General features: G+C 66.4%; 51 protein-coding genes and 1 riboswitch (1 of these 52 running past the window's edge). Of the genes, 33 read left to right on the top strand and 18 right to left on the bottom strand.

Annotated elements, in window-relative coordinates; all coding sequences use genetic code 11:
* The 8 genes in view from D620_RS15375 to gspG are tightly spaced (at most 28 nt apart) and all read right to left on the bottom strand, a layout consistent with a single transcriptional unit that may run on beyond the window.
* Window positions 1–209 carry the 5' portion of an SCO family protein gene (locus D620_RS15375; protein ID WP_051020625.1) on the bottom strand. 409 nt of this gene lie to the left of the window's left edge, so only the first 209 of its 618 coding nucleotides appear in the window; its start codon is at window positions 207–209; its stop codon lies off the left edge, out of view.
* A gap of 12 nt (window positions 210–221) precedes the next feature.
* A complete protein-coding gene (locus D620_RS0113265; RefSeq protein ID WP_017666307.1) occupies window positions 222–2,378 on the bottom strand; it encodes a secretin N-terminal domain-containing protein in 2,157 nt (718 codons plus the stop codon).
* Window positions 2,378–3,088, bottom strand: a complete 711-nt coding sequence (locus tag D620_RS16460; protein ID WP_155800171.1) for a hypothetical protein — start codon at window positions 3,086–3,088, stop codon at window positions 2,378–2,380. Before D620_RS16460 ends, D620_RS0113265 begins: the two co-directional genes overlap by 1 nt.
* Complete coding sequence (locus tag D620_RS0113260; protein ID WP_017666306.1) at window positions 3,085–3,675, bottom strand: hypothetical protein; 591 nt, start codon at window positions 3,673–3,675, stop codon at window positions 3,085–3,087. The genes D620_RS16460 and D620_RS0113260 overlap by 4 nt, the downstream gene beginning before the upstream one ends.
* Window positions 3,672–4,730 (bottom strand): hypothetical protein, encoded by a 1,059-nt coding sequence (locus tag D620_RS0113255; protein ID WP_017666305.1) that lies wholly within the window; start codon window positions 4,728–4,730, stop codon window positions 3,672–3,674. The genes D620_RS0113260 and D620_RS0113255 overlap by 4 nt, the downstream gene beginning before the upstream one ends.
* Window positions 4,663–5,625 carry a hypothetical protein gene (locus D620_RS16455; RefSeq protein WP_155800170.1) on the bottom strand — a complete coding sequence of 321 codons (963 nt, stop codon included), beginning with the start codon at window positions 5,623–5,625 and terminating at the stop codon, window positions 4,663–4,665. The genes D620_RS0113255 and D620_RS16455 overlap by 68 nt, the downstream gene beginning before the upstream one ends.
* Window positions 5,622–6,011, bottom strand: a complete 390-nt coding sequence (locus D620_RS0113250) for a hypothetical protein (RefSeq protein WP_155800168.1) — start codon at window positions 6,009–6,011, stop codon at window positions 5,622–5,624. The genes D620_RS16455 and D620_RS0113250 overlap by 4 nt, the downstream gene beginning before the upstream one ends.
* A 28-nt stretch (window positions 6,012–6,039) precedes the next feature.
* Window positions 6,040–6,489: a type II secretion system major pseudopilin GspG gene (gene gspG, locus D620_RS0113245; RefSeq protein WP_026092206.1), complete on the bottom strand. Its 450-nt coding sequence runs from the start codon at window positions 6,487–6,489 to the stop codon at window positions 6,040–6,042.
* Window positions 6,490–6,605: 116 nt separating this feature from the next.
* Here gspG and D620_RS15370 point away from each other — a divergent pair, with 116 nt between their 5' ends.
* From D620_RS15370 to D620_RS0113200, 9 genes are all read left to right on the top strand, one after another.
* Window positions 6,606–8,099: a GspE/PulE family protein gene (locus tag D620_RS15370; protein ID WP_155800166.1), complete on the top strand. Its 1,494-nt coding sequence runs from the start codon at window positions 6,606–6,608 to the stop codon at window positions 8,097–8,099.
* A 1-nt stretch (window position 8,100) separates the two neighbouring features.
* Entirely contained in the window at window positions 8,101–9,315 is a 1,215-nt protein-coding gene (locus D620_RS0113235; protein ID WP_033376891.1) for a type II secretion system F family protein, read from the top strand.
* Between the two features lie 41 nt (window positions 9,316–9,356).
* Window positions 9,357–9,737, top strand: a complete 381-nt coding sequence (locus tag D620_RS0113230) for a hypothetical protein (protein ID WP_155800164.1) — start codon at window positions 9,357–9,359, stop codon at window positions 9,735–9,737.
* Window positions 9,738–10,089: 352 nt separating this feature from the next.
* Complete coding sequence (locus D620_RS0113225) at window positions 10,090–10,761, top strand: hypothetical protein (protein WP_155800162.1); 672 nt, start codon at window positions 10,090–10,092, stop codon at window positions 10,759–10,761.
* Window positions 10,762–11,021: 260 nt separating this feature from the next.
* A complete protein-coding gene (locus D620_RS0113220; protein ID WP_017666298.1) occupies window positions 11,022–12,074 on the top strand; it encodes a glycosyltransferase family 2 protein in 1,053 nt (350 codons plus the stop codon).
* On the top strand, window positions 12,061–12,750 hold the full coding sequence (locus D620_RS0113215) for a class I SAM-dependent methyltransferase (RefSeq protein WP_017666297.1): 690 nt from the start codon (window positions 12,061–12,063) through the stop codon (window positions 12,748–12,750). The genes D620_RS0113220 and D620_RS0113215 overlap by 14 nt, the downstream gene beginning before the upstream one ends.
* 14 nt (window positions 12,751–12,764) lie before the next feature.
* Window positions 12,765–13,148 carry a GtrA family protein gene (locus D620_RS15365; protein ID WP_017666296.1) on the top strand — a complete coding sequence of 128 codons (384 nt, stop codon included), beginning with the start codon at window positions 12,765–12,767 and terminating at the stop codon, window positions 13,146–13,148.
* Window positions 13,145–14,755, top strand: coding sequence for a hypothetical protein (locus tag D620_RS15360; protein ID WP_017666295.1), 1,611 nt, complete (start codon window positions 13,145–13,147; stop codon window positions 14,753–14,755). Before D620_RS15365 ends, D620_RS15360 begins: the two co-directional genes overlap by 4 nt.
* A gap of 78 nt (window positions 14,756–14,833) precedes the next feature.
* On the top strand, window positions 14,834–15,622 hold the full coding sequence (locus D620_RS0113200; RefSeq protein ID WP_017666294.1) for an SDR family oxidoreductase: 789 nt from the start codon (window positions 14,834–14,836) through the stop codon (window positions 15,620–15,622).
* On the opposite strand, the gene D620_RS0113195 is transcribed toward D620_RS0113200, so the two are convergent.
* Together D620_RS0113195 and D620_RS16680 are read right to left on the bottom strand one after the other, a co-directional pair.
* A complete protein-coding gene (locus tag D620_RS0113195) occupies window positions 15,619–17,340 on the bottom strand; it encodes an N-acyl-D-amino-acid deacylase family protein (protein ID WP_017666293.1) in 1,722 nt (573 codons plus the stop codon). The two genes, D620_RS0113200 and D620_RS0113195, sit on opposite strands and share 4 nt — an antisense overlap.
* 3 nt (window positions 17,341–17,343) lie before the next feature.
* Complete coding sequence (locus D620_RS16680) at window positions 17,344–17,751, bottom strand: MAPEG family protein (RefSeq protein ID WP_017666292.1); 408 nt, start codon at window positions 17,749–17,751, stop codon at window positions 17,344–17,346.
* Window positions 17,752–17,857: 106 nt separating this feature from the next.
* Between D620_RS16680 and D620_RS0113185 the strand changes: the two genes are divergently transcribed.
* Window positions 17,858–18,754, top strand: a complete 897-nt coding sequence (locus D620_RS0113185; protein ID WP_017666291.1) for an NAD(P)H-binding protein — start codon at window positions 17,858–17,860, stop codon at window positions 18,752–18,754.
* On the opposite strand, the gene D620_RS0113180 is transcribed toward D620_RS0113185, so the two are convergent.
* Together D620_RS0113180 and D620_RS0113175 are read right to left on the bottom strand one after the other, a co-directional pair.
* Window positions 18,751–20,664: a beta-galactosidase gene (locus D620_RS0113180; RefSeq protein ID WP_017666290.1), complete on the bottom strand. Its 1,914-nt coding sequence runs from the start codon at window positions 20,662–20,664 to the stop codon at window positions 18,751–18,753. The two genes, D620_RS0113185 and D620_RS0113180, sit on opposite strands and share 4 nt — an antisense overlap.
* The gene (locus tag D620_RS0113175; protein WP_017666289.1) at window positions 20,661–22,766 is read right to left on the bottom strand and encodes an alpha-galactosidase; all 2,106 of its coding nucleotides are present in this window, start codon (window positions 22,764–22,766) and stop codon (window positions 20,661–20,663) included. The genes D620_RS0113180 and D620_RS0113175 overlap by 4 nt, the downstream gene beginning before the upstream one ends.
* 110 nt (window positions 22,767–22,876) lie before the next feature.
* Here D620_RS0113175 and D620_RS0113170 point away from each other — a divergent pair, with 110 nt between their 5' ends.
* The 8 genes from D620_RS0113170 to D620_RS0113135 all read left to right on the top strand — a co-directional run bounded on the left by D620_RS0113170 (window position 22,877) and on the right by D620_RS0113135 (window position 33,539).
* Complete coding sequence (locus D620_RS0113170) at window positions 22,877–24,373, top strand: sodium:solute symporter family transporter (RefSeq protein WP_051020621.1); 1,497 nt, start codon at window positions 22,877–22,879, stop codon at window positions 24,371–24,373.
* Window positions 24,370–25,398 (top strand): UDP-glucose--hexose-1-phosphate uridylyltransferase, encoded by a 1,029-nt coding sequence (locus D620_RS0113165; RefSeq protein WP_017666287.1) that lies wholly within the window; start codon window positions 24,370–24,372, stop codon window positions 25,396–25,398. Before D620_RS0113170 ends, D620_RS0113165 begins: the two co-directional genes overlap by 4 nt.
* A gap of 25 nt (window positions 25,399–25,423) precedes the next feature.
* Window positions 25,424–26,608 carry a galactokinase gene (galK, locus tag D620_RS15355; protein ID WP_017666286.1) on the top strand — a complete coding sequence of 395 codons (1,185 nt, stop codon included), beginning with the start codon at window positions 25,424–25,426 and terminating at the stop codon, window positions 26,606–26,608.
* 97 nt (window positions 26,609–26,705) lie between these two features.
* On the top strand, window positions 26,706–27,689 hold the full coding sequence (locus tag D620_RS0113155) for an ArsR/SmtB family transcription factor (protein ID WP_026092204.1): 984 nt from the start codon (window positions 26,706–26,708) through the stop codon (window positions 27,687–27,689).
* Complete coding sequence (gene metF / locus D620_RS0113150) at window positions 27,686–28,615, top strand: methylenetetrahydrofolate reductase [NAD(P)H] (protein WP_017666284.1); 930 nt, start codon at window positions 27,686–27,688, stop codon at window positions 28,613–28,615. The genes D620_RS0113155 and metF overlap by 4 nt, the downstream gene beginning before the upstream one ends.
* Window positions 28,612–29,655, top strand: coding sequence for a homocysteine S-methyltransferase family protein (locus tag D620_RS0113145; protein WP_017666283.1), 1,044 nt, complete (start codon window positions 28,612–28,614; stop codon window positions 29,653–29,655). Before metF ends, D620_RS0113145 begins: the two co-directional genes overlap by 4 nt.
* A gap of 22 nt (window positions 29,656–29,677) precedes the next feature.
* Window positions 29,678–32,293 (top strand): methionine synthase, encoded by a 2,616-nt coding sequence (gene metH / locus D620_RS0113140; protein WP_017666282.1) that lies wholly within the window; start codon window positions 29,678–29,680, stop codon window positions 32,291–32,293.
* A 31-nt stretch (window positions 32,294–32,324) separates the two neighbouring features.
* Window positions 32,325–33,539: a serine hydrolase domain-containing protein gene (locus D620_RS0113135; protein ID WP_081596609.1), complete on the top strand. Its 1,215-nt coding sequence runs from the start codon at window positions 32,325–32,327 to the stop codon at window positions 33,537–33,539.
* Between the two features lie 178 nt (window positions 33,540–33,717).
* On the opposite strand, the gene D620_RS0113130 is transcribed toward D620_RS0113135, so the two are convergent.
* Window positions 33,718–34,920, bottom strand: a complete 1,203-nt coding sequence (locus D620_RS0113130; RefSeq protein ID WP_017666280.1) for a cation:proton antiporter — start codon at window positions 34,918–34,920, stop codon at window positions 33,718–33,720.
* A gap of 141 nt (window positions 34,921–35,061) precedes the next feature.
* Window positions 35,062–35,161: riboswitch (glycine riboswitch) on the top strand.
* A gap of 165 nt (window positions 35,162–35,326) precedes the next feature.
* On the opposite strand from D620_RS0113130, the gene gcvT reads away from it, so the two are divergent.
* The 5 genes from gcvT to gcvPB are packed head-to-tail and all read left to right on the top strand — an operon-like array spanning window position 35,327 to window position 40,606.
* Window positions 35,327–36,466, top strand: coding sequence for a glycine cleavage system aminomethyltransferase GcvT (gene gcvT / locus D620_RS0113125; protein ID WP_017666279.1), 1,140 nt, complete (start codon window positions 35,327–35,329; stop codon window positions 36,464–36,466).
* A gap of 3 nt (window positions 36,467–36,469) precedes the next feature.
* Window positions 36,470–36,841, top strand: coding sequence for a glycine cleavage system protein GcvH (gene gcvH / locus D620_RS0113120; RefSeq protein WP_017666278.1), 372 nt, complete (start codon window positions 36,470–36,472; stop codon window positions 36,839–36,841).
* Window positions 36,838–37,632, top strand: a complete 795-nt coding sequence (locus D620_RS0113115) for a hypothetical protein (protein WP_017666277.1) — start codon at window positions 36,838–36,840, stop codon at window positions 37,630–37,632. Before gcvH ends, D620_RS0113115 begins: the two co-directional genes overlap by 4 nt.
* 38 nt (window positions 37,633–37,670) lie before the next feature.
* Complete coding sequence (gcvPA, locus tag D620_RS0113110) at window positions 37,671–39,047, top strand: aminomethyl-transferring glycine dehydrogenase subunit GcvPA (protein WP_017666276.1); 1,377 nt, start codon at window positions 37,671–37,673, stop codon at window positions 39,045–39,047.
* The gene (gene gcvPB / locus D620_RS0113105; RefSeq protein WP_017666275.1) at window positions 39,044–40,606 is read left to right on the top strand and encodes an aminomethyl-transferring glycine dehydrogenase subunit GcvPB; all 1,563 of its coding nucleotides are present in this window, start codon (window positions 39,044–39,046) and stop codon (window positions 40,604–40,606) included. Before gcvPA ends, gcvPB begins: the two co-directional genes overlap by 4 nt.
* 102 nt (window positions 40,607–40,708) lie before the next feature.
* Here gcvPB and D620_RS0113100 read toward each other — a convergent pair whose 3' ends face one another.
* The 3 genes from D620_RS0113100 to D620_RS0113090 form a co-directional block, all read right to left on the bottom strand.
* Entirely contained in the window at window positions 40,709–42,013 is a 1,305-nt protein-coding gene (locus D620_RS0113100) for a lipopolysaccharide biosynthesis protein (RefSeq protein ID WP_017666274.1), read from the bottom strand.
* A gap of 123 nt (window positions 42,014–42,136) precedes the next feature.
* Entirely contained in the window at window positions 42,137–43,084 is a 948-nt protein-coding gene (locus D620_RS0113095) for a polysaccharide deacetylase family protein (protein ID WP_017666273.1), read from the bottom strand.
* A 6-nt stretch (window positions 43,085–43,090) separates the two neighbouring features.
* Window positions 43,091–44,584 (bottom strand): CoA-acylating methylmalonate-semialdehyde dehydrogenase, encoded by a 1,494-nt coding sequence (locus D620_RS0113090; RefSeq protein WP_017666272.1) that lies wholly within the window; start codon window positions 44,582–44,584, stop codon window positions 43,091–43,093.
* Window positions 44,585–44,724: 140 nt separating this feature from the next.
* Between D620_RS0113090 and D620_RS0113085 the strand changes: the two genes are divergently transcribed.
* Window positions 44,725–45,696 carry an SMP-30/gluconolactonase/LRE family protein gene (locus D620_RS0113085; RefSeq protein WP_026092201.1) on the top strand — a complete coding sequence of 324 codons (972 nt, stop codon included), beginning with the start codon at window positions 44,725–44,727 and terminating at the stop codon, window positions 45,694–45,696.
* On the opposite strand, the gene D620_RS0113080 is transcribed toward D620_RS0113085, so the two are convergent.
* Window positions 45,693–47,045, bottom strand: a complete 1,353-nt coding sequence (locus D620_RS0113080; protein WP_017666270.1) for a M24 family metallopeptidase — start codon at window positions 47,043–47,045, stop codon at window positions 45,693–45,695. The genes D620_RS0113085 and D620_RS0113080 overlap by 4 nt on opposite strands.
* Window positions 47,046–47,094: 49 nt before the next feature.
* Complete coding sequence (locus tag D620_RS0113075; protein ID WP_017666269.1) at window positions 47,095–47,889, bottom strand: citryl-CoA lyase; 795 nt, start codon at window positions 47,887–47,889, stop codon at window positions 47,095–47,097.
* 93 nt (window positions 47,890–47,982) lie between these two features.
* Between D620_RS0113075 and D620_RS0113070 the strand changes: the two genes are divergently transcribed.
* The 9 genes from D620_RS0113070 (at window position 47,983) to D620_RS0113030 (ending at window position 57,567) form a co-directional block, all read left to right on the top strand.
* A complete protein-coding gene (locus D620_RS0113070) occupies window positions 47,983–49,143 on the top strand; it encodes a CaiB/BaiF CoA transferase family protein (protein ID WP_017666268.1) in 1,161 nt (386 codons plus the stop codon).
* Complete coding sequence (locus D620_RS0113065; RefSeq protein WP_017666267.1) at window positions 49,124–49,951, top strand: IclR family transcriptional regulator domain-containing protein; 828 nt, start codon at window positions 49,124–49,126, stop codon at window positions 49,949–49,951. The genes D620_RS0113070 and D620_RS0113065 overlap by 20 nt, the downstream gene beginning before the upstream one ends.
* Window positions 49,952–50,128: 177 nt before the next feature.
* Complete coding sequence (locus tag D620_RS0113060) at window positions 50,129–52,327, top strand: TonB-dependent receptor (protein ID WP_017666266.1); 2,199 nt, start codon at window positions 50,129–50,131, stop codon at window positions 52,325–52,327.
* Between the two features lie 11 nt (window positions 52,328–52,338).
* Window positions 52,339–52,941, top strand: coding sequence for an NAD(P)H:quinone oxidoreductase (gene wrbA / locus D620_RS0113055; protein ID WP_017666265.1), 603 nt, complete (start codon window positions 52,339–52,341; stop codon window positions 52,939–52,941).
* 21 nt (window positions 52,942–52,962) lie between these two features.
* Window positions 52,963–53,508 carry a VOC family protein gene (locus D620_RS0113050; RefSeq protein ID WP_017666264.1) on the top strand — a complete coding sequence of 182 codons (546 nt, stop codon included), beginning with the start codon at window positions 52,963–52,965 and terminating at the stop codon, window positions 53,506–53,508.
* 27 nt (window positions 53,509–53,535) lie between these two features.
* Window positions 53,536–54,375, top strand: a complete 840-nt coding sequence (locus D620_RS0113045; protein ID WP_033376885.1) for an alpha/beta fold hydrolase — start codon at window positions 53,536–53,538, stop codon at window positions 54,373–54,375.
* A 21-nt stretch (window positions 54,376–54,396) separates the two neighbouring features.
* The gene (locus D620_RS0113040; protein ID WP_026092200.1) at window positions 54,397–55,419 is read left to right on the top strand and encodes a 5-methyltetrahydropteroyltriglutamate--homocysteine methyltransferase; all 1,023 of its coding nucleotides are present in this window, start codon (window positions 54,397–54,399) and stop codon (window positions 55,417–55,419) included.
* Window positions 55,416–56,537 carry a cobalamin-independent methionine synthase II family protein gene (locus tag D620_RS0113035; protein ID WP_017666261.1) on the top strand — a complete coding sequence of 374 codons (1,122 nt, stop codon included), beginning with the start codon at window positions 55,416–55,418 and terminating at the stop codon, window positions 56,535–56,537. The genes D620_RS0113040 and D620_RS0113035 overlap by 4 nt, the downstream gene beginning before the upstream one ends.
* A 58-nt stretch (window positions 56,538–56,595) precedes the next feature.
* The gene (locus D620_RS0113030; protein ID WP_017666260.1) at window positions 56,596–57,567 is read left to right on the top strand and encodes a zinc transporter ZntB; all 972 of its coding nucleotides are present in this window, start codon (window positions 56,596–56,598) and stop codon (window positions 57,565–57,567) included.
* Window positions 57,568–57,671: the final 104 nt, after the last annotated feature.

The following is a 57,671-nucleotide window of genomic DNA, read 5'->3' as shown; positions in this document are numbered from 1 at the left end:
CCCTTGAGCGAGGCAAGATCGAACGGCCGGCCGTCCGCATCGGTCAGCTTCAGCTCGACAGGCGACCCCAGCGACGGATCGGCCGCAGGTTCTTCTGTGTTGACCGGATTTCCTTCACCCGCCGCATAGGTGAGATACACGCCTCCAGAAATTGCGGACACGGCCAGGCCGCCAATGATCGCCCGGGTGACAGTGGCATTCAATTTCATGATTCCAGACCTTTAATTGCTGTTCTCGAAGCGTGAGTAGCTGTGCAGGGGCATCGTCTTCCCCGGAACCCAGGGCACCAAGGTGAAGGCCTTCTGGCCGCGGCCATTCATCAGGCCGTTGATTGATCCGCTGAATTCGGACGCCACATTCTGCATCGTCCGGTCTTCGCTGATCACTTTGGGTGTCACGAGGATGAGCAATTCGGTCTTGCGCTTGGTCGCGCTGTCGACGCGGAATGCCCTCCCCAGAAGCGGCAGATCCTTCAACAAGGGCACACCGCGCTGGCCCATGGACGCGCTGTCCTGGATCATCCCGCCAAGCACCGCCGTCATGCCTTCGCGCAACGACAGCCGCGTCGTGACCGACCGATTGCTGATGATCGGACTACCGATGTTAGAGGTGACGTTGGGCTGCTGGCTTGACACTTCCTGGAAGATCTCGATGTCGATCCGGTCGTTGCTCAACACCACAGGGCGGATGTTGAGGATCACGCCCGTCTGGCGATACTGCACCGTCTGAAGGATATCGGTGTCGCCATTTGACTGGATGTCCGCCGCGCGCTGCGAAGTGATGATCGGCACGTCATTACCGATCAGGATCTGCGCCTCGCCGCCCGACCTTGCGAGCAGCCGCGGCGTGGAGATGATATTGAGGTTCTGATTGGTCGCGATCGCATTCAAGGCGGCGGTCACTGAGGTCTGCGCAAAGCCCCTTGCAAACGTGAGGCCCAGTCCGCCGGCCTCCCGCACGAGGCCTCCGGTCGTGGTTGCCTCGACCGACCCGTTCGACATTTGCCGATCGAGGAACCATTCGATCCCGAAACGCGTCTCGTCGGTCAATGCAACCTCGGCGATGGTGATTTCGACGAGGACCTGTTTCGGGGCGACATCCAACTCCTTCAGCAGGCGAAGCAGAGGCGCATATTCACGCCGGGTGCCACGAAACAGGATGCGATTGCCGGGATTATCGACAATGACCTTGCCGCCGCTCCCCTCATTGTCCGAGTTCGGCTGTGGCAGGCCCAACTGCTGCATCCCCGACGCTTGTTTGCCGCTTGCGCTGCGGGGCGCCGGGTCGTCGATCCGGCCCTGCGGCGAGGCAAAAGTGCTCAGGTCACCCTCGCCGTTCGCGCGCCCGACAAGACTGCCCAGTTCAGCGGCCGTGGTGTTACGCACCTGGTAGACAAAGAACCCGGCATGATCCCCGCCGGATCCTTCAAGGGAATCGAGCTGTTCGACCCAGTAGAGGACGCGGTTGAAGAGCCGCGCATCATCCGAAAACAGCAGCAGGCAATCGGGGCGCGACAGGTGCACGAGATTTGTGCCGCCAGAGCCAGCAAATCCGATCGAGAAGCCTTCGCTTGCCAGCACTTCGCGCAGCTTTTCCGCCAGCGCCTCCGAACTCCAGAGCAGCGGGGCGATCCTGGCAACCCGCGCGCCCGCATATTGCGGCTGGTCCATCCCGGCGAGCAGATTGCTGGCGCTCGCCACTTCGGCATCGTCGCCCTGCAACATGACGCCATTGGCATCGGGCAAGGATTGAACTGCAATCCCGCCCTGGTGTTCGACAATATCGGCAAGGATCCCGGCCGCCGGGCCGGCAGCGATTTCGCCGAGCGCGACGATCCGAGTGACGCCGGTCTTCGATTGTCGAGCGCCGGTGCTTGCCAGTGCCTCGCGCACAAGGACTGCACCGCCCAGCTGGACGAGCTCCAGCCCGTATTGATTCAGCGCTTTCTCGGCGAGCCGCAGGAATTGCCGCGATGACATCTCCTGCGGCCCACTCATGCTCACAAGATCGCGTCTCTGCGCAACACCCGAACCCATGATATAGGGCACGCCCAGTATCTGCCCCAGGACGGTTTCGGCAAATTGCCCGAGCGGTTGCGGGGGCAGGCTTGCTGCCACGCTCTTGTCGGGGACCAGAGCCATCAGATCGGCATCGCTCAGGGGCGCAGTTTGGTCCGTTGTCACGGGCGCATCGATCAACACCGTTGTGCGCTGCTCGATCCGTTCGACCGGGCGTGGCGGAGGTGTATCGACAGGCAACGCCAATACCTCATCCGAGAGCATCAGCGGCTCAATGGAAATACGCGGCTGAACGTCGGCGGAGGACGACGCAATGGCAATCGCCACAATCGCGGTGCTGGACATGATCATCTGCATCATTATTTCTGTTCATCAGAGGTGCCAGGACGCGCAATGCGCCGACGCGGCCGGGAGGAAGCCGGGCGGGTGCCAGGATTGGCCGATCGGATGCCGGCGGAACTGACCGTGTTCGCCGCCGGTGCAAGATAGGGCGTAGTTGGCACGGGCCTGCGCAAACCGAATCCCACAGGAACGATTGCTTTTGCGGACTTTCGCCCAAGCGTTATCGACTGCGTATCGATGAGTTCAACGCGCCAGCCGTCTCGATACAGGTCGCCCACCTTCAGCGTCCGTCGAATGCCATTGGCGTTGTCGATCACAATCACGCTGGCAACCCCATCGCTGCGCTTCACCGCCGCTATGGTTCGTGACAGCAGTCCAGCAATCTGATCGGCGCTCAGCGCGGGAGCGATCGTCGGCGGCTTGGGTGCTGCGGCTGAAGCATTTCCGGGCACTGCCGGCATGACCGGCACATCGGTGGTCAGCGCCAGGCCATCGACCCGCGCCGGATCATCAGGCGGTGCCGCAACCCAAAGCGTTTGCGGGAGCTCGGCCAACTGTTCGCGAGCCGCCTTCGCCCTTAGATCAGGATCGTCAAGGCTCGCAGGCTTTGGAGCGAAGGCGTCTTGCAAGACATCTGTTGCACCAGTGGAGTTCCCAAGTATCCGGCCAGCGGCAAATGCGATCCCGGCCAGCACGACACTGCCGGCGATGAGAAGTGCGCGGTTCATGTCTCTGTCGCCTGCTTGTTGTGTAGCGCGCGGAACGTCACGCGCATCCGGCGCTTGTCGGCCTCCTGCCTTACTTCGAACCCGTCGATGAAGTAGCTGCGGCCGTCGTATTCTACCTGTTCAAGCAGGCGCAATAGCCCTGGCCAGTCAAAATCGAACTCAACAGTTGCGGTCAGTACGGTGAAGCCTTGTTTGGCGCTCTTGTCTTCCGCTAGAGAATCAATTGTGTCGTTATCGATGATGACTGGCCCGGCGAGGCCAGCCCTGCTGGCGAGATTCAGGATTTCGCCACGCAGCCTTATCTTGCTGATCGCAGGAGTCGCGTCGATCAGCACGGATTGCGCGAGCAGCTTTTTCTGCGCTGCAATTTCGGCAGGCAACTGATTGTTCGAAAGCAGATCGAGCTGAGAGCGTGCTTCTGCCAATCTTTCCTTTGCAGCTACATCGTACGCTGCGGCATTTTGCCGCGTGTCGGCGGAGATATAGAGCCACGCGGCAAGAAAAGTGCCGAGCAGAAGCTGTAGCAGACGCTTTTCCCGATCATCGGGACGCCAATCCAGAAGTGCGGTGAGGTGGCTGGCGATCATGGCTCTACCTTTGCCGAAAGGATCATTTCGCCAGCGCTTTCACCGTCCTGCGCGGCGACATGAACGAAGCCGGGAAGCGCCTCGATCTGCGTAGCGACAGCGCGTAGCCGTTCAACATCGCCCTGGGTCTGGACGGAAATGCGCAGTTGTTCGCGATCAAGCTGCATCGACGATAGCGACAGGCCCGCACTGGCGACCTGAGCAAGAATGGTTGCCAAGTCGGTGGCAGTGCTCGTTCGCCCCAATGCGCGCTGCGCAGCGTCCAATTCCTGTAGATCGGAGCGGATCCTGGCGAAGAGTTCGTAGCTGGCGGTAAACCGTTCCAGCCGCACGGCCTCCGCCTGGTTGCGGGTGGCATTTTCCGCCAATGTTGCGGCCTCGCCCTGCCACCATCCGCCAAGGATCGACGCAAGCAGCAATCCGACGAGCAGCAGCTTCTCGGCAGCGGCCATCGGGTGCCGTAGCTCCCTTCCGCCACGCAACTGAGGGGTCAAATGCGATCGCTCGATGCGCGCTGCCGGAGGCAACGGGATTCCAGCATCCCCACCTGGCTCGGCAAGCGCGACAATGTCCTGCCATTCGGCCTTAATAAACGCTGTCCGCCGCCAGACGGAGGCGACGACCATTTGCCGCCGGACAAGCCGGGCCTCATAACCAGTGTCGAGACTGATATGATGCCAACCATCAGGCAGGTTGGCGCACAGGCTTTCCGGAAGATAGCGACTGGCTCTGTTCTGCGGAGCCTCGGTCATGTTGGCCCATGCGCCGGCATCCCACCACCAGATCCCGACGCCGTCGCGGTCGCCGATGACGATCGATCCGGCATCTACGAAGGGGGGCTTATGCTCTGCGCGGAGCAGGCAGGCGGCCTCAAATTCCTGCCGGCCAAGTTGAGCGGGGCGTTCGAAATATTCAAAGCGGCAAAGACTGCGGGGAATGATTGCGGGGGCAACCAAGCGGCCTCCGGAGAGATCTGTCTCCCACCGATCACCGTTCGGGGAGCGGCTGGGCAGCTTCCTCCAAAAACGGAAAGCACTCGGATTGATACCCAGCATCGACTATCGGGCCTTTTGCAATAAAGGATAAGGCAGGATCGTCACGATCAAGCTCAAGTGTCGATTGATAGAGATAGACAGGTAAAGTGTTGGTTAACCGGTCATGACTTATCTGCACGCTCATCCGAATATGCGCCGTAATCGATCCCATTTGTCTATAAGGATATTGAATGATATTTCCATTTTTGTTGTATAATAATACCATTTTGGAAATATCTTGGTCTCTTTCGCGTAGTTCCAGGATTTGGCGAGTTCGGCGTTCGCTGCCAGTCAGGGCAAGCAGCACTGATGGCGGAGCAGTCGGCAGATAAAGGCCGGGCTTCTCGCGGTGTCGCCATGCTGTCGCAGCCTCCAGCTTGCGGCGCTCATCGCCGCGCACATGTTTTCGCCAATCGAAATCAGATGTGCGACTGCGATCAGCCAAGATGCCTGCGGCAATATTCTGTGCCCTCGGACCCGTAATGCCGCAGGCCGAAATCAGATCTGACAGGATGGTCGTGCTAGCTTGATGCAAGTTTATCAGCCCGCCTTCATCCTGTAGGCGAACGATGACTTCATTCGTGCTGTCGATTTTCATTTTATAGGGGCGTCCATCGAACAGGATGGTCCGTCGCATGCTCGGAAGTTCACCGCTGACCAGGCTTCCGTCAAGAGCAAGGCGCGGTCCGCCAAACTCAAGACCGTTTTGTCCCACCGGTTCGGTCAACATCAAAAAGACGACCCGGCTTTGCGCGCTCAACGCCACACGTTCAACATGGAGCTGAGCACGGGCGTGGCGGAGCTCTTGTCCCAGCCGGTCGCTGGCCGGTAGCGACATGACGAGTCCCAGTGCGAGCAGCGCGACAGCAAGCGCAGCCATCGGTGCGGCAAATCCGTGGTTGGCATCTCCGGTCACGGTGCGATCCACACGTGCGATTGATCGCCTCGCTGAAGGGTGAAGCGCACAATGTCGCTTTCGGCATCATCGCTCGTGCTGCGCCATATGGAGCCGTCATGGCTGTAAGAGAAGCTGGCGCGCCCCGCTGTCCAGCGCAAGACAGGCTGCGCACTGCCTTGGCCTTGCAGCACCAGCGCATCAGGGAGGATGCGCAATGCGCCAAGTTGGCGCGCGTCAGCAGTTCCAGTCGCCCGCGCGGCTTCGGTAACGAAGATGCGGCGTGCCTGCAGCTGCTCGACCGCAGCTTGGCCGCGGGAGATGAAGCGGCGGCTTTGCGCGCTTTCTGCCGTCAACAAATCGACAATAAGCGCCAACAGCACCGCAGTCATGGCCAGGCCGATCAAGGCGTCGACAAGCGCAAAGCCTCGATCGCTACCGGATGCCGGCATCGGCGCCGCCCACAAAAATGTCGCGCGCGGTGCCTGTGCCACCTGCCGATCCGTCGCTGCCCAGCGTGCCGACGGCCGGCCGCCCATCAGGCGTTTGCGGCTCGCGATAGATGAACGGGCGCCCCCAAGGATCCTTCGGCACGCCCTCCGCCAGATAAGGCCCTTGCCAGCTTTCCGCGACATCGGCGGCCGGGAGCTGCAGGAGCGCAAGCCCCTCGGCGCTGCTCGGATAGCGATCGATATCGAGCCGCATCGATGTCAGCGCCGATTCCAAAGAGCGAATTTGTGCGCGCGCAGCAACGACTTTGGACTTATCGAATTGCTCCATCAAGCGAGGAGCAACCAACGCCATAATGAGACCAATTATCGCCAAAACGATAATTAATTCTACCAAAGTGAAACCATTTTCAAATTTTGATCGGATATTCTTCATGTTATTTATACCAAATGACAGCATTGAATGTGACTCAAGGATATGATGGTCTTTGAGAGATCTCAAGGTTTTCGGCTTTGTACATTAGTGATTTAGACTTTCTTACCTCAGACGGCTTGATTTCGCAGGCTGACCTTGTCGAGGCTCGGGCGTTACAGGCGCATGGCGGCGGCTCGATCGCTGCGGCATTGATCCGCCTGGGTGTTATCGGTGACGAGCGGCTGGGCGAGGCATTGGCGGAGGTCATGGACCTGCCCTTGCTGACCGACGCGCCCGCGAGCGGTCAGATCCTTGCCGCGCAAAAAACCTTGCGGTTTTCGCTGAGCTGGCTTGCAGAGCAGGAAGTGTTGATCTGGTGCGACGCGCTTGATCGTCCCTGCATCGCCTTTGCCAGTTGCAGCAATGCGCTGATCGAAGAGGCGGTGGAGCAGTGGGACATTGGGCCCGGCCGCCGCTTCGTGATCGCGTTGCGCCTGCTGCGCGCCGTTCTGGCCGATCTGGAGGAGGGCGGCAGCAGCCAGCCTTCATCGGGCGTCATCGGCAAGTTGGAAGAATTGGCGGAAGACGCGCCGGCAATCGAATTCATCAATGCAATGCTGTCCGAAGCGATGGCCCGCCGGGCTAGCGACATCCATATCGAGCCCTTCAAGGGTGACATGCAGATCCGCTTGCGGATTGATGGAACGCTTCATCTTTGGCGCACTGTTGCTGCGATCCGCTTTGCAGCGATCGCCTCGCGCATCAAACTCTTGTGCGGAATGGATATTGCCGAACGGCGAATGCCGCAGGACGGCCGTTACGCTCTCCGAATTGCCGGCCGCGACGTCGATATTCGCGCATCCTGCCTGCCGGGCGTCTGGGGCGAATCGATCGTCCTGCGCTTTCTGGGCCGCACCATCGACCTGCCTTCGCTCGCCGAACTGGGTATGGCGCCGGCGATGGCCCAGCAATTGGGCGATCTGATCCGCCAGCCTGCCGGCCTGCTGTTGATCGCGGGCCCCACCGGATCGGGAAAAACGACAACGGTTTATAAATTGCTCGAGCAGTTGAATGACGGTTCACGCAAGATCATCACCATCGAAGACCCTGTCGAAATTGATCTTCCAGGGGTGATCCAGGTCAACGTGCGGCAGGATATCGGGCTTGATTTCGCCACTGGCCTGCGATCGATGCTGCGCCAGGATCCTGATGTCATCTTTGTGGGCGAAATTCGCGATTCCGAAACGGCACAAATGGCAACGCGCGCGGCAATGACCGGGCATTTGGTGATTTCCACCCTGCACACCCGCTCAGCGGCAGCATCGATCACGCGCATGGTTGACCTTGGCATTGAAGGCTATCTGCTAGCTGAGGCGATCAGCGGGATCATCGCGCAACGCCTGTTGCGGCGGCGCTGCGCAGACAACGCATATAGCGGGCGGATCGGCGTCTATGAACTTATGGGCGTCGAACCGCTGCTGCGCGACGCGATCCGGCGTAACGCCCCGCAGAGCGAGCTTGAACAGATTGCCTCGCAGACGCGCTATCGGCCGATGATCGATGACGCTCGCGACAAAGCGGACGCCGGGTTAACCGACGCGGCCGAAATCCAGCGTGTGCTGGGAGACTGAAATGGCGGGTGACGGTGCAAGCCATTATCTTTATGTCGCGATTGACGGTAACGGACGGCGGCAGCGCGGAACGGTGCAAGCCGACAACGCGACCCAAGCCTTTGCCCGGGTCACACGTCAGCATCTGACCGTTGTTAAGCTGGAACACTGCGGTGCAGGCGACACCGCCAGCAGCAAGGCAACCTCCCGCCGCGACCAGATTGCTCTGCTGCGACAATTGGGCTTGATGCTGCAAGCACGCGTCGATCTGATGCAGGCACTCATGGCGATGCAGGCCGGGGCAGCCACACCGACACTGCGTTCGGCGATCGACGTTGCTATGTCCGAACTACGGAGCGGAAAGCCGTTGGGTGTATGCCTCAGGACCGCGATCCCGGGAATGCCGTCCGACATCCTCGCGCTGGTCAATGCCGGAGAGGCCGGCGGCTGCCTTGCAGAAACCATCGGCCACGCCGTCGAACAGCTAGAGGCAGAGGAACGCATCGCAGCAACCATCAAGAGCGCGCTCGTCTATCCGACCTTCTTATCGGTTGCCGGATTGCTGGTCGGCATGATCATGCTGCTGTTTGTCATACCCCGTTTTGCAACGCTGATCGGCGAACGTCGCGATCAGCTTGATGCGATGTCACGGCAAATCTTCTGGCTCGGGGACGTTGCGCAGCAGAGTTTTGGGCTGGCGCTGATCGCCCCGCTCGTCGCGTTCCTGTTCCTGATAGTCACTGGTCTGCGTGGCGATAATGCCTGGCTGCGCCGCTATGCAATCCGCCACATCCCTTTGCTTGCGCGCCTGTCGCTGCAAAGAGAACGCGAAAGGTGGTGTCGCATCATGACCTTTGCGCTGCTCGCACGCATTTCGATCGTCGATGCGATGGGGCTGGCTGCGGATGGCCTTAAGGATACTTCGTTGCAGGAACGGGCAATCAACGCCTCGCGCGAATTGCGCGTCGGAAGCCGGGTGGCAGACGCGATCGCTGCGATCGGGCTGCTGGATGAGGCGCAGTTGAGCCTCGTGCGGGCGGGCGAGGAATCGGGGCTTCTGGCCGACATGTTCAGGCGCATCGCCATCGACACGGAGCTGGGGCTTCGAGAGAGCCTGAAGCGCACAACCGGGGTGCTTGAGCAAACAGTGGTGGTTGCCGTTTCGCTGTTTGTCGGGCTTATCGTTTACGGGCTGATTGCTTCCTTGACGAGCGTATACGAAACGGTTCCGCTGTGATCGCGCGATCTCGAACACAGGGTTTCAGCACGCTGGAGCTCTTGGTCGCACTCGCCATATTGTCGCTGGGCCTGATGGCGCTGATCGATTTTCGCCTTAGCTTGCTTCAGACGCAGTCGCGCCAACTTGCACAAGTAGAGGCGATCCAGCATGAGGCGAACGCGCTTGCACTGCTGCGTCAGATCAATCCGGCGGCCGAACCGTCGGGCCGCAAGGCGCTCGGTCAATCGGTGTGGTTGCAATGGGAGGCGCGCCCGGCTGGAAATTATCGCCCGCAGCTTGCCTGGCTGGGCCGTGAGACAGGGTACCGGGTCGCGCTATTCAAGGTGGACTACGCGATCATCGAAGCCAATGCGGTGAGCGTGCGGGGCTCGATCGCGTTGATCGGCCGCATTGGCCCCGATAGCCGGCCCACGCTTTGACCCCGCCGCATTGAAGGAGAATGAGGTATCTGCGCTCTGCCCTTGGTGCTGTTGATCAAAAGCTTCAGCAACATGGCGTATTTCGGCAACAACAACGCTGAACGAGGGTAAGCGAGATTGGGCAACATTTGGGCAGCGCGGTTTTCGGTGCGAGCCGGGTTCACCGCAGCCTGGACACGCATGTAAATCACGGAAAAAAAGAGATTTTGCGTAATGATACGGTCCCGTGTTCGACTCACGTAAACCCGGCCACCGCCCCATCTCTTCGCCATCGCCTGCTGCTGCTGATTTCGCTATCCGGTCGGCGGCCGGTGTTTGTTCGGCGGGGTTGGCAAAAGGGGGGCGGCTTGGCGTGAGGGGTTCGGTTGCGGCGGTAGCGGCGGCGTTGCTCTGCCAGGCGGTGCCCTTGGCGGGCGCTGCCGTGCGGCCGCTGTGCGGCACGGGCCGGAACGCGGGCGTCTGCTTCGCTTCGGTTGACCGCAACGGCAGGCTTTCGGCTGCGGAACGCGCCAAGCTCGCCGCCGCAGCGCCGGTCGCCGTCGATATTGTCAGCTCGCGCGCCTTCGCCGCCGAACTCGCCGCATTCCATGCCGCGCTTCCGGCGCGCTGGGTGAAGGCGAACCGCTATTGGCGCGGCTTTGACCCGGTGGAGGCCACTGCGGCGATCCAGACCGCTTTCGCGGGGCTGCATATCGACACCAGAGGCGGCGCGCAGGCGCAAAGGGATGCGCGGTTCGGCGGGAACCTCGCCTACGAGGGCAGCACCGATGCGCGCACCGGGGAGCGGTTCATCCTGCTCAACCGCTACCGGCTGGACCGGCCGGCGGCGGGGCTGGTTGGCACCTATGTGCACGAGGCGGCGCACAAGGCGGGCTATTCGCACCGCGCCGGGCAGTCCCCGGACCAGAAATGCGAGCCGCCCTATGTCATGGCGCAGCTCGCCCGCAAGCTCGCCGATCCCGAAAGCTGGCCGGGCTATGCCGCGGGCAAGAATGCGTGCCGGTTCTGGCGGACGATGAAATGAGGCTGGACGGGGCGGGAGCGGCATAATCCGCCGAGGCCGCCTACATCGAGGCGCGGCGCGAAATGTGGCCGCAATGGGGCAAAAACGGTTGCCCCGCGCCCAAACTTCGTTCAATGGCCATACCCGCGCCTCCCCTGTTTGGAATCATGAGGCGCGCGCCCTTCGCGCAGGGGCAGGTCCGGGGCAGATGGCCGGAGTGCGCGACTGATCACGTGTTTCAGCATCGCCGGCACCACCCAGGCTTCAGGAGGACTGAGAACTTGCAGCTTCCGCACCATCTTCCCGGCTCGATCGAGCTGTCCGTCGTCATCCCCGTCTACAACGAGGAAGCAGGGCTCGACGCGCTGATCGAGCGCGTTACCGCCGCCGCCCACGCCCAGTTCGGCGAGCGGTATGAATTCATCCTCGTCAACGATGGCTCGAAGGATGGCAGCTGGAACGCGATCTGCCAGCACGCCGACCATGATCCGCGCATCGTCGCGATCAACCTGTCGCGCAACCACGGCCACCAGCTGGCGCTGACCGCGGGCCTCAACCATGTGCGCGGCGAGATCATCTTCGTGCTGGATGCCGACTTGCAGGACCCGCCCGAACTGCTCGGCCCGATGCTCGAACAGCTCAGGCAGGGCTATGACGTGGTCTATGGCCAGCGCACCAAGCGCCACGGCGAGACCGCTTTCAAGCGCGGCACCGCGGCGCTGTTCTACCGCGGCCTTGCCAGCATGGTCGATACCCACATTCCGCGCGACACCGGCGATTTCCGCCTGATGACCCGCCGCGTGGTCGACCAGCTCAATGCCATGCCGGAACGCTACCGCTTCATCCGCGGGCTGGTCAGCTACATCGGTTTCAACCAGACCGCCTTTCCCTATGAACGCGACGCGCGCTACGCGGGGGAGACCAACTACCCCTTGCGCAAGATGCTCGCGCTCGCGGTCGATGCGGTGACGAGCTTCTCGGTCGTTCCGCTGCGCTTTGCCTCGCACCTCGGGATGCTGTTCGGCCTGGCCGGCCTCGTCTCGCTGGTCGGCATCCTGTGGTCGTGGCTGGCGGGCGGCACGGTGCAGGGCTGGGCGAGCCTGGCCGCGCTGACGCTCATCATGGGCTCGGTCCAGCTGCTGGTGCTCGGCGTGTTCGGCGAATATCTCGGCCGCATGTACATGGAGGGCAAGAGCCGTCCGCTGTTCATCATCTCCGAGGTGCGCCGCCATCCGATCGCCGCCAACGAGGAACCCGCCGAGACCGCAAGCCATGTGGCCGAGGGCGGCATGATCGACACCAAGGTGGGCGAGGGTATCCGTGTCGCAGGCTGAATTCGACGCTTACGTTGACGAATATGACGCCCAGCACGCCAACTCGGTCAAGCTGAGCGGGGAGGACCCGGAATTCTTCGCCCAATACAAGGCGAAGGAAGCCGCGCTTGTGGCTGCCGCCGCCGGCCTTGCGCCGCAGCGGATCATGGATTTCGGCGCGGGGCGGGGCAATTGCATCGCCCACCTGCAAGCCGCCTTTCCCGATGCCGCGCTGACCGCTCTCGACGTTTCGGCGCGCTCGCTCACCCATTGCCAGGCGCGCGCGATCCGTCCGCTGGAGGCCGTGTGTTATGACGGGCGGACCCTGCCCTTCGAGGACGCGAGCTTCGACCTCGTCTTCACGGCCTGCGTGTTCCACCACATCCCGGCCGAAGACCATATCCGTCTGCTTGCCGAGATCCGCCGGGTGCTCGCCCCCAAGGGCCGCTTTATCCTGTTCGAGCACAACCCCTGGAACCCGCTCACCCGCCATGCGGTGGCGACCTGTCCTTTCGATGTGAATGCGGTGCTGATCAGCGCGCCGGAAATGCGCCGCCGCTTCCGCGCTGCGGGCTTCACCGACATCGACCTCAAGTGGACACTGTTCTTCCCGGCCTTCGCCGCGGCGCTGCGTCCGCTTGAAGCCGCGCTCGGCTGGCTGCCGCTCGGCGCGCAATACCGCCTCGCCGCGCGCTGAGAGAGCCTGACACGATGCTTGCCCGCCTGCTGTGTTTCGGGCTCACTGGCCTTGCGAATTCGGCAGTGGGCTGGGCGGTGATCTTCGGCGGGCTGTGGGCCGGAATGAACGGGCTTGCGGCCAATGCGGCAGGCTATGGCGTGGGGCTCGTCTTGTCCTTCACCCTCAATCGCCGCTTCGTGTTCGGCGTGACCGGCAAGGTGAGCGCCCCCGAGGTGCTGCGCTTCCTTGCCGCCTTCGCCATCGCCTACGGGGTCAATGTCGCGGTGCTGCTTGCCGCGCAAGGCGTGTTCGGGGCGGACAGCGCGCTCGCGCAAGTGCCGGCGATCGGTGCCTATATCGTGATCTTCTTCCTGCTTTCGCAGTTCGTCGTCTTCAAGCCGGCGGCCCGCGAATGAGCGCGTCATCGCCGATCCTGCCGCTTGGCGACACACGTCCGGTGAAGGGCCCGCTCGACCGCTGGTGGGCGATCGCGCTGGTGTGCCTCATCGCCATCGCCCCGCTGCTGGTGGTGGGGATCGCGCCGCTCACCGACCTTTACGGCCACCTCGGGCGCCACGCGGTGCAGACCGAGCTGGCCCAGCGCCCGGGCCTCCAGCCCTATTTCAGCTACCAATGGCAGCTGATCGGCAATCTTGGCGGGGATATCCTCGTCCAGCTGTTCCACCCGCTGCTGGGTGTCGAGGGCGCGGTGCGGGCGACGGTGCTGCTGACGCAGGGCCTGGGCGCGCTCGGCCTGCTGCTGGTGAGCCGCGCGGTGCATGGCCGCATCACGCCCTTTGCGCTCGCCGCGATCCCGCTCATCTACGGCTTCCCGTTCAATTACGGCTTCATCAACTACACGCTGAGCATGGCCCTGGCGCTGCTTGCCTATGCCGCATGGCTGCATATCCGGCGCAGCGGGCACCGAATGTCCGAAGGGCTGGCGGCCTTGTGGCTGGGTGCGGCGGGGGCGGCGATCTGGGTTGCGCATACCTATGGCTGGGCGTTCCTCGGGCTGCTCGCCGGATCGACCATGCTTGCCGAGGCGATCAATGCCCGCACCCATCCGGCGCGCGCTGCCTTGCGCATCCTTGCCGCGTGCTGGCCGCTGCTGCTGCCGATCGTGCCGATGGTGATCTGGCGCGCGACCAGTTCGGGCGCGGCGATCGGGGGCTGGGCCTGGCAATACAAGTTCGTGTGGCTGCTCTCGGCCCTGCGCACCTACTGGCGCGATTTCGACATGGCCTCGCTCGCGGTGCTGGCGATGCTGCTCGGCTGGGCGGTCGCATCGCGCAGCGTGCGGTTCGAGCGCGGAGTGGGGATCGCGGCGCTGCTGTGCTTCGTGTTCTTCCTTGCCCTGCCGTTCCGGGTGTTCGGATCGGCCTTCGCCGACATGCGCCTGCTGCCCTATGCGCTGGCGCTGGCGCTGGTGGCGATCGGCGCGGGGAAACTGGCGCAGGGCAAGCACGCGAAGGTGTGGCTGTTGGCATGCGGGATCGCGCTCGCCTTCTTCGGGGTGCGCATGGCGACGACCACGGTCGCCTTTGCGCGGCAGGACCGCCAGGTGCAGGCGGCGCTGCCGGCGCTGGGCAAGATGCCCAAGGGCGCGCGGGTTGCGTTCTTTTCGGTAAAGCCCTGCCGCACGCGCTGGGCGCTGGCACCGCTCGATCACCTTTCGGGCGCGGCGATGGCGCGGCGCGATGCCTTCGTGAACGACCAGTGGCAGCAGCCCGGCGTCAACCCCTTGAAGGTCAGCTACCCGGCGGCCGAGCCCTTCGTGCGCGATCCCTCGCACCTCGTGGTGCGCGAGGATTGCAAGGAGACCCGCTCGCGCCAGCGCCTGTCGAGCGCGCTGCGCCGCCTGCCGCGCACGGCCTTCACCCATATCTGGATCGTCGGCGAGCTGCCGAAGAAGATCACCCCGCCGCCGGGCTTTGTCGAGGTCCCCGATGCGGGCAGCGGGCGGCTGTTTGCCTCCGCGTCCGCCGCCCCGCCGCCGCCCCCGCTCGCGCCCGCAGACTGACCCGCCAGCAAGTTCGCCAGTTCCCCCGCCCCCGCATCCGCGTCACAAGCGGGCAGGGATAGCGGGAGAGACCGGCACATGGATCTGGGAATTCGCGGGCGGCGCGCGCTCGTCAATGGCGGCAGCGCAGGCATGGGCCGCGGCGCGGCGCTGGCGCTGGCGCGCGAGGGCTGCGAGGTGTTCATCTCGGCGAGGGGCGCCGCGCGGCTCGGGGAGACCTGCCGCGCCATCGCCGCCGAAACCGGCGCGAAGGTCCACCCGCTGGTCGCCGATCATGCCTCGGACGCGGGCCGCGAGACGATCCTCTCGGCCTGTCCCGATCCCGACATCCTCGTCGCCACCTGCGCCCCGCCGCCCTTCACCGGCGACTTCCGCGAGGTCTCGCGCGAAGCCTTCGAGGCATCGGTGGCGACCGCGCTCTTGAGCCCCATCGATTACATCAAGGCGGTGACCGGCCCGATGGTCGAACGGCGCTGGGGCCGGATCGTCAACATCTCGACCGGTGCTGCCAAATACCCGGCCGCGATGCGGGTGCTGTCCGGCCCGCCGCGCGCGGCACTGGCCAATTACTGCCACGCGATCTCCAAGGAGCTTGCGCCTTACAATGTCACGGTCAACGCGGTGCTGCCCGGGATGCACCACACGCCGGGGATCGAGGAGATGATGAACCCGCGCGCTGCCGCCAACGGGCGCACCTATGACGAGGAGGTGGCAAGCTTCGTCAAGGCGGTCCGCATCCCCGCCGGCCGCTTTGGCGATCCCGAGGATCTTGGCGCGCTGGTGGCGATGCTCTGTTCTGCCCAGGCAAGCTTCGTCACCGGCCAGTCGCTGGTCGTCGATGGCGGGATGGGGACTTCGGTCTTCTAGGCCGCCGCGCGGTAGCCGCTGCCGCGCACCAGCTTGCCCGGCCGCGCGCCGGTGCTCTCGTCGAAGCGGCGGATGATCTCGCCGGCGACGATGGTCGCCTCGTAGCCGGTGGCGCGCTGGTGCAGGCGGCGGCCGCCTGCCGGCAGATCGCGGACGACTTGCGGGAGGTGCAGGGTGAGGCCATCGAGGTCGATCACGTTGAGATCCGCGCGCCCGCCGACCACGAGCGTGCCGCGGTCGGCGAAGCCCACCGCCCGCGCGGCCTTCCGGCCCAGCATGTGCACCGCCTCGGCCAGTTCCAGCTTCAGCGGCCCGTCCTTCTGCACGAATTCGGTGAGCAGGTAGGTCGAATAGCTCGCATCGCAGATCGCACCATAATGCGCGCCCCCATCGCCGAGGCCGGGCACGCAATGCGGGTGGCGCAGCATCTCGTGCGCGCTGGCGAGGCTGGCGTTCTCGTAATTGCCGAGCGCGGCAAGGAACAACCCGCGGCCCTCGGTTGCCAGCAGCCGGTCATAGGCGACCTCCTGCGGGGTGCACCCGCGCGCCTCGGCCTGCCCCGCCATGCTCATGTGCGCAGGCGGGGCGTAGTCGGGCGGGTTGTCCAAGGGGAACAGCCAGCGCCAGTTGCGGGCAAGTTCGTTGAAGGGGTGGCCGGGGGTGAAATCCTCGCTCAGCAGTGCGGCGCGCAATGCGGGATCGCGCATCGCGGCGACCTGTTCGGGGATCGGAAGGTGCGCGATCCTGCTCCACGACGGGCACAGCACGAACGGGTGCACCGTCAGTTCGAGGCCCGCGATCAGCCCGATCGGGCGCGGCATCACCTGCGCGTTCGCCACGCCGCCGCTGGCATTGGTGCGCTCCAGCATCTCCAGCACCCGCCGCCAGCGCGGCGGCGCGTCATTGCCCGAGGCGAGGGTGAAGGTCGCCGGACGGCCGGAGGCGGCGATCATCCGCTCGATCACTGGATATTCCTTGTCCCACCCGACAAAGGCATCGAGCACCACCTGGAACGTCCCCGCGCCCGCATCCGCCATCCCGCGGCCGATGGCTTCGAGTTCGGCGATGTCGGTATCGAAGGTCGGGATCGCCTGCCCGTCGGCGGTCTTGTGGATCGAGAGCCGCGAGGTCGCAAAGCCCAGCGCGCCTGCGCGCATCGCCTCGGCGGTGAGGCGGCGCATCGTTGCAAGATCATCCGCGTTCGCCACCTCGCGCGCTGCGCCGCGTTCGCCCATCGCATAGACCCGCAAGGGTGAGTGCGGCAGGTAGGCGGCAACGTCGATGTCGCGCTTTCCGGCGGCGACCTTGTCGAGATACTCGGGAAAGGTCTCCCAGTCCCAGTCGAGCCCCTCGGTCATCACCACGCCGGGAATGTCCTCGACCCCCTCCATGACGTTGACGAGCATGGCGTGATCGCTCTTGCGGCAGGGCGCGAAGCCGACGCCGCAATTGCCCATCACCGCAGTCGTCACGCCATGCGAGGAGGAGGGGGAAAGCTCCTCGGCCCAGATGCACTGGCCATCGTAATGCGTGTGGACGTCGATGAAGCCGGGGGTGACGATCTTGCCCTTCGCGTCGATCTCGTCGGCCCCGCGCCCGCCGACGCTGCCGATTGCCGCGATGCGCCCGGCGGTGATGGCGACATCGCCGGCGACCAGATCGCCGCCTGTGCCGTCGGCGATGGTGCCGCCGCGGATCACCAGATCATAGTCTGCCATGGCTCAGGCCTCTCCTTGCGCCAGTTTCACGATCCCGCCTACAGCCGAGCCGAGCACGAAGATATAGATCGGCGGCATCGAGATGTAGAGCGGGATCAGTCGCTTTTCGGCCGCCTTGTGATAGCCCAGCGCATAGAGCACCCGCATCGGCGGCCAGACGATGCCGATGGCAGCGGCCCATAGCGGGCTCACCGCATAGGCGAACAGCCACATGCCGGGCAGGAACAGCACGAGGTGTTCGAGCGTGTTGTGATGCGCGCGGACATGGCGGACATATTCCTCCGGCCCCTCGTGCGAGGGCGCGGGCACCTTGAACTTCACCCGCGCAAGCCCCGCCTTCAGCAGCGTGAAATAATAGGCAAGCAGCGCCAGCGCGCTGACGATCACGACGTAGATGTAAGGGTCCTGCATCGGCGGCGCCTCTCCCCGAGCGCTTGGCTGACAGGCTGGCGGGGGGAGGGGCGGGCGGCAACTCGCACTTTTGCGCTTGGGCAGGGGGCGCGCTAAGGGTGGGGCGATGACCGAGCTTTCCGAACACCCGCGCCGCATTGCCCTCGCCGGGGCGAGCGGAACGATCGGCGCGGCGGTGCTGCGAAGGCTGGAGGGGGAGGGGCATGACGTTGCCGCTCTCCCGCGCGGCGCTTTCATCGAGCCGGACGCGCTGGCAGACGGCATCAGGGACGACCGGATCGATGTCGTAATCTCCTGCATCGCCTCGCGTTCGGGCGCGCCGGGGGATGCGCTGGCGGTGGATTACGGGGCGAATGCCACGCTGCTCGCGGCGGCGCGCGAGGCGGGCGTCGCGCAGTTCATCCTGCTCTCGGCGATCTGCGTGCAGAAGCCCTTGCTGGCGTTCCAGCACGCCAAGCTGCGTTTCGAGGCTGAATTGCAAGCCAGCGGGATCGGCTACACGATCATCCGGCCGACCGCCTTCTTCAAGTCGCTCTCGGGGCAGGTGAAGCGCGTCAAGGCGGGCAAGCCGTTCCTGATCTTCGGCGACGGCAACCTCACCCGCTGCAAGCCGATCAGCGACGATGACCTGGCGTGCTTCATCGCCTCGTGCATCGGCAATCCCGGAGCGCTGGGCAAGGTGTTCCCCATCGGCGGCCCCGGGCCTGCGCTGAGCTTGCGCGATGCGGGGGAATTGCTTTTCGCGGCGGCGGGCCGGGAGCCACGCTTCCGTTCGGTCAGCCCTGCGATGTTCACATGGGCCGAGAAGGTGCTTGCCCTGGGCGCGCCGTTCTCGCCCTGGTTCGCCGAGAAGGCCGAATACGCCCGCATCGCGCGCTATTACGCGACCGAGAGCATGCTGGTGCTCGACCCGGCGAGCGGCGAATATTCCGCTGATCTCACCCCCGAATACGGGCGCGAGACGCTGGCGGATCACTACCGGCGGTTGCTCGCGGAAGCCTAGCGCGGGGCGATGTGCCAGCTGGCGGGGCCGAGGGTCTCGCCGAGGTGCGGCACGAAGACCGATTCGGCGGCATAGTTGAAGGTGAAGGCGTGGGCAGCCGTGCGCCGGATGCGGATACCTTCGGGAAGGTCGAGCAGCGGCACGCCCGCCTTGCCTGCCATCCGCTCGACAAGCCGCCGCAGCAGGGCACGGTCGGGCCAGATCGCGCAGTAGCGCACATGGCCATGGGCATAGACCACCCCGCGCCCCGCTTTGTCGGACAGCTCGGGGGCGAGGCCCGACGCCACATCCTCGCGCCAGCGGGTGACGGTGAAGCCCTCTGCCGCCTCGGCGATACCGTCACGCAGGGATTCGACGCGGGTGACGGTGAGCGGGATCGCTCGCTTGAGATCGCCCGGCGCGAGGCCTTCGGGGATGCAGAAGCTCTCCGTCTTGCTGCCCGACCTTGGCCCCAGGAGCACCGGGCAATCGAGCGCCGCGAGCTTGTCCGCGAAGCCCGCCGGGATGATTGGCAGCGTCGGCACCAGCACCATGCGGTAGCCCGACAGATCGGCGTCGGGCGCAAGGATGTCGACATCGAGCCCGCGCACCCGCAGCGCCTGATACCATTCGAACGCCAGCTCGAGATAGCGGAAGTTCTGCCCTTGCGGCTGGATGCCGATGGTCCACGCCGCCTCGTAGGAGAATACCAGCGCGACCGGGGCCTGCCCGGTCGTCTGCGGACCAATCCCGGCCAGCACCGCCGCTGCCGCGCGCGCCTCGCCTGCGGCTTCGGCCTCGGTGCTGTCGGGGCGCAGGAGGCCGGCGTGCATCTGCTCCTGCGCGAACGGCGCCTGCCGCCAGCGGAAGTAGCTGGTAAGCTCGGCCCCGTGCGCGGCTGCCTCGAGGGTCCACAGCGCCACCATCCCCGGCAGCGGCGCGGGGTTGAAGCGCGCCCAGTTCACCGGCCCCGGCTGCTGCTCCATCACCCCCCAGCGCGAGCCGGATTCCTTGGGCGAGCATCCCCGGTAGAGGTCATGGTGGAAGGCGGCGATATCGGGATGGCCCTGGCGGAAATAGGCGGCCTTCTCTTCGCCCGAGAACCAGAATTGCTCAAGGAAGCCGAGCGGATAGGAATCCCACGTCGCCACGTCGATGTCGCGGCCCACGGCGTGGTGATCGAACTCGGTGAAGAAGCCCATGAAGTTGTGGGTGACGGGGGTGCCGGGCGAGAGCCGCCGCAGGATATCGACCTGCTCGCGGTTGAAGCTCGCCACCTGGTCCGAGGCGAAGCGGCGGTAATCGAGCCAGTGCGCGGGGTTCGCCTCGGTGACGGTGAGGTGGGGCGGATCGATCTCGGCGAAGCTCCTGTATTCCATGCTCCAGAACACGTTGCCCCACGCCGCGTTGAGGGCCTCCACCGTGCCATAACGGGCAGCGCACCACCCCCGGAAGGCCGAGGCGGCGGCGTCCGAAAAGCTCAGCACGGTATCGTGGCAGCCATATTCGTTGTCGGTCTGCCACATGTGGAGCGCGGGGTGCCGCCCGTAGCGTTCCGCCAGCGCGGTGACGATCCTTGCGGCTTCGGCGCGATAGCCCTCGTGGCTGAAGCAGTAGTGGCGCCGCGAGCCGAAGCCGCACGGGCGGCCCTTCTCGTCGATGGCGACCATGTCGGGCATCGTGTCGACCAGCCACTTGGGCGGGGTCGCGGTCGGCGTGCCGAGGATCACCTCGAGGCCCGCCGCGTGGAGCGTGTCGATCGCGCGGTCGAGCCAGCCCCAGTCGTAATGCCCCGGCTCGGGCTCAAGGCGGCTCCACGCGAATTCGCCGATCCGCACGAGGGCAAGGCCCATCTCCCGCATGCGCCGCGCATCATCGGCCCACATCGCCTCGGGCCAGTGTTCGGGGTAGTAACAGCAGCCGAGTTTCATTCGGGGAGCCTCTCCAGCGCGATCAGCCACGCGGTTTCGGGGTGGGTGAGGGGCAGCGCAAGGCCCTGCGTCATCAGCGCGGTGCCCGAGAGGGTCAGGTCCCCGCGCCACCGCTCCGGCGCGGCGAGGTAGTGCTGCGCTCTCGGCGGCCAGGGTTCGGGCAGGGTGACGCGGTAGCGGGCGTCCGGCTCCAGCCCAGCGAGGCGCAAGGGCGCGGCATCGAACACCGGCGAGAAGGCGGTCTGCGCGGCGAGGGCAAGGGCCTTGCCTTCGTGGACCACCATCATCGCGGTCACCTCAGGATCGGGGTGGGCAAGACGGTGCAAATCGCCCGCATGCAGCACCGAGCGCCACGCCTTGTAGAGCGCGATGTGCTGGCCAAGGCATTCGCGCTCCTTGTCGGTCATGCGCGCAGGATCGGCCTCGACCCCCATGTGCCCGAACATCGCCACCTTGGCGCGGAAGTCCATCGCCAGCCGCCTGCCAGTGATCGGATTGGGCGAGGGGCCGACATGGCTGCCGAGCACTTCCAGCGGCAGGAACTGGCTCCACGCGGGAATGATCCGCAGGCGCTCGATGGCGTCGTTGTTGTCGGAGGGCCAAACGCGGGTGCAGCGGGAGAGTGTGCCGTAATCGATCCGCCCCCCGCCGCTCGAACAGCTCTCGATCTCGACCTGCGGATGGGCGGCGCGCAAGGCATCGAGGAGGGCATAGAAACCCTCGGTCTGCCCGGGGCCCGAGGGGAAGAGGTCGCGGTTGTGATCCCACTTGAGGTAAGCGATGGCGTGCTCGCGCAGCAGCGCGTCGAGGCGTTCGAACAGATAATCGCGCACCTCCGCGCGCGCCATGTCGAGCGCCAGCTGGCCGCGCATCGTCGGACGCTCGCGGCCTTCGGTGTGCAGGCACCAGTCGGGGTGGGCGCGGTAAAGGTCGCTGTCGGGCGAGACCATCTCCGGCTCCACCCACAGGCCGAAATCCATGCCGAGTTCGTGGACGCGCGCGATCAACGGGCCGAGACCGTTCGGGAAGATATCGGGCGAGACGAACCAGTCGCCGAGGCTTGTGGTGTCGTCACGCCGCCCGCCGAACCAGCCATCGTCGAGCACGAAGCGCTCGATGCCGAGGGCGGCGGCATCCTCGGCAAGGCGCATCAGCCCCGCTTCGGAGAGGTTGAAGCCCAGCGCCTCCCACGAATTGAGGTGGACCTTGCGCGGGGGCCACGCCTCGCGGTTCGGGAGAATGGCGCGGGCGTGGGTGTGGAACACTTGCGCGAGGGCGGAGCGGTCGGCCGCCAGCGCCACCATCGCCACCGGCGTGCGGTAGCCACCCTCGTGCGCTAGATCGACCTCGCCCCCGTCCCAGCTCGCGCCCATCTGGAGCACCGCGCGGCCATCGGCGCTGCCCACCATGTCGGGGTCGATCCGGGTGTCGTGATCGCCGCTCCATGCGAGATGCGCGCCCAGCACCTCGCCCGACGCGGGGTCTTCGAAGATCAGCCAGTTGCCCCCCGCAAATCCCGGCTTGCCGGCGACCGAGGTGCGCGCGAAACCTTCGGGCGCGATCGGGCGGGTAGCCTCGCGCATTTCCCCCGCCCAGCGTCCGCTAAAGCTGGTGAGGTGGGTGAAGCGACGGGGCAAGGGCAGCGCGAGCGCGCTCAGCCGATCGAGCACCAGCCTGCGCCCGCCGCCGTTGTTGATCGACGCCTCGGTGCAGATCATGCCCGATGGGCCGAGCCACCAGTTCTGCTCGATATCGACCCCGAGCATTTCATCGTAGAAGGTGAGGACCAGTTCGGTAGGATAGTGCTCCCAGGCGGCGAGGCGGAAATCGGTAGCGCACAGAAAGCAGGTATCCTCGTGCCTTTCGCTCAGCCGCACCGCAGGCGTGCCGCTCCACCCCGCCTTGCCCTCCGGCAGAAGCCCCGGAACCGGCGGCACATCGGGCTGGCTCTCGTGCCGACCGTGCGCGGTGGCGGCGGCGATCATGGCGAGATCCTCGCCCGCGGGCAGGCGCGCGCCGAGGTAGACGAGGTCCGCTCCGCCGCCCACCTCCAGCGCGAACACCAGCGTCAGCCGCTCGCCGTCGAGCCTTACGAATTCCACTGGCTACCCTCTCCCGTCTCGCCCGCGCCGGTGATGACCGGCGCGCGCGGGCTTGCCGCTGGCCCGCCATTGCGCTGTAACCGCGCAAAACCAGAGGGGAAAGCGCGCAGATGGCACCAGCAACCACGGGGGGAGACCCCACGCAGATCGCCGTGTGCCTCGGCCTGACGCTGGCGATCGCGCTCGCCACATGGCTGACGCTGCGGCGCGAGGGGCACGACGGGTCGAGGAAGGACGTCTACCTTGCGGGCGGCAAGCTCAATTGGCTGTTCGTCGCGGGCGCGATCACCTTGACCAACCTTTCGACCGATCAGCTGGTGGGCATGAACGGCAACCAGATGCTGCTGCTCGCCTGGTGGGAGATCAGCGGCTTCGTGGGCCTCTTGATCCTCGCCTATGTGTTTGTGCCGATCTATTACCGCGCCAGGGTCACGACCGTGACCGAGCTTCTCGAACAGCGCTATGGCGGGGGCGGCATCAGGACGCTGGTGTCGGCGTTGTTCCTGTTCGGGATGGTGCTGATCTACCTGCCTGCCGGGCTCTATTCGGGAGCGCTGTTCCTGAAGACCGCGGGGATCGATTACCCGCTGCTGGTGCTGGCGGCGCTTCTCGGGGTGATCGCGGCGGCCTATACCATGGCGGGCGGGCTTCGGGCGGTGGCGGTGATGGAGACCTATTCCGGGATCGGCGTGCTCGCCATCGCGGTGCTGGTGGTGATCCTCGCCTTGAATGCGGTCGATTGGGACATCGCGCGCGGCGTTCCGCCCGAGCGTTTGACGATGGTGGGCGCCGCCGACAGCCCGATCCCGTTCCACACCCTGTTCACCGGCATGATCTTTATCCAGATCTACTATTGGTCGACCAACCAGCCGATCACCCAGAAGGCCATGGCCGCCCCTTCGGTGAAGGAGGCGCAGAAGGGCGTGCTGGCCGCAGCGGTGGTGCGTATCTGCATCATCCCGGCAATCGTCGTGATCCCCGGCGTGGTCGCCTTCCAGTTGTTCGGCGATATTGACGATGCGGCCTATGGCAGGCTGGTTGGCGAGGTGCTGCCGCCGTGGCTCTCGGGCGTCTTCGCCGCTGCCATCGCTGCTGCGGTGATTGCGCACACGGCAGCGGTGATGAATGCGGCGGTCGGGCTCTATGCGGTCGATTTCCACGAGAAGTTCGTCGGCAAGGTCGAGAACCACTGGCGCCTGTCGGGGATCGTGACCCTGGTGCTGACGGTGGCCGCGGTCGCGCTGGTGCCGGTGTTCGACAATGCCAAGAGCATCATCAACCTGCTCCAGCAGTTGAACGGCCTCAGTTCGATGCCGATCCTTTCGGCCTTTATCGTCGGGCTGCTGTTCACCGGGGTCGAAAGCCGCGCGGCGATTGTCGGGGTGGTGTGGGGCTTCGCGCTCTACGCCATGTTCAGCTTTATCGCCGAGCCGGCGGGCGCGATCAGGCTGCACTATATCGACTTCATGGTGGTGACGCTGGCGACGAGCGTGATCGCCGCGCTCGCCTTCAACCGCTTCGCATTGGGCGGCCGCGCAAGGTTCGCCCCGCGCGAGGTGTTTGCCGGGTTGGCAAGGCGGCCCGAAGAGGAGGAGGTGTTCGGGTGAACCTCGATCCCGCCCGCCCCCACCGGCGTTTCAATCCGCTGACCGGCGGCTGGGTGCAGGTCTCGCCGCAGCGCATGGGCCGGCCGTGGCAGGGCGAGGTGACCGCGCCCGATCCGCTCCCGCCCGCCTATGACGCGGGCTGCTACCTGTGCCCCGGCAACGCGCGGGTGGGCGGCGAGGCGAACCCGGATTACGCGGGCGTCCATGTCTTCGACAATGATTTCCCCGCGCTCGCGGACAGCGAGGCGGGCGATGCCGGCGATGATCCGCTGCTGCGCGCGCAGGCATCGGCAGGGGTGTGCCGGGTCATCTGCTTTTCTCCCGATCACGGCAAGTCGCTCCCGCTGTTGCGCGATGAGCAATTGCGCAGCGTCATTGGCACATGGGCGGACCAGACCGCCGAGCTCGGCCAGCGCTTCCAGCATGTGCAGGTGTTCGAAAACAAGGGCGCGATGATGGGGTGTTCGAACCCCCATCCCCACGGCCAGATCTGGGCAACCGCGCACCTGCCGCAGGAGATCGCCACCGAGGACGCCCGCCAGCGCGACTACCTCAGCCAGCATGGCCGCCCGCTGCTGCTCGACCTGGCGCAGCGCGAAGCCGCAGGCGAGCGCGTGGTCGAGAGCAACCACGAATGGCTCGCCATCGTCCCCTTCTGGGCCGCCTGGCCGTTCGAGACGCTGCTGCTGCCGCGCTTTGCGGTGCAGCGGATGCCCGATCTGACCGGCAGCCAGCGCGCCAGCCTCGCAGGCATCCTCAAGGCGCTCACCACCCGCTATGACAACCTGTTCCAGACCAGCTTTCCCTATTCGATGGGGTGGCACGGCGCGCCCTTCGGCGGGGAGGGGGCGCAGGATCACTGGCAGCTCCACGCGCACTTCTACCCGCCGCTGCTGCGCTCGGCCTCGGTGCGCAAATTCATGGTCGGCTACGAGATGCTCGCCGAGCCGCAGCGCGATCTCACCCCCGAACGCGCGGCAGAGATGTTGCGTTCTGTCAGCGGCTTGGTGCATTACCGCGCCTAACCAAGGATAGGGTCACACAGACACCATGGATCGCCGCGACCGACTGATCGCCCGCGCCCGGCAGGGCTTCCGGCTTGCCTACGGGGTCGAGCCGACGCGCTTCTATGCCGCGCCCGGCCGCGTCAACCTGATCGGCGAGCATGTCGACTACAATGACGGCTTCGTCCTGCCCTGCGCGATCGACCGCGAGACGATTGTCGCCGCCGGGCCTCCATCCCCGCAGACCAAGGACAAGCTGTTCGAGGCGGTCGCGCTCGACATGGGCGAAATGGCAAGCGCGCGCGACAGGTTCGATCTGGTCGCCCCGATCCGCCCGGGCGACAACAACTGGCAGAACCATGTGCGCGGGGTGGTGCAGGGGCTGGGCCGCTATGGCCACCGGGTGCGGCCGATGCGCATCGCCATTGCGGGCGACGTGCCGATCGGCGCGGGGCTCTCCTCCTCGGCAGCTTTCGGCGTCGCGGTGGCGCTGGCGTGCTCGGAGTATTCGGGCCTCGACCTTGCGCCTGCGATGCTCGCCAAGATCGCACAGCTTGCCGAAAACGACTTCGTCGGCTGCGCCTGCGGGATCATGGACCAGATGGCCGCCGCCGCCGCGCAGGCCGATCACGCATTGCTGCTCGATTGCCGCAGCCTTGAACACATGGCCGTGCCGATCCACAAGAGCCTCGCCATCACCGTCATCGACACCGGCCTCAGGCGCAGCCTCACCGAAAGCGCCTTCAACCAGCGCCGCGCGGAATGCGAGGCGGTGGCGCAGCACTTCGGCGTGAAGGCCCTGCGCGATCTCGACTTTGGCAAGCTGCTGCTCGCCGAGCCCGATCTCGATCACACCCTGTTCCGCCGCGCCCGCCATGTGGTGAGCGAGCTTGACCGGGTCGAGCCCGTCGGCGTCGCGCTCGCGCGCGGCGATACGGCGCAGCTTGCGCAGGTGATGCGCGAGGCGCACCTCTCGCTGTCGGAGGATTTCGACGTTTCGCTGCCGCCGATCGACCGGCTCGCGCAGATGGTCGCCGAGGCGATCGGGGATGCGGGCGGGGTGCGGCTGACGGGCGCGGGCTTCGGCGGGTGCCTGGTTGCAGTCGCCAGGCACGAGTCGGGGCCGATGATCGACGATGCCATCGCGCGCTACAATGCCGAGGCCGATCTGCCCGCCCGCGCCGAAAACTTCCGCGCGGTGGGCGGGGCGGCGCCGATCCCGATCGACTAGGCGGCGCATCCTGCGGGCGCGGCGCGCGATTTTTGCGCTCCACGCTCCCGTAGACGATTTACACATATAAAAATATCTTTATATGCTCTCGGTCAACATGCTGATCGAGGACATCTTCAAGGCGCTGGGCGATCCGACCCGGCTGCGCATCGCCCGGCTGCTCGGCGCGATGGAACTGGCCGTCGGCGAACTCGCGCAGGTGCTCGGCCAGAGCCAGCCGCGTGTCTCGCGCCATGTCGGCATCCTGTGCGATGCGGGCCTTGCCGAGCGCCGCCGCGAAGGCAGCTGGGTGTTCCTGCGCCAGAGCGAATCGGGCTCCGCCGTGATCGAGGCGGTGCAGGCACTCCTCGCGCTCGCCGAGACGCATGAACCCGCCTTTGCCGCCCTGTGCGAGGCCGACCGCAAGAAGCTCGCCGCGATCCGCGATGCGCGCGAGGCGGCGGCCGAGACCTATTTCGCCCGCCACGCCGGGGAATGGGACGAACTGCGCGCGCTCCACAGCGCCGATGCCGAGGTCGAGACCCGCCTTGCTGAGGCGCTCGCCGATGCGCCGCTGGGTGCCCTCCTCGACATCGGCACCGGCACGGGCCGCATCGCGGAACTCTTCGCAGAGCGGGCCGAACGGGTGGTGGCGCTCGACAAGAACCTCGAAATGCTGCGCGTCGCGCGCGCCAAGCTCCAGCACCTGCCCGCCAGCCGCGTCGAACTGGTGCAGGGCGATTTTGCCGACCTGCCGTTTCCTGCCGCCAGTTTCGACACGGTCATCCTCCACCAGGTGCTGCACTTCGCCCCCGATCCCGCCCCCGCGCTTGCCGAAGCCGCGCGCGTGCTGCGCGGCGGCGGGCGGATCGCCATCGTCGATTTCGCCAGCCACGATCACGAAGAGCTGCGCACCCGCCACCAGCATGTGCGGCTTGGCTTTTCGGACCGCCAGATGGCCGAGCTGCTCAAGGCCGCAGGCTTCGCCGCTGCCGCGCCAAGGGCGCTCGAAGGCGGGGCGCTGGTCGTCAAGATCTGGACGGCCAAGCGCCGTGCCGCCGCTGCAACCGCAAAATCCCCCGCTCTGGAAACCGCGCAATGACCCCGACCCTCAGCCAGCTCCACGAATACCGCACCGCCACCGATACGCCGCTGTTTTCCGGCCTGCCGGGCGATGTCGCGGTCAGCTTCGAATTCTTCCCGCCCAAGAGCGAGAAGATGGAAGAGCAGCTGTGGGATGCGGTGACGCAGCTGAAGCCCTTGGGGCCGAGCTTCGTGTCGGTCACCTATGGAGCGGGCGGATCGACGCGCGAGCGCACCCATGCCACGGTAGCACGGATCATCGGCGAAGCGAAGCTGCCGGCGGCCGCGCATCTCACCTGCGTCGCGGCGAGCAAGGCCGAAATCCGCGAGGTTGCCGAACAATACTGGGAAGCGGGCGTGCGGCATATCGTGGCGCTGCGCGGCGATGCGGGCGAACCCGGCGCGCCGTTCACTCCGCACCCCGAAGGCTTTACCGGCGCGGCCGATCTTGTCGCGGGCCTCAAGGCGATCGCCCCGTTCGAGATCAGCGTTGCCGCATATCCCGAGACGCACCCCGACGCGCATTCGCCGCAGGACGATATCGACAATCTGAAGCGCAAGCTTGACGCCGGCGCGACCCGCGCGATCAGCCAGTTCTTCTTCTCGCCCGAAACCTTCTTCCGCTTCCGCGACGCCTGCTGCGCTGCCGGGATCGACGCGCCGATCCTGCCGGGCATCCTCCCCGTCACCAATGTCGCGCAGGCGAGGAAGTTCGCCGGCGCCTGCGGGGCGGCGATCCCGGCGTGGATGGACGGCCTGTTCGAAGGCCTCGACGAAAAGCCCGCCGCGCGCCAGCTGGTTGCCGCCACGGTCGCGGCCGAACTGTGCCGCCGCCTCTATGCGGGCGGGGTGCGGGATTTCCACTTCTACACCCTCAATCGCCCCGAGCTCGCCTATGCGATCTGCCACATGCTTGGAAAGCGCCCCGTCGGAGACAATGCATGAGCAAGCGCGAACAGCTCCTCGCCGCCGCGCAGGACCGCGTGCTGATCTTCGACGGCGCTTTCGGAACGCAGATCCAGCTGCGCAAGCTGACCGAGGAAGACTATGCGGGCACCCTCGGCCTTCCTGCCGACCAGAAGGGCAATAACGACATCCTCGCCCTGACGCGTCCCGATGTGCTGAGCGACATCACCCGCGCCTATTTCGAGGCGGGGTCCGATGTGGTGAGCACCAACACCTTCTCGGCCAACCGCATCAGCCAGGCCGATTACGCCGCCGAAGATCTGGTGCGCGAGATCAATGTGGCCAGCGGCAGGCTCGCCCGCGCGCTGGCGGATGAATATGCGGCGAAGGATGGCCGCCCGCGCTTCGTTGCCGGGGCGATCGGGCCGACCAACAAGACCCTGTCCCTGAGCCCCGATGTCGAGGACCCGGGCTACCGCGAGATCACCTTCGACTTTCTGGTCGACGTCTATCTCGAACAGGCGCGCGCGCTGGTGGAAGGGGGCGTGGACTTCATCCTGATCGAGACCGTGTTCGATACCTTGAACGCGAAGGCCGGGATCATGGCGGTCAAGCAGCTCGAGCGCGAGCTGGGCCGCGCGGTGCCGGTGATGATCTCGATGACGCTGACCGACCTGTCGGGCCGCAATCTCTCCGGGCATACGGTCGAGGCGTTCTGGTATGCGGTGCGGCACGCCAAGCCCGTCACCATCGGTTTGAATTGCAGCTTCGGCGCCGAGCAGCTGCGCCCGCATGTCAAGGTGCTCTCGCAGATCGCCGACACGCTGCTGATGATCTATCCCAATGCAGGGCTCCCCAACGAGCTGGGCGAATATGACGAGCTGCCGGACACCACCGCCGGGCTGGTCAGGGACTGGGCCGATCACGGCCAGGTCAACATCCTCGGCGGGTGCTGCGGCTCCTCGCCCGCCCACATCGCCGCGATTGCCAAGGCGGTGGCGAACAGCGCGCCGCGCACGGTGCCCGCGCCCGAACCGGCGATGAAGCTGGCGGGCCTCGAGGCCTTTATCGCCGCCTGATGACCCTCCCGAGAGAACCCACGTGACCCAACCCTCCTCCTCCCGCTTCATCAATATCGGCGAGCGCACCAACGTCACCGGATCGGCGGCGTTCAAGAAGCTCATCATGGCGGGCGATTACGCTGCGGCCGTGGAAGTCGCGCGCCAGCAGGTCGAAAACGGCGCGCAGGTGATCGACGTCAACATGGACGAGGGCCTGCTCGATGCGGTCCACGCGATGACGACGTTCCTCAAGCTGATCGCCGCCGAGCCCGACATCGCCCGGGTGCCGGTGATGATCGACAGCTCGAAGTTCGAGGTGATCGAGGCGGGCCTGAAGTGCGTCAGCGGCAAGCCGATCGTCAATTCGATCAGCATGAAGGAGGGCGAGGAAGCCTTCCTCCAGCACGCCCGCATCTGCATGGATTACGGCGCGGCGGTGGTCGTCATGGCCTTCGACGAGACCGGCCAGGCCGACACCAGGGAGCGCAAGACCCAGATCTGCAAGCGCGCCTACGACCTGCTGGTCGGGATCGGCTTCCCGCCCGAAGACATCATCTTCGATCCCAATATCTTCGCGGTCGCGACCGGGATCGAGGAGCACAACAATTACGGCGTCGATTTCATCGAGGCGGTGAAGGACCTGCGCGCGCTGTGCCCCCACGCGCATTACTCGGGCGGGCTGTCCAACCTCTCCTTCTCCTTCCGCGGAAACGAGCCGGTGCGCCGCGCGATGCATTCGGTGTTCCTGTATCACGCGATCCCCGCCGGGCTCGACATGGCGATCGTCAATGCGGGGCAATTGGACGTCTACGACCAGATTGACCCGGCGCTTCGTGATGCCTGCGAGGACGTGATCCTCAACCGCGATCCCGACGCCACCGAACGCCTCATCACGCTGGCCGAAAGCTTCAAGGGCAAGTCGGTCGCCGACGAGAAGGCCGCCGAGGAATGGCGCGGCTGGGCGGTCGAAAAGCGGCTCGAACATGCCCTTGTCAAGGGCATCGACGCCTATGTCGTCGAGGATACCGAGGAAGCCCGCCAGCACGCCACTCGCCCCATCGAAGTCATCGAAGGCCCGCTGATGGACGGCATGAACGTCGTCGGCGACCTGTTCGGATCGGGCAAGATGTTCCTGCCGCAGGTGGTGAAGTCCGCGCGCGTCATGAAGAAGGCGGTCGCCCACCTCATCCCCTTCATCGAGGCCGAGAAGGACCTCCTCCCCGAGGCCGAGCGCAAGGCCAAGGGCAAGATCATCATGGCCACCGTCAAGGGCGACGTCCATGACATCGGCAAGAACATCGTCGGCGTCGTGCTCCAGTGCAACGGCTACGAGGTGATCGATCTGGGCGTGATGGTGCCCTGGCCGACGATCCTGCAATCGGCCAATGACAACAAGGTCGACATGATCGGCCTCTCCGGCCTCATCACCCCCTCATTGGACGAGATGGTCACGGTCGCCGAGGAAATGCAGCGCGCCGGCATGACCATGCCGCTGCTGATCGGCGGGGCGACCACCTCCAAGGTGCACACCGCATTGAAGATCGACCCGGCCTATGAAGGCCCGGTGATCCACGTGCTCGACGCGAGCCGCGCGGTGGGGGTGGCCTCCAAGCTCCTTTCCGATACCCAGCGCGACGAATATGTTGCCGAGGTCGAGGACGAATACATCGCGGTGCGCGATGCGCGTGCGGGGCGGACCACCAGCGAGCTGCTCCCGCTGGCAGAAGCGCGCGCCAATGGCTTCGTCATCGACCCGTCCGAAAAGCCCGATGCCCCTGCCCGGCCGGGCCTCCACGTCTTCGACGACTGGAGCCTCGAGCATCTGCGCAGGTTCATCGACTGGACCCCGTTCTTCCGCGCCTGGGAACTCCACGGCAATTACCCCGCGATCCTCACCGACGCGGTGGTGGGCGAGACCGCGACCCAGCTGTTCGCCGATGCCAATGCGATGCTCGATCAGATCATCGCCGAAAAGTGGCTGACCGCGCGCGGCGTTGCCGGCCTGTGGCCTTGCGGGCGCGACGGGGACGATGTGGTGCTCGACAATGGCACGCGTCTCCCGATGCTGCGCCAGCAGGTCAAGAAATCGCGCGCCAAGAAAGACGGGGGGCGGGCCAACATGTGCCTTGCCGACTTCATCGATCCGAGCGGCGACTGGATCGGCGGCTTTGCGGTCGGCATTCACGGGATCGATGAGCATTCCGCGCGCTTCCTTGCCGACAAGGACGATTTCTCCGACATCCTCCTGAAGGCGCTGGCCGACCGTTTCGCGGAAGCCTTCGCCGAGGCGCTCCACCAGCATGTGCGCACCACCTTGTGGGGCTATGCGGCCGGCGAACAGCTCGACAATGCCGCGCTGATCCGCGAGCAGTATCGCGGCATCCGCCCGGCGCCGGGCTATCCGGCCTGCCCCGATCATTCGCTTAAGCCGATCCTGTTCGACCTGCTCGACGCGCCTGCCAATGTCGGCCTGACGCTGACCGAAAGCTTCGCCATGTGGCCGACTGCGGCGGTGAGCGGGTTCTACTTCGGCCACGGCCAGGCCGAATATTTCGGCGTCGCCCGCGTCGGGCCCGATCAGGTGGAAGACTATGCGCAGCGCCGCGGGGTCGATCTGGCGACGGCCGAGCGCTGGCTGAGGCCGAATCTCGATTGACGCGAGGCGCGGCGCGGCGATGATGCGCGGCATGTTCCGCCGCCTTCTCGCTGCCCTCGCGTTCATCGCCGCCCCCGCGGCTGCCGAGGTCACCGCGCCCCCGCCGCCCGCGGCGGTGGTGGTCGCCTTCGACCGCGAGAGCATCCGCCCGCTGATCGTCGAAGGGCTGGCGGACATGCAAACCGGCCGCAAGCTCGAAGCCAATGATCCGGTGCGGATCGCGAGCATCTCCAAGCTCGTCATGGCGCTCGCCGCGCTCAGGCTGGTGGACGAGGGCAAGGTCGATTTGGGCCGCGATGTCTCGGACTATCTCGGGTGGCAGCTGCGCTCGCCCTTCTATCCCGACACCCCGGTGACGCTCGCGCAGCTGATGTCGCACCGCGCCGGGCTTTCGGCTTCGGCGGAGTACATCATCCCGCTGGGCGAGAGCCTTGAGGCGAAATTCGCCGATCCCGCATCGTGGCGCGAAGGCGTGCGGCCGGGCGGGCGCAACGATCCCCTGCGCGGGCCCGATCCACAGGCGTTCCGCTATTCCAACCTCGGCGCGCCGCTGGTGGCGACCGTGCTCGAAGCGGCGAGCGGCGAGCGGTTCGACCGGCTTGCCGAACGGCTGGTGTTCAAGCCTTTGGGCGTGCAGGCCTGCCTCAACTGGATCGGTTGCGGCCCGGACATGACGGCCCGCGCGGTGACGCTTTACCGGCATACCGGCGAGGTGGCGAAGGACGGTGCGGGCGACCTGCCGCCGCATTGCACGATCCCGGTGGCCGAGGAGCACGCGTGCGATCTCGACAATTACGTGCCCGGCACCAATGCCTCGATCTTCTCGCCGCAGGGGGGCGTCAGGATCGGAATGATGGACCTGGCGAAGATCGGGCAGGCGCTCTACCGGCTGGATGACGACGGGCCGTTCCTGCGCCCCGAGACGGTGCAGCGTATGGGCTGGGCGATGCAGCCGACCGCCCAGACCGCCTTTTTCTGCACCTATGGCCTGCATTTCCAGCTGATCGAGCACCCCTTGCTCGCATGCGAGGGCGACCGGCTGCTGGGGGACGGCATCCCGCGCATCGGCCATTCGGGCGAGGCATACGGTCTCCAATCGGGCCTGTGGCTCGATCCCAAGGGCGACAGCGGCTTTGTCTATTTCACCACCCAGGTCCCGCCCCCGGCGGGCGGCGAGGACACCGGCGGCTTCACGCCGCGCGAACAGGCGCTGATGGCGCGGGCGTTGGAATTGGCGGGGAAGTAAGGCGGCGCGGGAGGGGGCTTTCCTACTCGCCGCCAAGGGCGCAGGATCGCGCCCATGACCCCGCTCGCCCGCCTCTTTTTCGCAGCCCGGATGGCCGGTGCGGGGGCGGAGGAAATCCGTCCCAGGACAGTGTCTCATGTGTCTCCTACAGGCGCGCAGGCGCCCGATGGAGACGCGCTCAGGCCTGCGCCTTCAGCGCCTCGCCGACCTTGCGCAGCCGCGGGGCCACCATCGGCACGGTCAGCATCGTGCTGGTGACGGCCATCAGCAAGAGCGCGGTGAAGGCCGCGTTTGAGATGATGCCCTTGTCGAGCAGGACGTTGGCGAAGATGATCTCGATCAGCGCCTTGGTCTGGAGCAGCCAGCCGATGATGCTCGCCTCGCCCGGTCGCCAGCCGAGCAGCTTGCCGGCGATGCGGATGCCGAGCAGCTTGCCGCTGACCGAAGCCGCGAGCAGCAACGCGGCGGCACCGAACACGGCGAGCCCGCCGACGTCCCACTGGGTCCTGAGGCCGGTCGAAAGGAAGAACACCGGCATGATGGTGAGCAGCACGGTGTTGCGGAAGCGGTCCATCGCCGCGTGGCCGAACCACCCGGCATCGAGCACCACGCCGGCAAGGAAGGCGCCGACCATGTAGTGCAGGCCCGACCAGTCCGCCCCGAAGCCGGCGATGGCCAGCCAGATCAGGCCGACATACCAGCGGTCGTCCTCCTTGAGGCGGACCATCAGCTTGCGGATCCCGAAGGCGGCAAGCGCGAAGCCGGCGAGGAAGATGCCCTGCCGCTCGATGCGATCGAAGTCGAGCAGGATCAGCGCCAGCACGCCCCAGATCGCGACATCGTCAAGGCTGGCATAGCGCAGGATGCGCTGGCCGAGCGGTTCGCGCAGGATGCCGAGCTTCTCCATCAGCAGCGCGAGGATGGGGAGGGCGGTGACCGCGCAGGCCATGCCGATGCCGACCACGATCTGCCAGGTCGATCCCTTGGGGCCCATCCAGCCCGGCCCGCTCGCCAGCAGGATCGTCGCCGCGATCGAGCCCAGCGCCATCGGGAAGAGCAATGCGCAGGCTGCGGTCACCCCGCTCTCGGCGCGGCGCTCCCAGGCCAGATTGAGGTCGAGCTCGAGCCCTGCGACCCACACGAACAGCATGACGGCCCACCACGCGACGCCATTGAGGGCGCCGATCACCTCGGGCTTGAAGACGAAGGCGTAGTAGTCGGGAGAGACCGCGCCGAGCACGCCCGGGCCGAGCAGAATGCCGCCGACGATCTGGACGACCGCCAGCGGCATCCAGTGTTCGGTGTCGAGCACGCGCCACACGAGCCACGGGGCGGCGAAGATGATCGTCAGCGCGATCAGATAGACTTCGGTGGTGTTCATCGTGCCTGCGTGTCTATTCAGCCGCGCATGTCGGCGCAAATGCGTTTTCCACACCGCAAAGGCGCGCCTCGCCGATTGACGCGGTGCAGCATTTCGCCCATCGCTGCGGGGTCTTCCGCGCTCAGGAGCGATTCTGGCGCGGGCAGGCGAGCGGGAGAGCCCGATGCCCTTCTCGAAGGGCAGAGGCGCCGAAGGAGCAACCGCCCCGGAAACTCTCAGGCCACCGGACCGCTCGGCTGCGTGACACTCTGGAAAGCGCTCCCGCCGCAAGGCAGGGGCCACCGAAGGGGAGGCTGGCTGCGCTCGCGCGGCCCGCCGAAGCTCTCAGGTCACCCGACAGAGGGGGCAGTTACGTGGCGGCGCGCTTGCGCTGCCGGACTGCCGTATCCTGCCGGGGAATCCTCAAGTGAGCGACCACGATACCGAAGACCATCTCGAAGAGATCGCGCTGGAGCCGCTGCCGCTCGATGCGTGGCACCGCGCGCGGGGTGCGCGGATGGTGCCCTTCGCGGGCTACGAGATGCCAATCCAGTACGAAGGGATCGTCGCCGAACACAACTGGACCCGCGAGAATGCGGGCCTGTTCGACGTGTCGCACATGGGGCAGTTGGTCCTGTCCGGCCCCGATCTCGACGCGGCGGTCGAAGCGGTGCTGCCGATCGACCTTGCGACCCTCAAGCTCGGCCAGCAGCGCTATTCGCTGCTCCTTGACGAGAACGGCGGGGTGCTCGATGACCTGATGGTCTCGCGCTGGCCCGAGGCGCTCTATCTGGTGGTCAACGGCGCGACCAAGTGGGACGACATGGGCACGCTGCGGGAAGCCCTGCCCGACGACATCACCATGAACTACCTCGACGAGCGCGCGCTGCTCGCGCTTCAGGGCCCCAAGGCCGCCGACGCGCTCGCCCGCCATGCAACCGGCGAATACCCGCTGTCCGCGCTGACCTTCATGAAGTTCGGGCAGTTCAAGCTGGCGGGCCATGATGTGACCATCGCGCGGGCAGGCTACACCGGCGAGGACGGGTTCGAGATCTCGCTCCCTGCCGAAGCCGCCGCCGAAGTGGCCGACCTGCTTTGCGCCGAACCGGAAGTGAAGCCCATCGGCCTCGGCGCGCGCGATTCGCTGCGGCTCGAAGCCGGCCTGCCGCTCTACGGCCATGACATTTCGCCCGAGACCAGCCCGATCGAAGCCGGCCTCACCTTCGGCATCAACAAGCGCCGCCGCACGGAAGGCGGCTACCCGGGCGCCGAGCGGATCAACCGCGAGATCGCCGAGGGCACGGCCCGCAAGTGGGTCGGCCTCAAGCTCGAAGGCCGCCTGCCTGCCCGCGAGGGTGCCGAAGTCTTCGCCGGTTCCGAGAAGATCGGCACCGTCACCTCCGGCGGCTTCTCGCCCACGCTCGGCGCGCCCATCGCGATGGCCTATGTCTCCAGCGACCACGCCGCCATCGGCACGCAAATCGAGGTGGAGGTCAGGGGCAAGCGCCTCGCCGCCACCGTCAGCCCCACACCTTTCGTCCCCCACCGCTACCACCGAGGGAGCTAAGCCATGCCGCGTTACTACACTGACGAACACGAATGGATCGATGTCGAGGATGACGTCGCGACCGTCGGCATCACCGAATATGCGCAGGGCCAGCTGGGCGACATCGTGTTCGTCGAACTGCCCGAAGTCGGCGCGATGATCGAGCAAGGCAAGGACGCGGCCGTGGTCGAAAGCGTCAAGGCCGCCTCCGATGTCTACGCCCCGATCACCGGCGAAGTCACCGAGACCAACGCTGCGCTCGAAGAGGACCCCTCGCTCGTCAACTCCTCGCCCGAGGATGCCGGCTGGTTCTTCAGGATGACCATCGCCGCGCCCGCCGAGCTCGACAAGCTCATGGACGAGGACGCGTACAAGGCCTTCGTCGAGGACCTGTGAGCCAAAGCCCGCCCTCCGCGCCGCTGCGCCTGCTGGTCGCCACCCCGCTCTATGGCGGGGCCGAGGGCGACTATCTGCGCAGCGTGGTGGGCCTGACGGGCGCGGCCGAGCGGGCGGGGGTGCCCTGTGCCTTCGCCTGGCTCAGCAACAATCCGGTGATCGACCGCGCGCGCAACGTGCTCGCCGCCGCCTTCCTCAAATCGGACGCGACGCACCTTGTGTTCATCGACGGCGATGTCGGCTTCGTGCCCGAGGAACTGCTCGGCCTGGCCGCGCGGATGGCGGGCGATGATCGCCTCGCGGTGGTCGGCGCGCCCTATCCCAAGCGCGCGATCAACTGGCGGCTGGTTGCCTCGGCGGCGGCCAAAGGCCTCGGGCAGGACAACCCTTCCGCGCTCGAGAGGTTCTCGGGCCTCTTCCCGCTCGAAGTGCTCGAACCGGGGGCGAGCTTCGCGGTCGACCAGCCGATCGAACTGAAGCACACCGGCACGGGGCTGATGGTGATCCGCCGCGACGTGATCGAGACGCTGGCCGCGCGCCATCCCGAGCTGGTCTATGCCGCCGATGCGAGGGACCGCGAAAGCGGGCTGGTGGGCGAGACGCTCTCGGCGCTGTTCCAGCCGCTGATCGACCCTGGGACCGGCCACATGCTGTCCGACGATTACGCCTTCTGCCACCGCGTGCGCGCCGCGGGATTTCGCATCTGGCTCGCGCCGTGGATGCGCACCTCGCACACCGGCCCCGCGCGCTTTGCCGCGACCTTTTCCGATCTTGCGCTGCTCGGCGCCTGACTGTCCCTCCCACCCCAAGCCACGGAAACCCCTCTCCCATGCGCTACCTTCCCCTCACCGATAGCGACCGGCAGGCGATGCTGGCGAAAATCGGCGCTTCGCATATCGACGACCTGTTCGTCGACGTGCCCGAAGTCGCCCGGCTTGACGGCCCGATCCACGGGCTTCCCATGCATGCCAGCGAAATGGCGGTCGAACGCCACATGAAGAAGCTCGCGGCGAAGAACCTGGTGGCGGGCGAGGCGCCGTTCTTCCTCGGCGCGGGCGCATACCGGCATCACGTGCCGGCGAGCGTCGATACCATCATCCAGCGCGGCGAGTTCCTGACCGCCTACACGCCCTACCAGCCCGAGATCGCGCAGGGCACGCTCCAGATGCTGTTCGAGTTCCAGACGCAGGTCGCGCGGCTCTATGGCTGCGCGGTGGCGAACGCCTCGCTCTACGACGGCTCGACCGCGTGCGGGGAGGCCGTCGCGATGGCGACCCGCGTCACCAAAAGGAAGCGCGCGGTGCTCTCGGGCGCGCTCCACCCGCATTATGCGCAAGTTGTGAAGACCATAGCGCACTTCACCGGTGACGAGATCGCCGACGCGCTGCCCTCGATCACCTCCGACCCCGAACTGACCGGCCTGATCGGGCGGATCGACGAGGAGACCGCCTGCGTCGTGGTGCAATATCCCGACATCCTGGGGCGCATCGCCGACCTCACGCCTGTCGCCGAGGCCGCCCACGCCAAGGGCGCGCTGCTGGTGGTGGTCAACACCGAGCCGGTGGCGCTGGGCGCGATCAAGTCGCCCGGCGAGATGGGCGCGGACATCGTGGTGGGCGAGGGGCAATCGCTGGGCGTCGGCCTGCAATTCGGCGGGCCCTACCTCGGCCTCTTCGCGGTGCGCGATCCCAAGCATGTGCGCCAGATGCCGGGCCGCCTGTGCGGCGAGACCACCGACGCGGAAGGCAAGCGCGGCTTCGTGCTCACCCTCTCGACCCGCGAACAGCACATCCGCCGCGAGAAGGCGACGAGCAACATCTGCACCAATTCGGGGCTCTGCGCGCTCGCCTTCACTGTCCACATGACGCTGCTGGGCGAGAAGGGCTTGCGCCAGCTTGCGGCCGAGAACCACCGCCTCGCCTGCCTTGCCGCGGAACGCCTTGCCAAGGTGCCCGGCGTCGAGGTGCTCAACAACGGCTTCTTCAACGAGTTCACCCTGATGCTCGGCGGCAAGCCCGCGCGTAAAATCATCCGTGACCTCGCCGACCGCGGCGTGCTTGGCGGGGTTTCGCTCGGGCGGCTCTACCCTGGGGTCGCGGCCCTCGAACACGCGCTGCTCGTCGCCGTGACCGAGACCACCACCGAGGAAGATATCGAACGGCTCGCCACAGAGCTTGAAGCCGCCATCAAGGAGACCGCGCAATGAACGCCCCCAACAAGAGCGGCTGGAAGCCCGAGATGCAGATCGCCGAAAGCGGCTTTCTCGGCGGCCCCGTCACCAGCACCGGCAACCGCGGGCTGATGCTCGAAGAACCGCTGCTGTTCGAGATCGGCCGCGCCGATGTGACCGGGGTCGATCTGCCCGGGATCGACCCGCAAGCACCCACCCGCCTCGGCGGCCTTGCCCGCAGCGAAGCGATCGGCCTCGTCGGCCTGACCGAGCCCGAGACGGTGCGCCACTACACCCGTTTGAGCCGCCAGAACTACGGGATCGACTTGGGCTTCTTCCCGCTCGGCAGCTGCACGATGAAGCACAACCCGCGCCTCAACGAAAAGATGGCGCGGCTGCCGGGCTTTGCCGACATCCACCCGCTCCAGCCGGTCTCCACGGTGCAGGGCGCGCTCGAGGTGATGAATGAGCTCGCGCATTGGCTGATCACGCTGACCGGCATGCACGGCGTGGCGATGAGCCCCAAGGCGGGCGCGCATGGCGAGCTGTGCGGGATGCTGTGCATCCGCGCCGCCCTGGAAGCGCGCGGCGATACGCGTGATGTGGTGCTGGTGCCCGAAAGCGCCCACGGCACCAACCCCGCCACCGCCGCATTCGCCGGCTTCCGCGTCGAGGACATTCCGGCCACCCCCGAAGGCCGCGTCGATGTCGCGGCGCTGAAGGCCCGGCTCGGACCCGATGTCGCGGCGGTGATGATCACCAACCCCAACACCTGCGGCCTGTTCGAGCGCGACTTCCGCGAGATGGCCGATGCGGTCCACGCGGCGGGCGGCTTCGTCTATTGCGACGGGGCCAACTTCAACGCGATCGTCGGCAAGGTGCGACCGGGCGACCTCGGTGTCGATGCGATGCACATCAACCTCCACAAGACCTTTTCCACCCCGCATGGCGGCGGCGGGCCGGGTTCGGGGCCGGTGGTGCTGTCCGAAGCGCTTGCGCCGTTCGGGCCGATGCCTTTCACGGCGCGTGACGGCAACGGCGTCGTGCATCTGGTCGAGGAAGAAAGCGCCGCGGAATTCGGCCACACCGAGGCCTTCGGCCGCATGACCGCCTTCCACGGCCAGATGGGCATGTTCACCCGCGCGCTGACCTATATCCTCAGCCACGGTGCCGACGGGTTGAAGCAGGTCGCCGAGGATGCGGTGCTCAATGCCAATTACATCTTGCGCAGCATGGAGGACATCCTCCACGCCCCCTTCGGGGCGAGCGGTCCGTGCATGCACGAGGCGCTGTTCGGCGACAAGGACTTCACCAACGGCCTCTCGACGCTCGATGTGGCCAAGGGGCTGATCGACGAGGGCTATCACCCGATGACGGTCTATTTCCCGCTGGTGGTCCACGGTGCGATGCTGGTCGAACCGACCGAGACCGAGAGCAAGGCCGCGATCGACCAGTTCATCGCCGCCTTCCGCGGCGTCGTGGAGCGTGCGCTCGAAGGCGACGAGGCGCTGAAGCAGGCGCCCTACTACTCACCGCGGCGCAGGCTCGATGAGACCGGCGCGGCGCGGAAGCCGAAGCTGGCGTTCGAGGGGTGACTCAATTCTCCCCCTCCCCTTGGGGAGGGGGCGGGGGTGGGGGCTCCCACGCGAGCGGCCTCGCCCCACCCCCGACCCCTCCCTCAAGGGAGGGGAGCCAGGTTAGCGGGCCGGCGGAGCCTTGTCCGTCCCTTCAGCATCGGGCTCCACGACCAGCCGGAACTGCTTGAGGTTCACGATCGCCACATAGAAGCCGACCACTGCGAGCAGGCTTGATCCCAGCACCGCAAAGCCGGCCCCCTGCGCGCCCTTCCAGTCGATGGCCGCTTCCAGAAACAGCAGCGCAAGGATCGTCGGCACCAGCCGCACGAGGAAGGCGATGTGCGCCTTGCCTGCCGAGATCAGCAGCGATTCGAGGCTCGCCCCGACCAGCTCGACCGCGCCTGCAATGCTGAGGATGATCATCGCCCAGTAGAAGCCGGTGAACTGTTCGCCCGCGATCAGCGCCAGCCCCTCGCGCCCGAACAGGATCGCGGTCACCACCGCCGTCACCCCGGCAATTGCGGCGATATTGGCCATGCGCCGCGCGATCTCGACCGCGCCGCTTCGCGATTGCACCAGCTCGGGCAGGATCGCCTTGGAGATGGTCTGCGCGAGCGCGATCAGCGCCACGCCCAGCTGGTTGGCGATGCGGAAACCGCCGGCAAGATAGGCGCCGCCGAAGGTGCCTACCAAGAGGACCATCACCTGCTTGCCTGCGACCGCAAGGCTGCTCGACAGGTTGGTCGAGACGACGAAGCGCCACACGCCATCGTAACGCGCCGGGATCGCCTTGAGGCTGACCGAGGCAAGGCTCACTGGCTGCACCCGTACCGCGACCCACCACAGCGCCAGCGCCGTGCCGACTTCGGAGGCCGCGAAGGCGAGGATGAAGCCGGTCACGTCGGGCATCAGCCCCCATGCCAGCCCGGCGCCGGCCGCGCGGATCACCGGTTGCACCGCTTCGGCCCAGGTCGCCTTGCCGTATTCGGAATGGAGCCGCAGGATGCCGGTCGGCGTCGTGCGGATCGTCGCCACCGATATCACGCAGTACCAGAAGGTCAGCCACAAGAGATCGCGCGGCACATCGAGCCACAAGGGCGCGGTCAGCACCAGCACCGCCGAGGCGATTGTCCCGCCCGCGAAGGACAAGAGGTCGAGCGCGACGGCAAACCCGGTTGCCTCGCGCGCGCGGGCGATATCGACGCCGGGGTTGTCCGGGTCCGCGCCCCAGCGGACGATGAACTGCCAGGTCTGGAAGCTCGAAAAGCCGGTGATCGCCTGCCCCAGCGCGATGATCAGCGCCATGTAGCCGAAGCCGTCGGTGCCCAGCGTGCGCGCGGCGATGGCGAGGTAGAGGAGGCTCAGACCTGCGTTGAACCCGCGCCCGCCGAGCAGCCAGCCCATGTTGGCAAAGACCTGCTTCATTCAGCGGAGGGCCCGGGCGTGCGGAAGGGGCAGGGCGGGACAACCATAGGAGCTGCGCCCTTAGCCGCAAAGCGCGCGGTTAGCCAAGCGGGGATCGTTTCGGCGCGCGCGCCGCGATGGCTGTCAGACCTGCGGCGCCGACGGCGCCAGCACATCACGCGCGAACAGCCAGCTCATCATCTCGGCGTTCATCCGTAGCGGCACGATCGGCGGCTGGATACCGCGTTCCCACGCCATCATGCCGGTAAGCGTGCCCGAGGTGTGCGGGACGACCGGCATCGCGGCGGCGAGCTCGGCATCGGCATAGGCCTCATCCGCGGTGATGATCGTCCAGCCATCCCTGTTCAGTTCGGCGACCAGATCGGCGATGAACAGCGCGGCAAGATCGGTCTCGTGGAGCAGCATCACGTGCGGCGGCGAGCGGCCGAGTGTGGCCTGAGCAAGGGCATCGTGATAGGCGATGCCGCTCATCTGCGATTGCAGGTAGAGCTTCCTGAGCGCCGCCATGTCCATTGCCGTGCCGGCGCGCGCGGCCTCGACGGTCAGCTGTTCGAGATGCCAGTCCGATCCGTCGGCAGTGACATAGCCGTTCCTGAGCCCGCGGGCGACAAGGCCCGCCCGCAGCGCGTCACGCTTGGCCGCATCGCGCCCGCCCTCGTCGAGGAAGGGGTAGCGGAACCACGCCCGGTAGCCGGAGCGCCCCCTCAGCCATGCGGCTGCGCGGTCGAGGTCGGCGAGGTAGGCCTCGGCCCCGGTCTGGTCGAGGTGCCAGTGCGAATGGCTGTGGTTGGCGATGACATGCCCGGCGGCGGCATAGGCGGCGATCCGCGCCTCGCCGCCCGCGCCGTCGGGGGTGTCCAGATTGGCGGTGGTGACGAAGAACGCGGCTTGGCGAACGCCCGCCTCGCGCAGAGCCGCGATCAGGCGCGTGGTGCGATCATCCGGCGTGAAGAACGCGCCTGCCCCACGCGGCACATCATCGAAGGTGAGCGCAATGCGCTTGTCTTGTGCAAGCGTCGGGGCGGCCAGCGCCAGCGCCGCCGCCCACACCATCAACAGGAACGCCCGCACTGCCGATCACCCCATCGTCGGGATGACGAAGGCGTTCGATCCGTCTTGCGAACCATCCGGCCAGCGCTGGGTGATCTTCTTGTTCTTGGTCCAGAACCTGAGGCCTTCCACGCCATACTGGTCAATGTCGCCGAAGCCCGAACGCTTCCACCCGCCGAAGGAGTGATAGGCGACCGGGACCGGGATCGGCACGTTGATCCCGACCATGCCCACGTTCACCCGCGCCGCAAACTCGCGCGCGGCGTGGCCGTTGCGGGTGAAGATCGCGACGCCGTTGCCATACTGGTGCTCGGACGGCAGGCGCACCGCCTCTTCAAAATCACGCGCGCGCACGATCTGGAGCACGGGGCCGAAGATTTCCTCCTGATAGGATTTCATTTGCGGGGTGACGTGGTCGATCAGCGTCGGGCCGACGAAGAAGCCCTGTTCGTGGCCTTGAAGCGTGAAGCCGCGCCCGTCGACGACGATCTGCGCGCCTTCCTGCTCCGCCGTGGTGATCCACTGCTCGATCCGCGCCTTGTGCTCGGGGGTGACGACCGGGCCATAGTCCGCCTCGGGGTCATTCGAGACCCCGATGCGCAAGGCAGCGATCGACTTCAGGAGCTTCTCCTTGAGCCGCTCGGCCGTCTCCTCGCCCACCGGCACCACCACGGGCAGCGCCATGCAGCGCTCTCCCGCCGAGCCGAAGGCCGCGCCCGTGAGGTCGGTGACGACCTGGTCGAGGTCGGCGTCAGGCAGCACGATCCCGTGGTTCTTTGCCCCGCCGAATGCCTGCACGCGCTTGTTGTTGGCCGAGCCGCGCGCGTAGATATATTGCGCGATATCCGATGAGCCCACAAAGCTGATCGCGGCGATATCGGGGTGGTCGATGATCGCGTCGACCATCTCCTTGTCGCCGTGGACGACCTGGAGCAGCCCCTCGGGCGCGCCCGCTTCGAGGAACAGTTCGGCAAGCCGCACCGGCACGGAAGGGTCACGCTCGGAAGGCTTGAGGATGAAGGCATTGCCCGCTGCGCAGGCCATGCCGAACATCCACATCGGGATCATCGCCGGGAAATTGAACGGGGTGATGCCTGCGCCGATGCCGAGCGGCTGGCGCATCGAATAGACATCGATCCCAGGCCCTGCGCCGTGGGTGTATTCGCCCTTCATGATCTGCGGCAGGCCGCAGGCATATTCGATCACTTCAAGGCCGCGCTGCACATCGCCGCGCGCGTCGGGGACGGTCTTGCCGTGTTCGGATGAGAGCATTTCGGCGAGGCTCTGCATGTTCGCCTCGACCAGTTCCTTGAAGGCGAACATGACCCGGGCACGGCGCTGCGGATTGGTGGCCGCCCAGCCGGGCTGGACGCGCCTGGCGGTTTCCACCGCGCGGGCGAGCAGTGCCGCATCGCCCAGCGCGACCTCGGCCTGGACCTCGCCGGTCGAGGGATTCCAGACGCTGTGCTTGCGGGCCGGAGCGGGCGAGCCGCCGACGATGAAGTGGTCGATCTGACGCATTGCGGGGGTCTCCTGTCTGCGCTCCCAATGCCCCCCGAGGAGGTTGCTTGCAACCCTCGCGCCTCCCCTCAAAAGTGCTGGCATCGGCCTGCGCGGCAGGGCACTGTCGCAGCAAGACGAGGCGAGCGAAGAGGCAGGCGATGGCAAGAGCATGGATGGCAATCGGCGGCGCGGTGCTCGCGCTGGTGGCGGGGGGCGCCGCAGCGCAGGACAGCGCGGCAGTGAGTGCCGGAGCGAGCGCACAGGGCACGCTGGTGGTCGCCGAGCCGCGCCTCGTCGAGGGCACGATGGAACTGGTCGCCACCGGCTACACCTTCACCGAAGGCCCGGCGTGGGATGGGGTGCGGCTGATCTTCAGCGATATCCCGGGCAACACGGTCTACGCCTACACCACCGACGCGGGCGCGCCGACGGTGCTCTATGCGCCCAGCATGAACGCCAATGGCCATACCTTCGACCGCGCAGGCCGCCTTCTCAATGCCGAGCACGGCAGCGGCGCGCTGACCCGCTGGACGCCGCAGAGCGGGCGGCAGGTGATCGCCGAAAGCTTCGAGGGCAAGCACCTCAACAGCCCCAACGACGTCGTGGTGCGCGGCGACGGGATGATCTTCTTCACCGACCCGCCCTATGGCCTCGGCCAGCGACAGAGCGAGACAGGCTTCTCGGGGGTGTTTGCGCTCGACGAGAAGACCGGGCGCATGGCGCTGATCGATGACGGTCTGGCGCGCCCCAACGGCCTTGCCCTCTCGCCCGATGAAAAGGTGCTTTATGTCGGCGATACCGCGACACAGACCCTTTGGGCCTATGACATTGCCGCAGATGGCAGCGCCTCGGGCAAGCGGCAGGTGATCGACCTCAAGGTGGAGGGGCTTTCCGGCAATGTCGACGGGGTGCGCGTGGACAGCGACGGGATTGTGTATTTGACCTGCCCGGGCGGGATCTGTGTGGTCGACCCGGCCAAGCGCGCACTGCTTGAACGGATGGCCGTGCCCAGACGCGCGACCAATCTCGCCTGGGGCGGCCCGGACCTGTCCGATCTCTACATCACTGCCCAGTCCGACGTGTACCGCGTCAAGACCCGCGCGCGCGGGATCGGATCGTCGAGCCGCTAATCCGAAGCGATCAGCGTGATCGTGGTCTGCCGGCCATCGATGAAGCGCACGGCCTCGCCATCGAAGAAGGCGTCCTCCTCGGTGCGGAAATCGACGCGCTGGCCGCCCCATTCGGGCACCTTGGCATAAGAGGTGAGCTCGATCGACCAGGCGGTGTTCGGCCGAATCGGGCCGCTCCCTCGCGGATCGGGCTTCTGGTTGTCCCAGAAGCCGATCGCCGGCCCCGCGCCATGGCCGTGGTGGCCGATCGGGTGGGTGTAGATCGAAGGATCGAGCCCCGCCGCGATCGCTTCGGCGCGGGCGATGGCAAGCGCCTCGTTGCCGCTGCGCCCGGGCTTGAACGCGGCGCGCAGGAAATCCTGCACCCGGTTGCTGTTCGCGAGTCCGGCTGTGAGGCCCGCCGGCGCCTCGGTCTCGCCCGGCTTCAGCACATAGGCGAGGTGCTGGGTATCGGTGTTGAGCCGCAGGTAGGTGATGCCGAAATCGGTCCACAGCAGATCGCCCGGCCGGATCACCTTGTCGCCTTCGATCATCCCCGCGGCCCCCTGCCGCTGGATCGCGACCGAGGGGTGGAACCATGGATCAAGGCCAAGCTGCATCAGCCGGTCGCGATACCACCACTGCACCTGTTCGGCAGTGGTGACGCCCGGTGTGATGACCTTGCGCGAGAAGGCCTCGCCGATCACGGCGTGGGCGATGCGCACGACAGTGGGATAAATCGCCATCTCGGAAGGCGTGCGGGTTTCGAGCCAGCGGATCGCCAGCCCCTCGCCACTGGTGACGCGCTCGTGCAAGGGCGGGGGCAGGGCGCTCATGAACCTGTCGTACTGGCTCAGCGTCATCCCGTCTGCGAATTGCGAGAGGTCGGAGGAGTTGATCGCGATTGTCTTGGGGTCACGCGCGGCGATGATCTCCGCGACCGCCTGCCACTGGTCGGGCTGCGTGTCCGGATCCCAGGCGGGCGCGAACAGCCCGCCGAGGCCGTAGCGGCTGACCGTCAGGCGCTCGACCGGCTTGTCCTCGCCCGGATCGTGGAAAACCAGGATGGTCCGCCGCCGCGCGTGCATGTTCTCGGCATCGAGCATGGTGGCGACCACCGGCTCCTCGAAATATTCGCGCGCGACCAGCACCCACAGGTCCACCCCTTCGGCGCGCATGATCTGCGGGACCAGCGTGTCGAGGCGTTCGGCAAGGATGCGGTTTTCGAGCGCCGCGCGCTCGCGCGGGGAAAGGATCGGGGGAAGCGCGGGGGCGGCGACCTCGGTCTCGGCAAGGGCGAGCGGCGCTTCGGCCAGCGCCGGCGCGGCTGCGAGCGCCGCCGCCAGTGCGATCAGATGTCTTGCGCGCATGCCGTCCTCCGTGTTGCCCGCTTGTCAGTGACGCGCGCGGGGCGCGGGATCAAGCCTCGGCAGGCTCGCTCCCGTCGTCGAAGCCGATCCGCTCGGCGGCGGCTCCCGACATGATGAAGCCGATGGGCCGCTCGGTCTCTTCCTGGAGGTGGGCGATGAGGCTCGCGGTGCGGGCGAGGAGCGAGATGCCCTTGAGCGCGGCGAGCGGGAAGCCCGCGTCGAGCATCACCGCGGGGATCGCGCCGTTGACGTTGATCGGCAGGCTGCGGCCGATCGCCTCGGGAAGCACGGCCTCGATGGTGCGCAGCATGGCGATGTGCTTGCCTTCCATGCCGTGCTCCTTGGCCAGCGCCAGCAGGCGGTGCGCGCGCGGATCGCCGCCCGAATGCTGGGGGTGGCCGAAGCCGGGGATCGCCTTCTTCTCTGCGCGCAGTGCCTTGATCGCGGCGATGGCGGTGGCGGCGGCGTCACCGCCATCGCTAACTGCGACCACCTGCGCATAGAACTTGCCGGCGACCTCCGCGCTCCCCAGCACCACGCTGCCGCAGCCCAGCAGCCCTGCGGCAACCGCGCCGTGGAAGGCCTCGGGCGCGGCGGCGTAGGTCATGCGGGTGGCGACGACGCTCGGCACCAGGCCATGTTCGGCAATCGCGCAAAGCACCGCATCGGCGAGCGCCTTCTGTGGCGGGCTCGGCATGGTGCCGGTCACCAGCAGCCAGAAATAGCTCGTGAAGTCGACATGCCCGATCACTTCGCTACACAGGTCCCGCCCGCGCACCGTGATGCTGGTCGCATCCGAGGTGCAGATCGAAGTGACCGCGTTATCCTGCTTGCCGATGCGCATGAGTCCGTGCCTTTTCGTTATTCGAAGTTGATTTCGGTATGCGAAGAATATAGTGTCACATCCACACCAAGGCAAGCAGATGGGATCAGAGCGATGACAGCAAGGCCGCTCGCGGGCGTTACCGTGCTCGAAATGGGCACCTTCATCACCGGCCCTGCCGCCGGCATGCTGCTCGCCGACATGGGCGCTGATGTCATCAAGGTCGAACAGCCGGGCACGGGCGATCCGTTCCGCAGCTTCAAGGGCGAACTCTACAGCCCGCACTTCCAGACCTACAATCGCGGCAAGCGCTCGATCACCATCGATCCCAAGAACCCGGAAGACCTCGCCGTGCTCGACCGGCTGGTCGAGGATGCCGACGTGTTCATCCAGAACTTCCGGCCGGGCGTGGCAGGCCGGCTCAAGGTCGATGCGGCGCGGCTCCAGGGGATCAACCCGCGGCTGGTCTATGCTTCGATCTCGGGCTTCGGCGCGGAAGGCCCGGAGCGCGACCGCCCTGCCTTCGATACCGTCGCGCAGGCGGCAAGCGGCTTCTTGAGGCTGCTGGTCAACCCCGAGCACCCGCGCGTCGTCGGCCCGGCCATCGCCGATGCCATGACCGGCTTCTACACCGCGCTGGGCATTCTTGCGGCGTTGAACGAGCGGCACGTGACGCAGCGGGGCCGGGTGGTCGAGACCTCGATGTTCGAGGCGATGTGCCACTTCAACCTCGACGATTTCACCCACCTGCTGTCTGCCGATCAGGTCATGGGGCCATATTCGCGCCCGCATGTCTCGCAGAGCTACGTCTTCCAGTGCGCGGACGGCAAGTGGCTGGCGCTGCACATGTCCTCCCCGCCCAAGTTCTGGGAGAATCTCGCGGTCGCGGTCGGCCAGCCTGACATGCTGGGCCTGCCCGCTTTCGAAAGCCGCGAGGCGCGGATCGCGCATTACGAGGATGTCGTCGCCTTCCTCGCCCCGATCTTCGCCAGCCAGCCGCGCGATCACTGGACCGCCGAGCTGACCCGTCTGGAAGTGCCCAATTCGCCCGTTTACGACACCACTGAAGTGCTCGCGACCGAGCAGGCCAAGGTGCTCGGGCTGGAAGTGGCCGATCCGGACGGGCCGAAGGGGACTTTCCGCACCATCCGCTTCCCTGTGTCCTTCGACGGCGCACGGATGGACAGCGTCACCGCGCCGCCCCTATTGGGGGCCGACGACGCGGCGGTTCGCCGCTCCATCGAAAGGCCGGTGCATGGGGTCCGCAGGGGCTGAACCGCAGGACAAGGGGGCCTCGAAAGACCCCGAATTCCTCTCGACGCTCGAACGCGGGCTGAGGGTCCTCAAGGCCTTCGACGAGGATCATCCCGAGATGACCCTCTCGGAAGTCGCCGCCAAGACCGCGCTGCCGCCCGCCGTGGCGCGTCGCTGCCTCATCACGCTGGTGGAACTGGGCTATATCGGCCAGCACGAGCGCAAGTTCCTGCTGCGCCCAGCAGTGCTGACGATCGGCTCGGCGTTCAGCGCCTCGATGCAGATCGAGCAGGTGGTGCTGCCGCCGCTGCAATCCCTGCGCGACCAGACCGGCGACAGCGCGTCGCTCGCCGTCATGTCGGGCACCAACATCCTCTATGTCGCCCACGTCTCGACCGACCGGCGGTTCCGCGTTGCCGCCGGTGTGGGCACGCGCTTTCCCTTCCATGCCACCTCGCTCGGCAAGGCGCTGGCGGCGAACCTGCCCGAGCACGAGCGCGCCGCGCTGCTCGCCCGGGCGCCGTTCCAGCGCTTCACCGAGCGCACCGTGACCGACGCGGCCGCGCTCGCCGAGCGGCTCGCACTGATCGCTGAGCGGGGCTACGATTCGGCGCTCGATGAACTCGATTACGGGATCGTCTCGGTCGCGGTGCCGGTGTTCGGGCGCGACAGGCGGGTCATCGCCAGCGTCAACTGTTCGACCTCCACCACCCGCATCTCGCAGGACGAGCTGGTCCGCACCCGCCTGCCCCTGCTGCGCCGCGCGGCGGGCGATATCGAGGCGGCCCTGAAGCGCTGGCCGGCACTCGAGGCGAGCTTGCGCCCCTGAGCGTGTCCATGCGGCAACAGCCGCGCCGGAATTTCGCATATCGAAGTTGACTTCGCATGGCGAAGTTCATAATTGCCAATCCGAGGAGAGGGGTCGCCACAAGAGCGGCGCGTTCGCGCGCATACAGGGGAGAGAGTTATGACGTTTCCGGGCCTGAACCGCGCGACAGGGGGGCAAATGACCCGCACCGCCGTCAGCACCACCGCGCTGGCCGCAGCGCTGATCGCCGCCGCGCCCGCTTGGGCCGCGCAAGACGCCGCCGCCGAGCCGGCGGCCGAAACCGAAGGCGAGATCGTCGTCACCTCGCTGCGCCGCACCGAGACGCTGCAGGATACTCCGGCAGCGGTCACCGCCTTCGATTCGCAAGCGATCGCGAACGCCGGGATCGAGCGCCCGGCCGACTTCATCGCGCTGACCCCCAACGTCAACCTGATCGAGACCCAGAACGCGGGCAACGCCTTCGTCATCATCCGCGGCATCACCCAGAACCGCAATTCCGAGCCTTCGGTGGCGGTGATCGTCGACGGCGTGCAGCAGGTGAACCCGGCGCAGTTCAACCAGGACCTGTTCGACATCGCCCAGATCGAAGTCCTCAAAGGCCCGCAGGGCGGCCTTTACGGGCGCAACGCCATCGGCGGCGCGATCATCATCACCACCAAGGCCCCGACCGACGAATTCTCCGGCAACGTCACCGCCGGCGTCGACAACGGGTTCGGCTACTATGTGCGCGGCGGGGTGAGCGGGCCGCTGGCCGACAACGTCAAGTTCCGCGTCGCCGGATCGTGGTATGATACCAACGGCTTCATCGACAACGTCTTCCTCGGCGAAAAGGCCGATCCGGTCGAAGATTTCAGCTTGCGCGGCAACCTGCTGATCGAGGCGACCGACCAGCTCACCTTCGATCTGCGCGCCAGCGTCAACCAGCTGCGCACCCAGGGGCTCTACTACAACATCGTCGCCGATGTGAACGACATCGCCGATGTCGAGGTCAACAACCCCGGGCAGAACGATCGCGACATCTACAACGTCGCTCTCAAGATCGAATATGCGGGCGACAATGCCGTGTTCACCTCGGTGTCGTCCTACGACACGCTGAAGGAAGTGCTGACCGGCGACGCTTTCGACTTCAAGCCGATCCCGGACAGCTTCTTCTTCAACCTGTTCGAATTCCTGTTCGGCCCGGGCAACGGCTTCGATCTCAACCAGAGCCAGTATCTCAACGTCAAGGCGTTCAGCCAGGAAGTGCGCCTCGCCTCGCCCGAGGATGGCCGCGCCTTCAACTGGATGGTCGGCGGTTATCTGATCGACACCACCCGCTTCATCTCGACCGGCAACATGATCGACACCGGCAACGGCGTCTTCCCGGTGTTCCGTTCGCCCTCGACCAATCCGCTGAACCCGCAGTTCTCCTATCTCGCCGACGGGCAGGAGAACTTCGCCTGGGCGCTGTTCGCCAACGCGGGCTACGAGTTCAGCCCCGAATTCCGCGTCGATGCGTCGCTGCGCTATGACCGCGACCGCCGCCGCCAGACCACGCTCACGCCGCCGGCCTTCCTGCCCAATGTGCCTGGCGTGCCCCAGGCGCAGAGCGGCGAGGTGCGCACCGCGATTTTCGACGACTGGCAGCCTAAGATCACCCTCACTTACGAGCCGAGCCCCGATGTCACCCTTTACGGCGGCTATTCGCGCGGCTTCCGTTCGGGCGGCTTCAACCAGACCGGCGTCGGTGCGGAAGCGGTGAACAACAACATCGTCGGGGTGGGCGACATCTTCCAGGCCGAAACCGCCGACACCTTCGAAGTCGGCGCCAAGGCGCAACTTGGCCCGGTCCGCCTCGCGGGCGCGGCCTACACGACCAAGTCGGAGAACTCCTACTTCTTCGTCTTCCTCGCCCAGTCCTCGACCCAGAACCTCGGCAATATCCCGGCGACCCGGATCAACGGCTTCGAGATCGAGGCGAGCGCCGAGATCGTCCCCAACCTCGATGTCAATGCCGCGCTCGGCTACACCGACAGCGAGATCAAGGACTTCGCCGATGCCTCGGTGATCGGCAACGAGGCACCGCAGATCTCGCGCTACACGATCAACCTCGGCGCGCAGTATGCCGGGCCCCTGTCGGACAGCGTCGATGGCCTGCTGCGGGTCGATTACCGCCGCACCGGCAAGACCTGGTGGGAGCCGTTCAACACCACCGTGCGCGATCCCATCGACATCGTCGATGTGCGCGCCGGGGTCACGCTGGCCAATGGCGTGTCGATCACCGGCTTTGCGAGCAATCTCTTCAACGAGATCTACAACGCCGAGTTCTCCCCCGGCGGCTTCGTGTTCCGGGCCCGTCCGCGGCGCTTCGGGTTCGAGGTCGGCTACAAGTTCTGAAAGGTTTCGCGATGACCAAGGTGCTGGTGCTCTACTATTCGAGCTATGGCCATATCGAGGCGATGGCCGCTGCGGTTGCCGAAGGCGCCGCCAGCGTCGCCGGCACCGCGGTCACCGTGAAGCGCGTTCCCGAGTTGGTGTCCGATGAGGTCGCCAAGGGTGCCGGGATGAAGCTCGATCAACAGGCTCCGATTGCGACCCCGGATGAACTGGCTGATTACGATGCGATCATCTTCGGCACCCCCACCCGTTTCGGCAATATGGCCGCGCAGATGCGCAACTTCCTCGACCAGACCGGCGGGCTGTGGTTCCAGCAGAAGCTCGTCGGCAAGATCGGCTCGGTGTTCGTCTCGACCGCCAGCCAGCACGGCGGGCAGGAGACCACCATCACTTCGTTCCATACCACGCTGCTGCACCACGGCATGGTGATCGTCGGCCTGCCCTATACCTTCGCGGGCAATGCCGAGATGGGCGAGATCAGCGGCGGCACGCCCTATGGCGCGAGCACGCTGGCGGGGAACGACGGAAGCCGCATGCCGAGCGAGAACGAGCTTGCCGGGGCCCGTTTCCAGGGGGCACATGTCGCGCAGATCGCCGCCAGGCTGGCGGCCTGATTCAGACAGGGAGATAAGCCGATGACCAAAATTCTGGCCAACCGCCTTCACCACACCGCCTATGTGACCAAGGACCTCGAAGCCACCCGCGCCTTCTACGAAGACGTGCTCGGCTTCCCGCTGATGGCGACCTATTGCGAGATGGACGAACTGTTCGGCAAGGAGCGCACCTATTGCCACGTGTTCTTCGAGCTGGCTGACGGCAGCGCGCTCGCCTTCTTCCAGTTCGCCGATCCCGAGGACCAGGCCGAATTCGGGCCCGATATCCCCGCGAGCCCCTTCATCCACATCGCATTGCACGTCGATGCCGAAGGGCAGGCCGCGCTCGCCAAGCGGATCGCGGATGCCGGCATCGTCGAGCCGCAGACCTATGTGCTCGAACACGGCTATTGCCGCTCGCTCTATGTCACCGATCCCAACGGGATGATCCTCGAGTTCACCCATGACGACGAACGCGCCGCGCCGCTCGATGCCGAACGTCGCGCCTCGGCCCATGCGGAATTGAAGCGCTGGCTGGCGGGCGATCACCACAACAACAACCCGTTCCGCGCCGCCGAAGCGGCCTGACAGGCGAGGGGTGCGTGTAGGGCCGACATGCTAGCCGCGCGCACCCCTGAACCCGACGCTCCGTGGTATGGCGAAGTCGCTGTCCACGGCGGCACGCTCCCGATCTGGATGGCGGGCGCCGTCGATTCCGGTGCCGCGCCGCTGATCCTGCTCCACGGCTGGACCCTCGATCACCGCATGTGGAGCCCGCAGGTCTCGGGGGAGCTTGCACGCGGGCACTTCCTCGTCATGCCCGACCGACGCGGCTGCGGGCGCGCCAGCGCGCCGCCCGATCTGTCGTGCGAGGCCGAGGATGTCATCGCCATCGCCGATTTCCTCGGCTTCGAACGCTTCGCGCTGGCCGGCCTGTCGCGCGGGGCGGTCGTGGCGCTCGATGTGGCGCGGCGTTACGGATCGCGGCTCACCGCGCTGGTGGTCTCGGGCGCGCCGCTGCCCGCGCTGGTGGCGCGCGAGGAAGTGATCGATCTGGAGCGCTACCGGTCGCTGGCCCGCACCGGCAACCTCGCCGCCTTCCGCGCCGAATGGGCGCATCACCCGCTGATGCGCACGCATAGTGCCGAGGCCGCAAGGCTGGCGGGCGCGATGCTCGCCGATTACGCCGGGCGCGACCTTGTGGCGGGCGGGGGCGAGGCGCCGGGCCTGCCGCGCGAGGTGCTGGGGATGCTTCCCATGCCCGTGCTGAGCATGACCGGCGAGCACGACACCCCCTGGCGCCGCGCCTGCGCGCGCGCGCTCGGCGAGGTCGCACCCCGCGCCCGCCACGTGGAAATCGCCCAGGCAGGCCACCTCGCCAATGCCGACAACCCGGCCGATTTCGACGCGGCTGTCTCCGCCTTTCTCCGCGCCTGCGCGGCGAGGCCTCGTTAACCTGTCGAAGGAGAGAGTCCAATGCTGCTACCGACCTCGCTCGTGGGATCCTACGCTCAACCCGACTGGCTGATCGACAAAGTAAAGCTGAAGGGCCGCTTCCCCCCCCGCGTGCGCGCGACCGAGCTGTGGCGGGTCGATCCGGCCTATCTCGAAGAAGCCTTCGACGATGCCACGCTGCTGGCGATCCGCGATCAGGAACGCGCTGGGCTCGACATCATCACCGATGGCGAGATGCGGCGCGAAAGCTACTCGAACCGCTTTGCCACCGCGCTCGAAGGGGTCGATCTCGACAATCCCGGCGTCGCCCTCGATCGCAGCGGCGAGCCCAATCCGGTCCCGCGCGTCACCGGGAAAATCCGGCGCAAGCATGCCGTGGAAACCCGCGATGTCGAATTCCTGCGCGCGCATACCGACCGGATGATCAAGATCACCGTGCCCGGCCCGTTCACCATGGCTCAGCAGGCGCAGAACGATTTCTACAAGCACGAAGCCGAGATGGCGCAGGATTACGCGGTCGCGGTCAATGCCGAGATCAAGGACCTGTTCGCCGCCGGGGCCGATATCGTCCAGATCGACGAGCCCTACATGCAGGCGCGGCCCGAAAAGGCGCGCGCATACGGGCTCGCCGCGCTCGAGACCGCGTTCGACGGGGTCGAGGGGCGCACCGCGCTGCACATCTGTTTCGGCTATGCTGCGCTCATCCACGAGCGCCCGCAGGGCTACAATTTCCTGCCCGAACTGGCCGGATCGCCGGTGCAGCAGATTTCGATCGAGACCGCACAGTCCAAGCTCGATTGCAGCGTGCTGGAAAGCCTGACCGGCAAGACGGTCATCCTCGGCGTGCTCGACCTGTCGACGCATGATATCGAAACCCCCGAGGATGTCGCCGCGCGCATCCGCCGTGCGCTGCCGCATATTGCTGCCGAACGGCTGGTGATCGCGCCCGATTGCGGGCTCAAATACCTGCCGCGCGAGGTCGCCTTCGGGAAGATGAAGGCGATGGCCGATGGCGCGGCCATCGTGCGCGGGGAGCTGTCATGAGCCGCTTCCTCACCACCCACGTCGGCAGCCTGCCGCGCCCCGAGGCACTGCTCGATCTGGTCTTCGCGCGCGAAGGCGGCGAGGTCGTGTCGGAGGAGGCCTTCGACGCGGCCGTCGACGAAGCGACCGCCTATGTCATCCGCCGTCAGATCGAGGCGGGCGTTTCGATTGTCAATGACGGCGAGCAGTCCAAGCCGTCCTACGCCACCTACATCAAGCACCGCCTGTCGGGCTTCGGCGGCGAGGCGGGGCAGTACGAATTTGCCGACCTCGAGGCCTTCCCCGGCGCCAAGGCGCAGGTGTTCGGCAACAAGGGCCGCGCCAAGCGTTCCGCGCCCGCCTGCACCGCGCCCATCGAAGTTATCGATATGGAAGCGCCCCGGATCGACGCCGAGCGCCTCGTGCGCCTCGCAAACGGACATGCGACCTTTATGTCCGCCGCCAGCCCCGGCGTCACCGCACTGTTCTTCCCCAACCGGTACTACGCCAGCGACGAGGAGTATGTCTTTGCCCTCGCCGAGGGCCTGCGCCACGAATACGAGACCATCGCGGCGGCTGGCATCACCCTTCAGGTCGATTGCCCCGACCTGGCGATGGGCCGCCATGTGCAGTTCACCGGCCTCAGCACCGAGGAGTTCCGCAAGCGCATCGGCATGAACATCGCCGCGCTCAATCACGCGGTCAAGAACATCCCCGCCGATCAGCTGCGCATGCACCTGTGCTGGGGCAACTACCCCGGCCCGCACCACTGCGATGTGGCGCTGGACGAGATTGCCGATATCGTGTGGAGCGCCAAGCCGCAGACCGTGCTGCTCGAAGGCGCGAACCCGCGCCACGCGCACGAATTCGCCTTCTTCGAAAGGCACCCCCTGCCCGACGGCAAGATCCTGTGCCCGGGCATGGTCGAGCCGCAGTCGCCCTATATCGAGCACCCCGAACTGATCGCCCAGCGCATTGGCCGCTACGCCGATCTGCTGGGGGCGGAGCGCGTCATGCTGGGGGTCGATTGCGGCTTTTCGGTGCACGCGGGCAGCAATGCGCTCGATCCCGAAATCGTCTGGGCCAAGCTTGCCGCTCTGTCGGAAGGTGCCGCCATCGCCAGCGCGAAGTATTTCTGACACGCCCGCCCGTGCCCCCCGCTTGCAGAGCAGGGGGAGGGGCGGCTAAGCCTGCGGCATGGATGCCCGCACCCGTCCGCTGACTGTCCAGGCCCTGATGGTGCGGGATGGCGCCGTCATGCCCATCGGCCCGGCCGACGTCGCCGAATTCGACGGGCCGGGTTTCGTCTGGCTCCATGCCGAAGGGGTTGGCCATGGCGAGACCATGGACCTGCCCGGCTATGTCCCGCCGCTGGCCGCCAACGCGCTGGTGGCCAGCGAAACCCGCCCGCGCTGCGACGAGGTGGAGGATGCTGCGCTCATCAATCTGCGGGGCACTGCGGCAGATACGATGCAGGATTCCGACGGGCTGGTCTCGATCCGCATGTGGGTGGAAGGCCGGCGCGTCACCTCGGTCAGCCGCCACCCCCTCGCCGCGCTGGGCAAGGTCGAGGCCGCCTTGCGCGCCGGACGGATCACCGACGGCGGCGATTTCGTCTCCGCGCTGGCGCAGGCGATCTCGGTGCAGCTCGATCCACAGGTCGCCGAGCTGGGCGACGCGCTCGACGATTGCGAGGGGATGCTCGACGGCGGCAATATCTACGAGCTGCGGCGCATGATCGCCCGCATCCGCTCGCAGGCGATCGTGCTGCGGCGCTTCGTCGCGCCCGACCGCGATGCGCTGGCGGCGATGGCGCAGCTCGAATTCGACTGGATCAGCAAGGATGACCGCCTGCACCTGCGCGAGGCGGCGGACCGCTTCGCGCGCATGGCCGAAGAGCTGGAGGCGGTGCGCGAGCGTGCCGCGCTGCTCCACGAACAGCTCACCGATCTGCGCGCCGAGATGATCGACCAGCGCAGCCTCGCGATTGCGGTGACGGCCTTCATCTTCCTGCCACTGACCTTTGTGACCGGACTGCTCGGGATGAATGTCGTCGGCATCCCCTTTGCCGATCACCCCTGGGCGTTCTGGGGCGTGGTTGCCTTTTGCGGGTTGATCGGGCTGGCGGTGATGGCGTGGTTCGCGTGGAAGCGCTGGCTTGACGCGTGAGCAATTCGTTCACTAAATGTTCCACGTGAAACATTGACGTGTGGACCGGCGTGCAAAAGGGACCCCGTTAGCGGGGTGATCGGCGTCTAAAAGGGACCCCTCAT

The sequence above is a fragment of the Porphyrobacter sp. AAP82 genome (genome assembly GCF_000331285.1).
GTDB lineage: Bacteria > Pseudomonadota > Alphaproteobacteria > Sphingomonadales > Sphingomonadaceae > Erythrobacter.
The sequence above is the reverse complement of the archived record's forward strand: the minus strand, read 5'-3'. Positions and strand labels throughout refer to the sequence as shown.

Coding starts and splice junctions, on each gene's coding strand:
- D620_RS0113265 (WP_017666307.1), bottom strand. CDS start 2,378: ATGATGCAGATGATCATGTCCAGCACCGCGATTGTGGCGATTGCCATT.
- D620_RS16460 (WP_155800171.1), bottom strand. CDS start 3,088: ATGAACCGCGCACTTCTCATCGCCGGCAGTGTCGTGCTGGCCGGGATC.
- D620_RS0113260 (WP_017666306.1), bottom strand. CDS start 3,675: ATGATCGCCAGCCACCTCACCGCACTTCTGGATTGGCGTCCCGATGAT.
- D620_RS0113255 (WP_017666305.1), bottom strand. CDS start 4,730: ATGCTGGGTATCAATCCGAGTGCTTTCCGTTTTTGGAGGAAGCTGCCC.
- gspG (WP_026092206.1), bottom strand. CDS start 6,489: ATGAAGAATATCCGATCAAAATTTGAAAATGGTTTCACTTTGGTAGAA.
- D620_RS0113235 (WP_033376891.1), top strand. CDS start 8,101: ATGGCGGGTGACGGTGCAAGCCATTATCTTTATGTCGCGATTGACGGT.
- D620_RS15365 (WP_017666296.1), top strand. CDS start 12,765: ATGCTTGCCCGCCTGCTGTGTTTCGGGCTCACTGGCCTTGCGAATTCG.
- D620_RS15360 (WP_017666295.1), top strand. CDS start 13,145: ATGAGCGCGTCATCGCCGATCCTGCCGCTTGGCGACACACGTCCGGTG.
- D620_RS0113200 (WP_017666294.1), top strand. CDS start 14,834: ATGGATCTGGGAATTCGCGGGCGGCGCGCGCTCGTCAATGGCGGCAGC.
- D620_RS0113195 (WP_017666293.1), bottom strand. CDS start 17,340: ATGGCAGACTATGATCTGGTGATCCGCGGCGGCACCATCGCCGACGGC.
- D620_RS16680 (WP_017666292.1), bottom strand. CDS start 17,751: ATGCAGGACCCTTACATCTACGTCGTGATCGTCAGCGCGCTGGCGCTG.
- D620_RS0113185 (WP_017666291.1), top strand. CDS start 17,858: ATGACCGAGCTTTCCGAACACCCGCGCCGCATTGCCCTCGCCGGGGCG.
- D620_RS0113180 (WP_017666290.1), bottom strand. CDS start 20,664: ATGAAACTCGGCTGCTGTTACTACCCCGAACACTGGCCCGAGGCGATG.
- D620_RS0113170 (WP_051020621.1), top strand. CDS start 22,877: ATGGCACCAGCAACCACGGGGGGAGACCCCACGCAGATCGCCGTGTGC.
- galK (WP_017666286.1), top strand. CDS start 25,424: ATGGATCGCCGCGACCGACTGATCGCCCGCGCCCGGCAGGGCTTCCGG.
- D620_RS0113155 (WP_026092204.1), top strand. CDS start 26,706: ATGCTGATCGAGGACATCTTCAAGGCGCTGGGCGATCCGACCCGGCTG.
- metF (WP_017666284.1), top strand. CDS start 27,686: ATGACCCCGACCCTCAGCCAGCTCCACGAATACCGCACCGCCACCGAT.
- D620_RS0113145 (WP_017666283.1), top strand. CDS start 28,612: ATGAGCAAGCGCGAACAGCTCCTCGCCGCCGCGCAGGACCGCGTGCTG.
- D620_RS0113135 (WP_081596609.1), top strand. CDS start 32,325: ATGTTCCGCCGCCTTCTCGCTGCCCTCGCGTTCATCGCCGCCCCCGCG.
- D620_RS0113130 (WP_017666280.1), bottom strand. CDS start 34,920: ATGAACACCACCGAAGTCTATCTGATCGCGCTGACGATCATCTTCGCC.
- gcvH (WP_017666278.1), top strand. CDS start 36,470: ATGCCGCGTTACTACACTGACGAACACGAATGGATCGATGTCGAGGAT.
- gcvPA (WP_017666276.1), top strand. CDS start 37,671: ATGCGCTACCTTCCCCTCACCGATAGCGACCGGCAGGCGATGCTGGCG.
- gcvPB (WP_017666275.1), top strand. CDS start 39,044: ATGAACGCCCCCAACAAGAGCGGCTGGAAGCCCGAGATGCAGATCGCC.
- D620_RS0113100 (WP_017666274.1), bottom strand. CDS start 42,013: ATGAAGCAGGTCTTTGCCAACATGGGCTGGCTGCTCGGCGGGCGCGGG.
- D620_RS0113090 (WP_017666272.1), bottom strand. CDS start 44,584: ATGCGTCAGATCGACCACTTCATCGTCGGCGGCTCGCCCGCTCCGGCC.
- D620_RS0113085 (WP_026092201.1), top strand. CDS start 44,725: ATGGCAAGAGCATGGATGGCAATCGGCGGCGCGGTGCTCGCGCTGGTG.
- D620_RS0113080 (WP_017666270.1), bottom strand. CDS start 47,045: ATGCGCGCAAGACATCTGATCGCACTGGCGGCGGCGCTCGCAGCCGCG.
- D620_RS0113075 (WP_017666269.1), bottom strand. CDS start 47,889: ATGCGCATCGGCAAGCAGGATAACGCGGTCACTTCGATCTGCACCTCG.
- D620_RS0113070 (WP_017666268.1), top strand. CDS start 47,983: ATGACAGCAAGGCCGCTCGCGGGCGTTACCGTGCTCGAAATGGGCACC.
- D620_RS0113065 (WP_017666267.1), top strand. CDS start 49,124: ATGGGGTCCGCAGGGGCTGAACCGCAGGACAAGGGGGCCTCGAAAGAC.
- D620_RS0113060 (WP_017666266.1), top strand. CDS start 50,129: ATGACCCGCACCGCCGTCAGCACCACCGCGCTGGCCGCAGCGCTGATC.
- wrbA (WP_017666265.1), top strand. CDS start 52,339: ATGACCAAGGTGCTGGTGCTCTACTATTCGAGCTATGGCCATATCGAG.
- D620_RS0113050 (WP_017666264.1), top strand. CDS start 52,963: ATGACCAAAATTCTGGCCAACCGCCTTCACCACACCGCCTATGTGACC.
- D620_RS0113045 (WP_033376885.1), top strand. CDS start 53,536: ATGCTAGCCGCGCGCACCCCTGAACCCGACGCTCCGTGGTATGGCGAA.
- D620_RS0113040 (WP_026092200.1), top strand. CDS start 54,397: ATGCTGCTACCGACCTCGCTCGTGGGATCCTACGCTCAACCCGACTGG.
- D620_RS0113035 (WP_017666261.1), top strand. CDS start 55,416: ATGAGCCGCTTCCTCACCACCCACGTCGGCAGCCTGCCGCGCCCCGAG.
- D620_RS0113030 (WP_017666260.1), top strand. CDS start 56,596: ATGGATGCCCGCACCCGTCCGCTGACTGTCCAGGCCCTGATGGTGCGG.